We start from the raw sequence: 53,166 nt of genomic DNA, 5'->3' as shown, positions 1-53,166 counted from the left end.
ATTCCAAACTGTGGGAGCGGGCTTGCCCGCGATTGCGGCCTCAGGCACGCCGAACTCCACCTGACACACATCAACACCATTTCCCATAATCCGACCTAAACTTGTCAGTATTCCCACTCCGACAAGGCCGTCGCCCCATGATTTCCATGTCCTCGTTCCACGCCATGCTCATTCCCATTCTGATCGGCATGATCATGCTGGCGGTCGGCTTCAACTTTCGCGACAAGCCCCTCGGCGTGTTTGGCATGTGGCTCGGCATGCTGCTGATCCTGGGTACCGTGGTGTACAAGATCCTCGCAAAACTGGCTGAATGACGATTGCACTCGTACACTCGGTCAACCCGTCGTTTTCAAGGTTGACCGCCTCGTGTTTTCCCGTCTGTTCGCCCTGCCCTGCTACCTGCTGATCGCCCTGCTCACGCTGCTGCCCTTCGCACCTGCCCAGGCCGTCAGCCTGCCCGGCCTGCTGGGCAGTGCCAACAAGCCCCAGCCCCAGGCCGACGTGCCCTTGGGCCAGTCGCTGGACGAAGTGATCAAGACCCTGGAAAACGATCAGCAACGCACCCAGTTGCTGAGCGACCTGAAGAAGCTGCGCGAGGCCACGCAAAAAGCCCAGCCCGCCGCCGAACAAGGTGTACTGGGCCTGATCGGCGGCACTCTGGCCAACCTGGAAGCGCAGTTCTCCGGTGCCGACAGCCCGCTGGGCCGCTGGTCGAATGAAATCGACCAGGCCGGTGACGAACTCAGCGCCCTGATGCTGCCAGCCAATGAATGGTTGCCGATCATTTTCGGTTTCGCCCTGATCCTGGCGGTGTGGAGCCTGTTGGCCTACGCACTGATCTGGCTCAGCCACCGCGTGCGCGAGCGATTCGGCCTGCCGGAAGAGCTGCCGCAACATCCGCGCACCTGGGACATGTTGCGCTTCGCGTTGCGCAAGCTCGGGCCCTGGATGATCGCACTGGTGATCACCGTTTACCTGAGTTACGCGCTGCCCTCGTCGCTGGGCAAATCCCTGGCCATGGTGCTGGCCTATGCGCTGGTGGTGGGTACCTGCTTCTCGGCGATCTGCGTGATTGCCTTCTCCCTGCTCGACGGCCCGCACCGCCATCGCGCGCTGTACATCCTGCGTCATCAGGCATTCCGCCCGTTATGGTGGATCGGCAGTTTTGCCGCCTTCGGTGAAGCCCTGAGCGACCCACGGCTGGTCCAGGCCCTGGGCCAACACCTGGCCCACACGGCGGCGACTGTCGCCAATGTCATGGCCGCGCTGTCCACCGGCGTGTTCATCTTGCGGTTCCGCCGTCCCATCGCTCACCTGATCCGCAACCAGCCGCTGTCGCGCCGCCTGACCCGCCGCGCGCTCAGCGACACCATCGAAATCATCGGCTCGTTCTGGTATCTCCCGGCCTTGTTGCTGGTGGGCATCTCGCTGTTCGCCACGTTCCTGTCCGCCGGCGACACCAGCACCGCCTTGCGCCAATCCTTGCTGTGCACGGTGCTGCTGGTGTTGTGCATGGTGATCAACGGCCTGGTACGCCGCCATGCCCTCAAGCCGCAACGCGGGCACAAACGCCATGCGCTGTACTCCGAACGCCTGAAAAGCTTTGTCTACACCCTGGCCCACCTGGTGGTGTGGCTGGTGTTTATCGAACTGGGCCTGCGGGTATGGGGCCTGTCGCTGATCCGCTTCACCGAAGGCGATGGCCATGAAGTGAGCGTCAAGCTGTTCGGCCTGGCCGGGACGCTGTTGTTCGCCTGGCTGATCTGGATCCTCAGCGACACGGCGATTCATCACGCCCTGACCCGTTCGCGCAAAGGCCTGGCCAACGCCCGTGCGCAGACCATGATGCCGTTGATCCGCAACGTGCTGTTCGTGACCATTTTCATCATTGCCGCCATCGTCGCCCTGGCGAACATGGGCATGAACGTCACCCCGTTGCTGGCCGGTGCCGGTGTGATCGGCCTGGCGATCGGCTTTGGTGCGCAGTCGCTGGTGGCGGACCTGATCACGGGTCTGTTCATCATCATCGAAGACTCCCTGGCCATCGATGACTACGTGGACGTCGGCGGCCACCTCGGCACGGTGGAAGGCTTGACCATCCGCACCGTGCGCCTGCGGGACATCGACGGCATCGTGCACACCATTCCATTCAGCGAAATCAAGAGCATCAAGAACTACTCGCGGGAATTCGGCTACGCGATCTTCCGCGTGGCGATCCCCCACAGCATGGACATCGACGATGCCATCAAGCTGATGCGCGACGTCGGTCAGAAGATCCGCAACGACCCGCTGCAACGCCGCAATATCTGGTCGCCGCTGGAGATTCAGGGGGTGGAAAGTTTCGAGTCGGGCAGCGCGATCCTGCGGGCTCGCTTCAAGACCGCGCCGATCAAACAATGGGAAGTGTCACGGGCGTTCAATCTGTCGCTCAAACGACATCTGGATGAAGCCGGACTGGACCTGGCCACGCCGCGCTTGAGTGTGCAGGTGGTGACGGGGGCATCGGGCGGATTGGAAAAAGAAAAAACCAGCTAGAAGGCAACACTGCTTTAATGTGGGAGCTGGCTTGCCTGCGATAACGGTGTATCTGTGCCAAATGTGCCGGCTGACCCACCGCTATCGCAGGCAAGCCAGCTCCCACATTTGGTGTGCGCTACTTAAGCGACAGCCGCGCCGTCCATCTTCTGGCGCAGGCTCAACGGACGCATGTCGGTCCAGACTTCTTCGATGTAGGCCAGGCATTCCTTCTTCATGCCGCTCTTGCCAACGGTGCGCCAGCCTTCCGGCACGACCTTGTAGTCAGGCCAGATGGAATACTGTTCTTCATGGTTGACCACTACCTGAAACAGGATGTCGTCGCGGTCAAATACTGAGGTCATTGCTGTTCTCCATGGTTAGAGGGTTGGCTGCGCGCACTGCGCAGCACGGCTATCTGTAGAAACGTTCCAAACCTGCAAAAAATTAGAGGCTGGCCACAGCGGCGGCCAGGGCCCGACCGAAGATGTCGGCGACCTGGTCGACTTCAGCGGCGGTGATCACCAGCGGTGGCAGGAAGCGCACCACGCTGCCGTGCCGGCCGCCCAGTTCGAGAATCAGGCCACGCTTGAGGCATTCGCGCTGTACCAATGGCGCCAACTGGCGATGTACCGGCGGATGGCCCTGGATATCGAGGGCGCCGTCGGGGTCGACCAGTTCGACGCCGAGCATCAGCCCGCGACCGCGAATATCCCCCAGCTGCGGGAAGTCGCGCTGCAGGATGCGCAGGTGTTCGCCCAGGCGCTCGCCCATGGCCGCCGCGTGGCCGGCCAGGTCGTGGTCCTTGAGGTAGCGCATCACCGCCGAGCCTGCCGCCATCGCCATCTGGTTGCCACGGAAGGTGCCGGCATGGGCGCCTGGCAGCCAGGTGTCGAGCCAGTCGCGGTACACCACCACCGCCAACGGCAAGCTGCCGCCGATAGCCTTGGACATCACCACCACATCCGGAATGATCCCGGCATGTTCGAAGGCAAACATTTTGCCCGTACGCCCGAAACCGCTCTGGATTTCATCGACGATCAGCGCCACGCCTGCCTGCTCGGTGATACGCCGCAGGCCGCGCAGCCAGTCGAGGTCGGCCGGAATCACACCGCCCTCGCCCTGTACCACTTCGACGATCACCGCCGCCGGCAGCAACACCCCGGCTTCCGGGTCGTTGAGCAGGTTTTCCAGGTAATGCAGGTTGACCCGTACGCCTTCGGCGCCGCCCAGGCCGAACGGGCAGCGATAGTCATAGGGGTACGGCAAGAACTGCACGCCATTGCCGAGCAGGCCACCCAAGGGCTTCTTCGGCCCCAGGCTGCCCATCAGGCTCAAGGCGCCCTGGCTCATGCCGTGGTAACCGCCCTGAAACGACAATACCGTGCTGCGCCCGGTGGCGGTGCGCACCAGTTTCAGCGCCGCCTCCACGGCATCGGTACCGGTAGGGCCGCAGAACTGGATCTTCGCCTGCTGTGCCAGTTCCGTCGGCAACAGGCCGAACAGGTCCTGCACGAACTGGTCCTTGACCGGCGTGGTGAGGTCCAGGGTATGCAGCGGCAGCTCATCGGCCAGCACTTGCTGGATGGCCTCGATCACCACCGGGTGGTTATGCCCCAGCGCCAGAGTCCCGGCACCGGCCAGGCAGTCGATGAAACGACGCCCCTCCACGTCCTCCACGTAAAGACCCTTGGCGCGCTTGAGCGCCAGCGGGATGCGTCGCGGATAACTGCGGGCGTTGGACTCCTGCTGACGCTGACGGGCCAGCAGAGGGGTTTCGTCGAACTGGTAGAGCGTTTCTTGAAGCGACGTGTCTTCGATACGGCTGATAGCGACGGACATTACTCGATCCCTCATCTGGTTCCTGCTGTAGAAACGCGCCAGCCAGGCGAGGATTTAGGGCAGAGGTCGCGAACTGACGGATGAAGATCAAAATGTGCCGAGCCTCACAGGCCTCGGTACTTGTCGTTCAAGGCATATAGAATTGCGCAGGTTTGCGCGTCCAGATGCCCGCCATAATCCCGGGGCCGAAAATGCATCTGAAACGCCCGGGTGCGCTGCTCGAAGGCTTGGCGGTTGCGCGCCGGCGCATAACCGTAACGCTGAAACGCCCGTTCCACTTCGACCTCCGGCGGCAACCCCAGGCAAAAGCGGCGCTGGTACATCGCTCGGGTCGCTTCGTCGAACCAGGCCCCTACCCCCGCATCATGCAGTTGTCGCCAGGGTAACCGGGGGCCCGGGTCGCTTTTACGCCAGTACGCCACGTCCGAGTGCCCGAGAATGTCGGTCGGCCCGATCTGCGGATACCGACCGAGCATGTCGCGCAGCAGCGCAATCAGCACAGTGACCTGCTCTTGCGCATAATCGGGAAAGGTAAAGATCCCCTGTTCGTCTCGCGCCAGGTTGACCAGCTCGATGCCAATCGAGCGGCTGTTGAGGTTGTCCCGCCCGTCCCAATGACTCACCCCGGCGTGCCAGGCACGCTTGTCTTCCTCCACCAGACGAAACGCGCGCAGCTCCTCATAACCGGCGGCGCAATAACCCGGTTCTGTGGGGTCTGGCAGCAGGTAATGGGCGCTGACCCCATCGCGGGTCAGGGTATTCAGGGAGGGCACAAACGGCAACGCGGTGTAGTGCAGCACCACTTGGCGCACGGGCTCGCCGTTACGCTCGTTGAAGTGTTGAGAGGGAAAGGTGGTATCGATGACCAACATGGCAGCTGTCCTTTTCAAGTCAGGCTGAGTCGTTCAGCCCGTTCAAACGCAAAAAAATTACCGCCATCCTGAAGGCTGCCACTTCAGCAGGGCGGTAATTATTTGGGGGTTGATCCTTAACGGTTCAGCGGCGCAGCGGCATGCCCAACTCAACCCGCAAGCCATCGGCCTGGCTGTCGAACTTCAGTGAACAGGAGCAGCGCTGCACGATCGCCTGCACGATGGCCAGGCCCAGGCCGCAGCCTTCGCTGCTGCCGTTGCGCCAGAAGCGCTGGGTGAGGTATTGCAGGTCTTCGCTGGAGATCTGCTTGCCGTGGTCGCGCACGCGGAACACCACGTTGTCGGCGGTGGTGAGCACACTGAGTTCCACACGGGTATCGGCCGGGGTATGGCGCAGGGCGTTGTCCAGCAGGTTGCGCAGGGCCGCGATGGCCAGGCCCACCGGCATTTCCACCGGGCGGTCGCTGAGGGTGTCCGGCAGGATCAGGTCGATGCGCGAGTTGTCGCCCGCGTTGGCATCCTGGATCGCCAGGCGCGCGACCTGTTCGGCACTGGAGTGCATGCCATCGTCAAACGACAGGTTGCCCTCCACCCGGGCCAACAGCAGTAATTGCTCCAGGGTACGGTGCAGACGGTCTGCACCCTCCTCGGCATGGGCCAGGGACTGGTCACGCGCAGCGCCGTCGGTCATGCGGGCCACTTGCAGGTGGGTCTTGATCGCCGTCAGCGGGCTGCGCAGTTCGTGAGCAGCGTCGCCGGTCAGGCGGCGTTCGCGCTCGATGGTCTTGGCGATGCGCTGCAACAACTGGTTCTGGGTGTCGAGCAACGGCTTGAGCTCGCTGGGCAGCGGGTGAATCTGCAAGGGTTCGAGGGAGTCGGCACTGCGCCGCATCAGCGCGTCGCGCATGCGATTGAGCGGCAACAGGCTCTGGCCGATGCCCAGCCACAGCAGGCACAGGCAGCCGAGCATTGCCACGCCCACCGGCGCGGAGGCAGCCAACAGGATCGACAGGTTCAGCGCCTCGCGCTCCACTTGGCGGTCAGCGGTGGTGATCAGCAAGTCGCCCCGGGACAAGGTGAAACTGCGCCAACCCACGCCGTCGATCATCTGGTCGCGAAACCCGCTGCGGCGCGATTCCAGGCCTTCATCCGGCGTCGTGTGGCTGCGCGCCAGGATTTCGCCGCGCAACGAGCTGACCTGGCACGCCATGCCACCCGGCACGTTCAACTGTTCGGCGCTGAAATGCGCCCCACCGCTCACGCTGGCCAGGCCCGGCATCTGCTCGGTCAGCCCGGCCACCATGCGCGCCGACGCCACCAGGCGCTGGTCGAGGGAGAACATCATCTGGTTGCGCAGATCGTTGAGCATCCAGGCGGCTGCCAGGGCCCAGATCAGCACAAAAGCGGCGCCCAGCTTGAACGTCAGCCGCAGGCGCAGGCTTTTCACGACACCTGCTCTCCACCGTCAGCCGGACCCAGGCGATAACCCAGTCCGCGCACGGTCTCGACGATGCCGTTGCCCAACTTGCGCCGCAAATGATGGATATGCACGTTCAGGGCGTTGCTTTCCAGCTCGTCATTGAAGCCATAGACGCTGTCTTTGAGCTGTTCGCTGGACAGCACCCGGCCCTTGTTGTGCAGCAGGGCCTGCAACAGCGCCTGCTCGCGGCGTGACAGGTCCACCGGCTGGCCCCCCAGGAAGGTTTCGCGGCTGCTCGGATCGTAAGTCAGTCGACCATGCTCGATCAGGTTGACGCTGCGTCCGGCCACCCGGCGCAGCAGGGTTTGCAGGCGTGCGGCGAGTTCGCGCAGGTCGAAGGGCTTGAGCAGGTAATCGTCGGCGCCGGCTTGCAGGCCGTCGACGCGGTTGGTCACCGAGTCCCGGGCGGTGAGGATCAGCACGGGAATCTCCAGGCCCTGGTTGCGCTGTTGCTGCAACAGCTTGAGGCCATCTTCGTCGGGCAGGCCGAGGTCGAGCACCATGATGTCGAACGTCGCCGCCTTGAGCATCGCCCGCGCCGCAGCGGCCGAAGCCACGCGCTCGACGGTAAAGCCCTGTGCGCCAAGGCCGGCCACGATACCGCTGGCGATCAGTTCGTCGTCTTCACAGACCAGTACGTGCATGCTGAACCCTTCATGAAAGATGGGAGGATTAGAAAAGCGGCGGATTAAGCGCGCATTATGCCGCCAAACTTCGCAACATCAGATAATCCCTACACTCTAGAATAGCGCCGGTTAATCATCGGTTAATCAGCACCCCACATTGTGTGCCTCACTTGAAACGAACTAAGGCTTGACCATGCGGCATCTGTTTACCTTTCTGCTGGTGTTGTTCGCGGGATTCGCCCAGGCTGCGCCGGGCAACGATCCTTTTGCGAGCAAACCCGACTTTCTCCCGGTGGGCAAGGCGTTCACCTTTACCTCCGAGCGCCTGGAAAGTGGCGAGACCCAGCTGTATTGGCAGATTGCCGACGGTTATTACCTGTACAAGCAGCGCCTGAAGTTCGACGGCCTGGCGCAGAAACCCGCGCTGCCCCAGGGCGAGGCGCATAGTGACGAGTTCTTCGGCGAGCAAGAGGTGTATCGCCAGGGCCTGGAAGTGAAGATCCCCGCCGGCGTCACCGGTCAGGTCAAGCTCGGCTGGCAGGGCTGCGCCGATGCGGGCCTGTGCTACCCGCCGCAGTCGATCACCGTGGACCTGGGTGGCAACCCGGCGGTGGCTGCCACCGCGCAGGCCCAGGACCAGACCCTGGCCAGCGGCCTGCAACAACGCAGCCTGGGCTGGAGCCTGCTGGTGTTCTTCGGTCTGGGCCTGCTGCTGGCCTTTGCCCCCTGCTCGCTGCCGATGCTGCCGATCCTCGCCGGACTGGTGGTGGGCAGCGGCGCCAGCCCACGGCGTGGTTTCGCCCTGGCCGGCAGCTACGTGGTGTGCATGGCGCTGGTGTATGCGGCGCTGGGCGTCCTCGCCGCGCTGCTCGGCGGCAACCTGGCCGCGCTGCTGCAAACGCCGTGGATCCTCGGCAGTTTCGCCGCCCTTTTCGTCATCCTCGCCCTGCCCATGTTCGGTTTCTTCGAACTGCAACTGCCCGCCTTCCTGCGGGACCGCCTGGACAACGCCAGCCGTCAGCAGAGCGGCGGCAGCCTGGTGGGCGCCGGCATTCTCGGTGCACTGTCCGGCCTGCTCGTGGGCCCGTGCATGACCGCGCCACTGGCCGGCGCGCTGCTGTACATCGCACAAAGCGGCAATGCGCTGCATGGCGGCCTGATCCTGTTCGCCATGGGCATCGGCATCGGCGTGCCGCTGTTGCTGCTGGTCACCGTGGGCAATCGCTTCCTGCCCAAGCCGGGTACCTGGATGAACGTGCTCAAAGGCGTGTTCGGCTTCCTGTTCCTGGGGACCGCCGTGCTGATGATTCGTCCGGTCGTCGACTCAAGCCTGTGGATCGGCCTGTGGGGCGCACTGGCGCTGGTGATGGCCTACTGCGGCTGGAGCCTGGCCCGTGAATACGGCCTGGCCGCCAAGGTGTTTGGCGCCGGCGCCCTGGTGCTGGGCCTGTGGGGCACGGTGCTGGTGGTCGGTGCGGCCGGGGGCAGCGACGACCTGTGGCAACCGTTGAAGGTCTACAGCGGTTCGCGCGGTGCCGCTGCGCCGAGCGCCCACGATGCCTTCATGACCATCAACGATCCGGCCGTGCTGCAAAACCAGCTCGACAGCGCCAAGGCCCAGGGCCAGTGGGTGTTAGTGGACTACTACGCCGACTGGTGCGTGTCATGCAAGATCATGGAAAAACAGGTGTTCGGCCAACCCGACGTACTGGACGCACTGAAAGACGTACGCCTGCTGCGCCTCGACGTGACCGCCGACAGCGCCGCCAGCCGCGAACTGCTGGGCCGCTACCAGGTACCGGGGCCACCCAGCTTCGTGTGGATCGGCCCGGACGGTGAAGAACGCCGCGCCCAACGCATCACTGGCGAAGTGGACGCCGCCGCTTTCCTGCAACGCTGGAACCAGACCCGGGACGCCCTCTGATGCTGACCCTGACCATCGGCACTTTCGCCATCGCCTTGAATCACTTGCTGCTGATTACCGCGCTGATTCTCGCCACCCTGGTGGGCTGGCGCGTGGCCAAGCGTGGCGGTGAAAACCCCGAATCGGTGCTGTTCAGCCTGTTCCTGCTGGGCATGCTCGCGGCGCGGGTCAGCTTTGTCCTGATGTATTGGGATGAGTACAGCAGCGACTGGCTGCAGATGGTCGACCTGCGTGACGGCGGCTTCCTCGCCTGGCCCGGCGTGATCGCGCTGGTACTCGGCGCCCTGCTCTATGGCTGGCGTCGCCCGGCCCTGCGCAGACCGCTGAGTGCCGGGGTGATCACCGGCCTGGTGTTCTGGGGCATGACCAGCCTCGCGCTGAACGTCTACGACAAAGGTTCGCGCCTGCCGGAAATCACCCTGCTCGATGCCAACGGCCACGAAGTGCACCTGACCGATTACAAGGGCGGCCCGCTGGTGATCAACCTGTGGGCCACCTGGTGCCCGCCGTGCCGCCGCGAAATGCCGGTACTGGAACGCGCCCAGCATCAACGCCCGGACGTGACCTTCCTGTTCGTCAACCAGGCCGAAGGCATGCAAAGCGTCAGCACCTTCCTGGCCACCCAGGGCCTGACCCTCGACAACGTGCTGTTCGACGCCGGCGGTCGCCTTGGCCAGGCCGTGGGCTCCATGGCCCTGCCCACTACACTGTTCTATACCGCCGACGGGCGCCTGATCAACAGCCACTTGGGCGAGTTGTCCCAAGCCAGCCTGGCCCGCGCCATGGAACCCTTCGACACCGCTATTGAAAGGAAACCGACATGCCTCGCCTCCGCCACCTGCTGACCCTGCTGCCACTCACGCTGGCGGCTACCCTGGCCCAGGCCGAAGACTGGCCGGCCCCCATCAAACAGATCGAAGCCAAGGGTGCCAAGATCATCGGCAAATTCGACGCCCCCAGCGGCCTCACCGGCTACGCCGCCCAGTACCAGAACCGTGGCATGGCGCTGTACCTGACCGCCGATGGCAAAAACGTGATCGCCGGCAACCTGTACGACGCCCAGGGCAATGACCTGAGCACCGCCCCCCTGGAAAAACTGGTGTACGCGCCGATGGCCAAGGAAGTCTGGGCCAAGATGGAAAACAGCAGCTGGATCCAGGACGGCGACAAGAACGCCCCGCGTATCGTCTACCTGTTCAGCGACCCCAACTGCCCTTACTGCAATATGTTCTGGGAACAGGCCCGTCCCTGGGTGAAGGCCGGCAAGGTGCAGTTGCGCCACATCATGGTGGGCATCATCCGCGAAGACAGTGCCGGCAAATCCGCCGCCCTGTTCGCCGCCAAAGACCCGCAAAAAGCCCTGGAAACCCACGAAGCCGCCGGCAAAGGCAGCAAATTGCAGGCACTGGCCAAGATTCCGGCAGACATCGAAGCCAAGCTCGATGCGAACATGAAGCTGATGGACGAGCTGGAGTTGTCGGCGACGCCGGCGATTTTCTATCTGGACGACAAGGGTGGGTTGCAGCAGCAACAAGGGGCGCCATCGCCGGAGAAGCTGGTGAAGATCATGGGGCCGAAATAAGCGACGCCTGCGCTGACGCTTTCGCGGGCAAGCCCGCTCCCACATTTGACTGTATTCACACATTTCTATCGGTGAACACAGTCAGTGTTGCGGGGCTAGAGCTCCTTCACTCGAATATTGTCGACGGCATAGTCATTCCCTAAGCCGGTCGCAACATGGTTGTAGAGTTCGAGGAGCATAGTAGTGGCGCGGGCAGTGAAGATCACGCTCATTTGCTGCCAGCTCTGGCTGGAAATAGCAGCGGGTCCCAGCAATTTCGCGCCTGCGACCCATAGGGATACCTCGGGTATGGCCGGCACATTATTCACTCGCCGAATCGAGATACTGAACACGTAGTCGCGCCCGACTTCCAAGCCGGCGTAATTGCGATAGAGGAACACGCCCGCAGAGCGATCGGTGTACGTCCAGTTGTAGAGGAACCAGTTTCCACCCTCGTGCTTGATCACCAAGTCCCTCGGATCCGCAGCGGCCGGGCCTTTTATCCAGCCGTTCCAGTCACCGTCGTCAAACGTGGTGACGTCGTCGAAAGCCTGGCGAATGGTCAGCTTCAATTGATGAAACACCACCGCATCACTTTTACGATGACTGCCGTCGGCAGTCACTTCGCAGGTAATTGTCAACGTGGAAAGGTTCTTCAGGCCACTGATGTCGGAGCGTTGTATGACGCCTTTCAATCCAGCCTGGACTTCTGAGTCGAGGAGGGTTTTACCCACATAAACGTCAAACGCATAAACGCTTCCATCCTTGAGCGTTCCAGTCGCGCTCAACCAAACTTTCTGCCCCGCCAGGGCAAACCACCAGGCGGCAACAGAGACATCCGCATGGGTGGAAAAGGTGCGCAGATCGAGCACGCCCGCCGTGGCTTGCCGGACGACAGGCGTCGGCAGACGGACCGGTATACTCACGCCCAACTCAAGATCCGCCGAAGTCTGCTGCCGACACCGGCTGGTCACGCTGTAGCGGATCGGCACGGTTTTGCCGATGCCGTGAATCACCGCCTCACGCGGCACAGCAAAATCGACGAACTCCTGTGCGGGATCTCCCGGTTTTGGTGCGAGCGCCAGGCACACACCCGCCTGCTCCCAGCACAAGGCGATGGTGTGATGTGCACTCATGCCGTCATATTCCACGCGCACCGTCACGCCATCCTTGCCGTTCCACACCGTCAGTTGGTTACCCACCGCCTCACGCACCGAGGGCGCCAACAGCACCAGGTCGGCCTGGACCATTTGCAGTTGCAGCGGCCGGAACGCTATGGCATCGGCCAGATCCGTCGAGCCTTGGAAACTCACCGCAAAATGGATTTCAAAGACCAGGCAGTCGGCAAGTTTTTCAAGCTGCTCACGGGCCAGTGCCGCACTGACACCCTCGCTCACCCACTCGGGCGTAACGGGCGCAGCCACCAGAATATCCCAGTGAAAGGCACTGCCATCCTCACGTTGGCCGTCGATCCACATCCAGCAGGTTTGTCCCGGCGCGCTGTAATCCCAGGCGGCAACACGGGCAGTGGCGTCGCCGGGGAACGTGTTGAGGCACAGCTTGCCACCGGTTTGCTCGTCAACCTCGATGCCACTCAGGCCCTTGGGCTTGAGCACGTGCACCGAGGTTGTCGGCGAAGGCCACAGCACGTCGCGCAGCACCGTATAGGAGAGAGCAATCGACTGGCCAAAGTTGGCACTGATCGCCGACGCCGGCACAGGGAACACAAGTTTGCTCTCACCGCCCTGCACGTCCTGGCACACCAGCACGGGTGACCCCGGGCCTGGTGTTCCTGCAAATTTCACACACACATGGTCACCGGGTTTCATGCCGTCATACGCCACCTCGACATGAGTACCGTCGACGGTAAGCGCCGGGTTGAGCACATACCCTTGTCCCTCAACGTAAACCGCTTCGCGCAGTTTGGGCGCCAACAAATTGAGTTCCGGTTCACCGACTCGCAGGTTCGCCGTGGCACGCGGAATCTCATGGGCATTGGCCGGGATGTGGGAAATCTGTGGATCTTCCGGCGGCGTGCCGGGCGCCCCATCGAAGGTGACCCCGACGTGCACTGTCACCGACGACCAGTCTTCGTTTTCGCCCAGCCACTCGCGCAGGATCTCCAGCAGGAAGCAGTAGCCACCCTGGGCCTCCTCCTCGGTGACCACGTGATCTTCCAGAACCCAGTGAAAACGCCGTGGCGACAGGTGCTCGTTGCCCACCGCCTCGACCCACAACCGCTGCCCGGCGGCGATAAACGGCCAGGCGCACAGTTCGATGCGGGCGTTGCCGGGGAAACGGGTCATGTCCAGCCACCAGGAACCCTGGACAAACACCAGGTCCAGAAACTCGGGCGTCGGCATGTCGTCGGGATCAATGACTTCCACCGTCAACTCCAACCGCAGCGACTCATCATTCCCGCTTTCGTACCAGATGGTCAGCGTCTGGCCGATGCAATAACCGACCACCCAGGCCGGCACAGGCACCTTGACCCCACTACTGCCGACACCCTGCGCCACGGCGCTGAACACGGGCGATGCCTCCTGCCCCTTGATCGCCCAGAACACATTGATGGGCGCACCGCTGGGGATGGCGGCGTCGATGATCACCTCCGTACCCGCCGTGGACGTCATCGGCGGCAAGGTACTGTTGGCCGTGGCATGCAGCACCTTTGGCAACGGCAGTTGCTTGAGCGCTGCGGGCGTTGCGCCCTGAGGCTTGGGCAAAGGCGAAGAAGCGGCGGTTGCGGCACCGGTTTTTGATTTAGGTGTTTTAGCTGTAGCCATGATCCACACTCCCATCCAAGGATAAATAACCCTTCGGCCCACCCCGGGCAGACCCAGTCATAGCGGTTATTTAATTCCTGTGGGAGTGCAGTTGCCTACTGTCAGATTTGACAGTTATGACGCGTCATCGGGGATTACCCGACCAACGGCCGCCACACAATCCGAGTGAAAAAGGCGGCGCCTGAGCGGACTTCATCGCGGGCAAGCCCGCTCCCACACTTGACTGTGCTCACACATAAAGATGTGTGAATGCAGTCCAATGTGGGAGCGGGCTTGCCCGCGAAGAGGCCCTGACAGGCGATGCCGATTAAAGCCCCTCCAACTCCGCCATCACGCCGGCGATTTTCTATCTGGACGACAACGGTGGGTTGCAGCAGCAAGAGGCCGAAATAAGCGGCGCCTGCGCTGACGCTTTCGCGGGCAAGCCCGCTCCCACATTTGACTGTATTCACACATTTCTATCGGTGAACACAGTCAGTGTTGCGGGGCTAGAGCTCCTTCACTCGAATATTGTCGACGGCATAGTCATTCCCTAAGCCGGTCGCAACATGGTTGTAGAGTTCGAGGAGCATAGTAGTGGCGCGGGCAGTGAAGATCACGCTCATTTGCTGCCAGCTCTGGCTGGAAATAGCAGCGGGTCCCAGCAATTTCGCGCCTGCGACCCATAGGGATACCTCGGGTATGGCCGGCACATTATTCACTCGCCGAATCGAGATACTGAACACGTAGTCGCGCCCGACTTCCAAGCCGGCGTAATTGCGATAGAGGAACACGCCCGCAGAGCGATCGGTGTACGTCCAGTTGTAGAGGAACCAGTTTCCACCCTCGTGCTTGATCACCAAGTCCCTCGGATCCGCAGCGGCCGGGCCTTTTATCCAGCCGTTCCAGTCACCGTCGTCAAACGTGGTGACGTCGTCGAAAGCCTGGCGAATGGTCAGCTTCAATTGATGAAACACCACCGCATCACTTTTACGATGACTGCCGTCGGCAGTCACTTCGCAGGTAATTGTCAACGTGGAAAGGTTCTTCAGGCCACTGATGTCGGAGCGTTGTATGACGCCTTTCAATCCAGCCTGGACTTCTGAGTCGAGGAGGGTTTTACCCACATAAACGTCAAACGCATAAACGCTTCCATCCTTGAGCGTTCCAGTCGCGCTCAACCAAACTTTCTGCCCCGCCAGGGCAAACCACCAGGCGGCAACAGAGACATCCGCATGGGTGGAAAAGGTGCGCAGATCGAGCACGCCCGCCGTGGCTTGCCGGACGACAGGCGTCGGCAGACGGACCGGTATACTCACGCCCAACTCAAGATCCGCCGAAGTCTGCTGCCGACACCGGCTGGTCACGCTGTAGCGGATCGGCACGGTTTTGCCGATGCCGTGAATCACCGCCTCACGCGGCACAGCAAAATCGACGAACTCCTGTGCGGGATCTCCCGGTTTTGGTGCGAGCGCCAGGCACACACCCGCCTGCTCCCAGCACAAGGCGATGGTGTGATGTGCACTCATGCCGTCATATTCCACGCGCACCGTCACGCCATCCTTGCCGTTCCACACCGTCAGTTGGTTACCCACCGCCTCACGCACCGAGGGCGCCAACAGCACCAGGTCGGCCTGGACCATTTGCAGTTGCAGCGGCCGGAACGCTATGGCATCGGCCAGATCCGTCGAGCCTTGGAAACTCACCGCAAAATGGATTTCAAAGACCAGGCAGTCGGCAAGTTTTTCAAGCTGCTCACGGGCCAGTGCCGCACTGACACCCTCGCTCACCCACTCGGGCGTAACGGGCGCAGCCACCAGAATATCCCAGTGAAAGGCACTGCCATCCTCACGTTGGCCGTCGATCCACATCCAGCAGGTTTGTCCCGGCGCGCTGTAATCCCAGGCGGCAACACGGGCAGTGGCGTCGCCGGGGAACGTGTTGAGGCACAGCTTGCCACCGGTTTGCTCGTCAACCTCGATGCCACTCAGGCCCTTGGGCTTGAGCACGTGCACCGAGGTTGTCGGCGAAGGCCACAGCACGTCGCGCAGCACCGTATAGGAGAGAGCAATCGACTGGCCAAAGTTGGCACTGATCGCCGACGCCGGCACAGGGAACACAAGTTTGCTCTCACCGCCCTGCACGTCCTGGCACACCAGCACGGGTGACCCCGGGCCTGGTGTTCCTGCAAATTTCACACACACATGGTCACCGGGTTTCATGCCGTCATACGCCACCTCGACATGAGTACCGTCGACGGTAAGCGCCGGGTTGAGCACATACCCTTGTCCCTCAACGTAAACCGCTTCGCGCAGTTTGGGCGCCAACAAATTGAGTTCCGGTTCACCGACTCGCAGGTTCGCCGTGGCACGCGGAATCTCATGGGCATTGGCCGGGATGTGGGAAATCTGTGGATCTTCCGGCGGCGTGCCGGGCGCCCCATCGAAGGTGACCCCGACGTGCACTGTCACCGACGACCAGTCTTCGTTTTCGCCCAGCCACTCGCGCAGGATCTCCAGCAGGAAGCAGTAGCCACCCTGGGCCTCCTCCTCGGTGACCACGTGATCTTCCAGAACCCAGTGAAAACGCCGTGGCGACAGGTGCTCGTTGCCCACCGCCTCGACCCACAACCGCTGCCCGGCGGCGATAAACGGCCAGGCGCACAGTTCGATGCGGGCGTTGCCGGGGAAACGGGTCATGTCCAGCCACCAGGAACCCTGGACAAACACCAGGTCCAGAAACTCGGGCGTCGGCATGTCGTCGGGATCAATGACTTCCACCGTCAACTCCAACCGCAGCGACTCATCATTCCCGCTTTCGTACCAGATGGTCAGCGTCTGGCCGATGCAATAACCGACCACCCAGGCCGGCACAGGCACCTTGACCCCACTACTGCCGACACCCTGCGCCACGGCGCTGAACACGGGCGATGCCTCCTGCCCCTTGATCGCCCAGAACACATTGATGGGCGCACCGCTGGGGATGGCGGCGTCGATGATCACCTCCGTACCCGCCGTGGACGTCATCGGCGGCAAGGTACTGTTGGCCGTGGCATGCAGCACCTTTGGCAACGGCAGTTGCTTGAGCGCTGCGGGCGTTGCGCCCTGAGGCTTGGGCAAAGGCGAAGAAGCGGCGGTTGCGGCACCGGTTTTTGATTTAGGTGTTTTAGCTGTAGCCATGATCCACACTCCCATCCAAGGATAAATAACCCTTCGGCCCACCCCGGGCAGACCCAGTCATAGCGGTTATTTAATTCCTGTGGGAGTGCAGTTGCCTACTGTCAGATTTGACAGTTATGACGCGTCATCGGGGATTACCCGACCAACGGCCGCCACACAATCCGAGTGAAAAAGGCGGCGCCTGAGCGGACTTCATCGCGGGCAAGCCCGCTCCCACACTTGACTGTGCTCACACATAAAGATGTGTGAATGCAGTCCAATGTGGGAGCGGGCTTGCCCGCGAAGAGGCCCTGACAGGCGATGCCGATTAAAGCCCCTCCAACTCCGCCATCAAATCACTCAACCGATCCACTTTCTCGGCACTGATCTCACTTGGAATGAGGTTGAAGGCTGGCATGAAAAAATGCTCCTGCCAAAAGGCAGGAGCATCGCTCAAAGCAAAGTGATGCTTTGACTATCCGCGAACCCGAATATCAGTGATCGCATAGTCGTTACCACTAATGCCTGTTGGCTCATGGCTCCAGATCTCCAGGCGCATGGATGTTGCGCTCGCAATAAATGTTCCCCTCAGTTGTGTCCACGCCATGTTGTAAAAGGTTGTGGCTGCTGTCACAGCCCCGCCTCCGGCTCTCAGCGACAATCTTGGCAATGGAGCCGCGCCGTTGTAGGTGCAGGCGAGAAGGCTGAAATCGTAGGTCGCCCCCACCAAAAGCCCGGTAAAGTCCTTATAAAGGACGTTGCCCACCGCAGCAGTACTTGCGGTGCCATTAGCCACGCAAGTCTTGCCAAAGTACGAGGCGTACCTCATCTCTCCCAGAGCTGCCGGCCCGGGAAGCCAGCTGTTCCAGTTGTTACCGGAAAAAGGAGTGAAATCATCCATCGGCAGGCGCACTGTCAATACTCGCGCAGGGCATACCACTGCATTGCTCCGATTCAAGCTGCCGTCGGGTGTCACCTCGAATGTCAAGGTTAACGAGGTGTTGCTCCTCAACTTGGACAACTCGGTGCGCAGCACAGGGCTCGCCACCCCAGCTTTCGCCTCTGTCGCAGTAATAGCTCTACCCGCATAGACAGTGAACGTGTAAGGGGAGCCGTTTGGCCCAGTACCGGTAGCGTACAACCAGCACTTCTGCCCGGCCCGCAGAAACCACATCGGATCCTCAAGGGAATTGGCATTTCCGGTAAAAGTCCTCAGGTCCAGAACGGCGTTCTGAGTCCTGGGCGGTGTGGCCTCCAACACGTTGGGGGTTTCCAGCCGTACCGGCAGGCTGATATCCAAGTTCAACGGCGGCGACGTCTGCAGCTTGCACGCGGTTGTCACGGTGTATGTGATCGGGACGGTCTTGCCCATGCTTTCGATCACCGCTTCCGCAGGCAGCGCAAAGGCCACAGTGCCGGTGTTACTGCCAGGTTTTGATGCCAAGGGCCAGCAAGTACCATCCGGTTTTTTCCAGCAGACACTGATGCTGTGTCGCGGGTCGTTGCCGGCGTAGTTCACTTCGACATGTACGCCATTGCGCCCGTTGTAGGCCGTCAGATCAGAGCCGACCGCCTCGATCACCTTAGGCGCAGGCAGCACCAAAGGTTCCTGCTCGATCTTGAACATCCGAACGGGGAATTCGTGGGCGCCCGCCAGATCGGAGGTATCACAAAAACCCGCGGCGAAATGCAGTTCAAAATCGCTGCAATCATCCAGCTTTTGCAGCTCGCCCCTCAAAACAGGTGTTACGACGCCTTGGTTTTTCCAATCCTCCGTCACGGGCACACCCGTCAAAATATCAAAGTGGTAAGCACTGCCGTCCGGTCGCTTGCCTGTGATCCACATCCAACAGTGACTCGAACACTCGGCATAGCTCCACACCGGCACCAACGCCGTGGCATTCCCCGGGAATGTAGCGAGGTCCACCGTCCCTTGAGTGGCTTCCTCAATATCGGAATGAGGGAACTGGGGTACTGAAACGTTAACCCTCTGCTCTGGTGATGGCTGCGCCCCTTCGCTATTCGGAAATTGAACCGTATAGCCCAGCGTCATCGTTTTACCGAAGAAACAGGCAATGTCACACGCCGAGAGTTCAATGGAGGCAAGGTCGCCGTCCTGCTCAATTGTCATGCAGCCAAGGGGCTTCGTACCAAAACCTGGACCACTGACATGAAAACAGACGACATCGTTGGCATAACTGTCGAAGCCAGGAACGTCCACGTTCCCGCCAGCCATGGTGAGTTGGGGGTTAAGGCACCATCCACCGTTGTATTGCACCGACTGCCGCAGATGAGGAGGCAGCAGGTCCAACCCATGATCGACGATCAACGCAGCCGTGCGACGGCGCTGGATTTCGAGTGCGTTGGCCGGCAGGCGCGTCTCAAGGTGAGGGTCGATATCAGCCGGCGGTTCGGCGGCCAAACCGCTGGTTATCCAGGCAGATTGAAGGGTGATGGAGCGCCAAGGCTTGCGGCGTGCCAGCCAGCCACGGGCAATAAAGAAGGTGAGTACGTGACCTGCAACAGCCTCCTCTTCCGTTAACACATGGCCATACACCACGGTGTAAAACGTGTAAGGAATAGCGTCCTGCTCAGTGACAGCCGTGCAATAAACCTTGTCACCCTTTTTGGCCAGAGGAGGCACAGGCACAAGCACTGTTTCATCCCCGGTATGGTCATGCATGTCATAAGTTGGCGTGTTATGGACGATTTTTTCGTGCAGCAGCCGAGGCGCCAGGTCTTCGCTTTCGCTGGCCGGGTAGAATGAAACCCCGACTTCCTTGACCCGCGAAGCAGCGGGCTGCCCTTGTGAGGTACCGTTGTAGGACACCAACAACGTAAACCCCATGGCAGTTGTCAGGTAGTCCAGTGGAATATCAATGTTCCTGGCACCCGGCTCGTCGCTGTCATCCACGATGTCTTCAAACGTAGGGCCAGGCTGTTCCTTGGTACTGAAATGGACGGTGATCGTTCCGTCATCCATGAGTGAGTCGACGGTCAGGTAACTCCCTACCATCCGGGAGGGTTCGACAACACCCTCCAACTCGCTGGAAATTGATGGGCTTTCAACCTCCACGGCCTTGGGCTTCGGCGTTTTTTTGGGTGGTGCTTTGACAATGCTTGAGTGCGGCGCAGGGGGTGAGATTTTTTTAGCCATGGTCAAGAACTCCGTGTTCGAAGAGGCGGTACCCTGGACCTGCTAAAGGCCCAGAGTCTCTCCTGAAGTGAGCTCTTGCAAAACACACTCGCCAACTGTGAGAACTGACAGGTCAGACGAAAGGAACAGTCCTTTCCGACCGATGGCTGGTTTACAACCCCTCCAACTCCGCCATCAAATCACTCAACCGACCCGCCTTCTCCGCACTGATCTCGCTGGCCGCCAACCCGTCGATGTACTCGGCCAACTCCGCCACCGTGCTGCACTCGAACATCGCCCGCAACGGCACATCCCGCTGCAACGTCTTCTGTACCCGCGACGCAATCTGCGTGGCCAGCAACGAGTGCCCGCCCAGTTCGAAGAAGTTGTCCTGCACCCCCACCCGTTCGACTTTCAGCACCTCGGCCCAGATCGCCGCCAAGGTGGTTTCCAGTGAGGTACGCGGCGCCAGGTAGTCCTGGCTGTGCAGTTGACCGATCTCCAGGGCCGGCAGCGCCTTGCGGTCAAGCTTGCCGTTGGCGTTGAGCGGCAGGCGGTCGAGCCACAACCAGTGCAGCGGCACCATGTATTCCGGCAGTTCGGCGCGCAGGCGTTGCTTGATGCGGTCCAGGCGTTCGCTTGGGTTCAGCGCTTCATCCGCCGCCACCAGGTAACCCACCAGATGCTTGCCGTTGACGCCTTCCTGTACGCCAACCGCCGCATCGCGCACTTCCGGTTGCTCATGCAGGCGCGCTTCGATTTCACCCAGCTCGATGCGGTAACCGCGAATCTTCACCTGATGGTCGATGCGTCCGACGTACTCCAGCACGCCGTCGCCACGCCGACGTGCCAGGTCGCCGGTGCGGTACAAGCGCTCGCCCGGTGCACCGAACGGGTTCGGTACAAACACCTGGGCGGTGCGCAAGGGGTCACTCACATAACCACGCCCCACACCGGTACCGGCCACGCACAGCTCGCCGACCGCACCTTGGGGCACCAACTCCAGCGCGCCATCGAGCAGGTACAGACGGTTGTTGTCGGTTGGCGTGCCGATCGGCAGGTAGCTGCCACGGGTCGAGGCCAGGTCGACGCGGAAGAACGCCACATCGTCCGAACACTCCGCCGGGCCATAGGCGTTCACCAGACCAATCTGCGGGTAACGCAGCAGCCATTGGTGCGCCAGTTCCGGCGGCATGGCTTCGCCGGTCGGCAGCATCCAGCGCAGACCGTCCAAGTGAACAAGGTCCTGGGCCAGCATGCCCTGGATCAGCGACGGCACACTTTCCAGCACCGTGATGCCCTGGGCCTGAACATGGGTCAGCAAGCCCTGCGGATCATGGGCGAGGGTGTTCGGTACGATGTCCACCCGCGCGCCGAACAGCGGTGCGGCGAGGAACTGCCACACGGAAATGTCGAAGCTTTGCGAGGCGGTCTGGGCAATCACATCCTTGTCGCTCAGGTTCAGGTACGGCACCTTGCTCAGCTGGTTATTGAGCATGCCGCGCTGTTCCACCATCACGCCCTTGGGCAAGCCGGTGGACCCCGAGGTATAGATCACGTAGGCCAGGTTGTCCGGGGTGCTGTAGATCCCGGGATTGTGGTCCGACGGTGCCAGGTCCTCCCACACCAGCAGCTTGGGCCGCCCGGTGCAGGCGAACTCTTCCAGCAGTTCCAGCGCCTGTTCGCGACAGGCCTGGGTGCACACCAGCAACGGCGTGCGGCTCAGGTCGATGATGCGACTCAAACGCTGGCCGGGCAGGCCCGGGTCCAACGGCAGGTAACCGGCACCGGCCTTGAAGCTGCCGATGATCATGCCCAGCAGATCAAGGCTGCGCTCGGCCAGCAAGGCGACCGGCTGATCCACACCGACCCCCGCTTGTATCAGCGCATGACCGAGGCGATTACTGCGCAGGTTCAGCTCGGCATAGCTCCATTGCCGGTCCAGGCAACTGGCGGCGATGCGCTGTGGATGCTGCGCCACCCGGGCTTCGAACAGCTCCACATAACTGCGCTCCAGCGGGTAGTCATGCTCGCTCTGGTTGCAGCCGTGCACCAGGAACGCGTGCTCCTGCTCGCCAATCAGCGGCAAGTCGGCCATGTCGCCATGGAAGCCTTGCACCAGCGCCAGCAGCAGGCGCTTGAATTCGCCGAGCATGCCCTGCACGGTACTTTCATCGAAATAACGCTGGTCGTAGGACAGGTGCAGGCCCAGGTCATCGCCCGGGTAGCACACGGCGGTCAACGGGAAGTTGGTGTGGGTGCGACCGGAATCCGAGGTGGCGTTCAGGCTTTGCGCCCGGTCCAGCACCGAGACCTCCACCGGGGCGTTTTCGAACACGAACAGGCTGTCGAACAGCGGCTGGCCCTTGGGCAGTTCGCTGTGCTCCTGGATCGTCACCAGCGGCAGGTATTCGTACTCGCGCAGCTGCATGTTGCTGTCGAGCAACGCGCTCAGCCACTGGCGCACGCTGCAACGTTGGTCGTCTGCGGGCAGCTTCACCCGCAGCGCGATGCTGTTGATGAACAGGCCGACGGTGCGTTGCATCTCGGGCATTTCCACCGGGCGGCCGGCCACGGTCACGCCGAACAGTACGTCGCGGTCACCGCTCAGGCGACGCAGCACCAGGGCCCACGCGGCCTGGGCGAAGGTGTTGACGGTCAGTTGATGGGCCTGGGCCAGCTCGCGCAGTTGCGCACCGTCACGGGCGTCGAGACGGGTGTAGCAGTCCCCCACCACCATGCCGCCATGGCCGGCGTGATCGCGCATGAACGGTCGGTCGCTCGGGATCGGCGTGGTGCGTTCGAACCCTTGCAGGTTCTGCTGCCACCACTGGCGCGCTTCGGCCAGGTTCTGGCGTTGCAGCCAGGCGATGTAGTCGCGGTAACGCGGCGGCGTGGCCAACTGCGCATCACGGCCTTCGCCGAGGGCCATGTAGATCTCGAAGAAGTCATTCATCAACAGCGAACGGCACCAGGCATCGATGAGGATGTGGTGGTTGCTCATCATGAACCAGTAGCGCGCTTCACCGACCCGGATCAGGCGCAGGTGGAACGGCGCCTGGTTAAGCAGATCGAAACCGGCTTCGCGCTCGGCCTTGAGCAAGGCTTGCAGGCGCGGTTCGTGTTCGTGTTCCGGGTCGTTGCTCCAGTCCAGGTAGTCGACCGGCGTGCTGCCCGGCTTATGGATCACTTGCAGCATCTCTTCGCCGACGTTCCAGCAGAACGAGGCACGCAGGGCTTCGTGACGGGCGATCACCGCTTGCCAGGCCTGGGCGAAACGTGCCGGGTCCAGTTCGCTGTTGATGCGGTAACGGTCCTGCATGTAATACAGCCCGGTGCCCGGCTCCAGCAGGGTGTGCAGCAGCAGGCCCTCTTGCATCGGGGTCAGCGGATAGACGTCTTCGATGACGCTGGCCGGGACCGGCAGGCTGTCGAGTTGCGCCTGGGTCAGTTGCGCCAGCGGGAAGTCGGACGGCGTGAGCCCGCCGACAGCATCCTGCAAACAATGCGCAACCAGGCTTTGCAGCTCCGCGAGGTAGGCATCGGCCAGCTCGCGGATGCTCTGTTGATCGTGGCGCTCGCGGCTGAAGGTCCAGCGCAGCACCAGTTCGCCGCCGTACACCTGGCTGTCCACGCTCAGTTCGTTGGGCAGCGGCGCATCCGGGTCGTGGGCCAGGCCTGCGGACTCGTCCAGCGGGTGGAACAGCGCATCGGCGCCGAAGCTCTGGTCGAACTGGCCAAGGTAGTTGAACGTGATCTCCGCGCTCGGCAGCGCGGCCATGGTTTGCCGGGTCGCATCGTCGGCCAGGTAGCGCAGCACGCCATAACCCAGGCCCTTGTGCGGCACGCTGCGCAGTTGCTCCTTGATCGCCTTGATCGAGTCGCCCTGCCCGGCCTGCGGGGTCAGGCGCAGCGGGTAGGCGCTGGTGAACCAGCCGACGCTGCGGGTCAGGTCGAGGTCATCGAACAGGGTTTCGCGGCCATGGCCTTCCAGTTGGATCAGCGCCGAGGCGTGGCCGCTCCAGCGGCACAGCACGCGGGCCAAGGCAGTCAGCAGCAGATCATTGACCTGGGTGCGGTAGGCACTGGGCGCCTGTTGCAGCAGTTGGCGCGTGTGCTCGGCATCCAGGCGCACGTTGACCGTCTCGGCGTCGCCGTTGCGCAACGAACCTTGCGCACGGGCCACCGGCAGCCTCGCGTCCGGACCGGCCAACCGGTCCTGCCACAGGCCCAGTTCTTCACGCAGGGATTCGCTGCCGGCATACGCCTGCAAGCGCGCAGCCCAGTCGCGCAGGGCGCTGGTCTTGGCCGGCAGGCTCACCGACTGGCCGTCGCTCAATTGGCGATAGACCGTTTGCAGGTCTTCCAGCAACACGCGCCACGACACGCCGTCCACCACCAAGTGATGGATGGCGATCAACAGGCGTTGCTGGCCCTCAGGACCGTCCACCAGCAACGCACGCAGCAGCGGGCCATGGGCCAGGTCGAGGCTGCGCTGGGTGTCGGTGAACAGCGCGGTGCACTGGTCCAGGTCACGCACTTGCGCTTGCATCAACACACCGCCTTGCGGCACAGCCAAGTGCTCGGCATGCCATTTTGCGTCGCGCCGGGAAAAGCTCAGGCGCAGCGCATCGTGGTGCTCCAGCACCGCCAGCAGCGCTTGCTCCAGACGATGAGGGTCCAGCAATTGCAGCGGCTTGAGCACCAGCGCCTGGTTCCAGTGCTGGCGATTAGGGATCCGGGTGTCGAAGAACCAGTGCTGGATTGGCGTAAGCCCCGAGCTGCCGGTGAGCACGCCCTGCTCGGCGGTGATGCGTTCGGAACGCGTAGCAACCGCGGCCAGGGTTTGCACGGTCTGGTGCTGGAACAGATCACGCGGGCTGAAGTGAATCCCCGCCTGCCGCGCACGACTGACCACCTGGATCGACAGGATCGAGTCACCGCCCAGCTCGAAGAAGTTATCGTCCAGGCCGACTTGCTGCACGTTCAACACCGCGCACCAAATCGCGGCCAATGTCTGTTCAAGCTCGCTGCGTGGTGCCACGTACTGTTGACGGTTGGCTTCCGGGTCCGGCTGCGGCAAGGCGCGGCGGTCGAGCTTGCCGTTGGCGGTCAGCGGCATGCTGTCGAGTACGATCAGGTGCGCGGGCACCATATAGTCCGGCAGCTGCGCCTTGAGGTGGGCCTTCAGCGCGTCACGCAAGGTGGCGCCTTCTGCATCGCTGACCAGGTAGGCCACCAGCTGTTTGCCACTCGGCGACTCCAGCGCCAGCACCACCGCTTCGCGTACGGCTTCGTGTTCCAGCAGGCGGGTTTCGATCTCGCCCAGCTCGATGCGGAAACCGCGAATCTTCACTTGATGGTCGATACGCCCCAGGTACTCCACCAAGCCATCGGCGCGCTGGCGTACCAGGTCGCCGGTGCGATACAGGCGGCCGCCATTGCGCGCGAAAGGATCGGCGACAAACCGCTCCGCCGTCATGCCTGGACGCTGGTGATAACCCTGGGCCAGGCCGGCACCGCCGACGTACAACTCGCCGGTCGCGCCTTGAGGCACCAACGCCAGGTCGGCGTCGAGAATGTAAGCCACACGGTCGCCGATAATGCTGCCGATCGGCACGCTGCCGGCACCCTCTTCCAGCTGTTCCGGGGCCAGGCTGGCCAGCGGCATCACCACAGTTTCGGTCGGGCCATAGGCGTTGAAGAACACCTGGGGCTGGAACGCGGCGCGGATACGCTGCATGTGCTCGCCGGTCAGCGCTTCACCCCCCGTGATGCACATGCGCACCGGCAAGGTCTGCTGCCGGGTCGCCAGCCATTGCGCCAACTGGCTGCCGTAGCTCGGTGTGAAGCCCAGGATGTTGATGCGATGGGTGCGGATCAGCGCGCAGATTTCCTCGGCATCCCACTGACCCTGGGCACGCAATACCACCTGCGCGCCACTGAGCAGCGGCACCAGCAGGCGCTCGGTGGCGGCGTCGAAGTTGATCGAATAAAAATGCAGTTCACAGTCGTCGGCACGCATGCCGAAGCGCTCGATCACCGCCTGGCAATGCATGGCGATTTCACCGTGGGACACCACCACACCTTTGGGCTTGCCGGTGGAGCCGGAGGTGTAGATCAGATACGCCTGATGCTGCGGCAGGCTGATCGACGGCGGCTCGCTGGCCGGGTAGTTGGCCAGCACGGGCAGGTCATCTTCCAGGCACCAGCATGCCACCGTCGCCGGCAATTCACCCAGGGCTTCGAACATCGCCACATCACTGAGCAGCAGGCCGATGCCGCTGTCTTCGATCATGTAATGCAGGCGGTCCAGCGGGTATTCCGGGTCGAGCGGCACGTAGGCGCCGCCGGCCTTGAGGATCGCCAGCAGGCCGATGACCATCTCCAGGGAACGCGGCAACGCCAGGCCTACACGCACCTGCGGGCCCACCCCACGCTCACGCAGCATCCAGGCCAGGCGGTTGGCGCGCTCGTTGAGTTCGCGGTAGCTGAGGGTCATGCCGGCGAAGGTCAGCGCCGGTGCATCGCCACGCGCTGCCGCCTGCTGGCTGAACAATGGATGGATGCATTGGTCGAGGCGGTGCTCGCCTTTTCCGGTGCCCAGGCTGTCTTGCAACACGCCCTGTTCATCGGCGCTCAACAACGGCAGCTCACTGAGGCGTTGCTCGGGGCCGGCGATCAGCGCCTCCAGCAGGTTGCGCCAATGCTCGGCCATGCGCGCAATACGCGGCTCGTCGAACAGGTCGGTGCTGTAGGTCAGACAGCAACCCAGACGATGGTCGAGGTCGGTGACTTCCAGGTTGAGGTCGAACTTGGTGGCGCGGGCGTCGTTGGCCAGGTACTCGACGGTCATGCCGGCCAGCTGGCGGCTCTGCTGGAACTCCCAGCGCTGCACGTTGCACATCACTTGGAACAGCGGGTTGTACGCCGCGCTGCGTGGCGGTTGCAGGGCCTCCACCAAGTGGTCGAACGGCAAGTCCTGGTGGGACTGGCCTTCGATGACGGTGTGGCGCACTTGCTCGAACAACTCGCCGACGTTCATCTGCCCGTTGAGCTGGCAACGCAGCACCTGGGTGTTGAGGAACGCGCCGATCAGCCCTTCGCTTTCCGGGCGGATACGGTTGGCCACCGGGGCACCGATGCGCAAGTCGGTCTGGCCGCTGTAGCGATAGAGCAGCACCGCCAGGGTGGCGGTCATGGTCATGAACAAGGTCAGGCCGTGCTCGGCATTGAACGCCCGCACGCGAGCGGCCAGCTCATCGCTCAAGTCGAAGCGGTACAACTCGCCCTGGTGGCTTTGCACCGGTGGCCGTGGACGGTCGCCGGGCAGCTCCAGCAAGGGGTGTTCGCTGCCCAGTTGCGCAGTCCAGTAATCCAGCTGGCGCTGGCGTTCACCGGACTCCAGCCACTGGCGCTGCCATACGCTGTAATCAAGGTACTGCACCGGCAGCGGTGCCAGCGGTGAGTCACGCTCGTCGATAAAGGCTTCGTACAGCGCGCTGAGCTCACGGGCAAAAATGTCCATGGCCCAGCCTTCGGTGACGATGTGGTGCAGGGTCAGCACCAGGTAATGTTCCTGCTCGCCGGCCTTGACCAGGCACGCCCGCAGCAGCGGTCCGGTTTCCAGGTTGAACGGGGTGTGGGCCTCGTGGTCGGCCAGTTGCTGCAAGCGCTGCTGGCGTTCGGTTTCATCGAGCGCCGAGAAGTCCTGCCAATCCATGCGCAGGCCGGTTTGCGGCGAGACCTTCTGGTACGCCACGCCACCCACGCTCGGAAAGGTGGTGCGCAGGGTTTCGTGGCGCATGATCAGCGCTTGCAACGCGGCCTCGAAACGCCCCACGTCCAGCACGCCACGCAGGCGCGCCATGCCGCCAACGTTGTATGCGGGGCTGTCCGGCTCCATCTGCCACAGGAACCACATGCGCTGCTGGGAATAGGACAGCGGCACCGGCTGGCTGCGGTCGACCCTGGCGATGGCCGTCTGTTGGTTGCGTTGACCGGACGCCTGGATCTGCTCGATCTGTTCGGCAAACGCGCCCAGCTCACTGGCTTCGAACAGGGTGCGCAATGGCAGCTCGACGTCGCAGGTCTGGCGAGTACGGGAGATGATCTGGGTGGCCAGCAACGAATGCCCGCCGAGGGCGAAGAAGTCATCGCGCAGGCCGATGCGCGGTACGCCCAGGACCTCGCGCCAGATCGCGGCGATCTGTTGTTGTAGCGGGGTCTCGGGTTCGATGTGCTCACGCACTTGCCACACCGGCTCCGGCAAGGCGCGACGGTCCAGTTTGCCGCTGGGGCTCAGGGGCATGGCGTCCAGGCGCATCAGCAACGCGGGCACCATGTACTCCGGAAGCTCGGCGGCCAGGGCGGTCCTGACGTCATGTGGGTCCAGCTCGGTGGTGGCGGTGTAGTAACCGATCAGCTGCGCATCACGCACCATCACCACGGTCTGGGCGATGCCGTCCAGTGCCAGCAGGCGGGCTTCGATTTCTTGCGGCTCCACCCGGAAACCGCGCAACTTGACCTGCTGATCGAGGCGGCCGAGGTATTCGATGACCCCATCGGCAGTCCAACGGGCACGGTCACCGGTGCGGTACAGACGTGCGCCCTGCTGGTCGGCGACAAAACGCTCGGCGGTCAAGCCGGCACGCCCCAGGTAGCCACGCGCCAGGCCGATACCGCCGATACACAGCTCGCCCGGCACGCCCAGCGGTACGGGGTTGAGCTGCTCATCCAGCACGCGGCAGATCACATTGCCCAGCGGGCGACCAATCGGCGAGCGCTCGCCATCTTCTGCAGTGCAGTGCCAGTGGGTCACGTTGATCGCGGTTTCGGTCGGGCCATAGCGGTTGTGCAGTTGCACCGCCGGCAACTGTGCCAACACGCGGTTGCGCAGCTCGGCGGGCAAGGCTTCGCCACCGGAGAACAGGCGACGCAGGCTGGTGCATTCGGCGGCCAGGGGCTCGTCAATGAACAGCTGCAACAGCGGCGGCACAAAGTGCAGCGTGGTCACGCCGTGCTGCTGCACCAACTGGGCGATGCGGTGCGGGTCGCGATGCTCGCCCGGGCCGGCCAGTACCAGACGGCAACCGGTGATCAGCGGCCAGAAGCACTCCCACACCGACACGTCGAAACTGATCGGCGCCTTCTGCATCAGCACATCGGTGTGGTCGAGCCGATAGGTGGCCTGCATCCACTGCAAGCGTTCGGCCAGGGCCGCATGGGTGTTGCCCACGCCTTTGGGCTGGCCGGTGGAACCGGAGGTGTAGATCACGTAGGCGAGGTTGTCACCGTGCAGGTGCAAACCCGGTGGCTGGGTCGGCCAGCTGTCCAGGTGCAGGCTGTCCATGGCGATGACGCACACGCCCTCGGCCGTCGGCAGTTGCTCCAGCAATGCGGTCTGGGTCAGCAGCAGGTGCACGCCGCTGTCCTTGAGCATGTAGGCCAGGCGGTCGGCAGGGTAATCCGGGTCGAGCGGCACATAGGCACCGCCTGCCTTGATGATCGCCAACAGGCCGATCAGCAGTTGCGGCGAACGTTCGGCGGCGATGGCCACGCACACGTCCGGACCGACACCCTTGTCGCGCAGGTAATGGGCCAGGCGGTTGGCCTGGGTATGCAGTTGGGCGAAGGTCAGGCTGCCGCCGTCCCAGACCAGGGCGGTGTCGTCCGAGACCTGCGGGTCGAGCAGCTCCGGCAGCCACTGTCGGGCCGGCGCGCAGGGTGCTTCGCCCCAGGGTTGCTGTTCGTCGTGCTGCATCAGCTTGAGGTCGCCGAGGGTTTGTTGCGGCTGCTCGCAGACCGCTTGCAGCAGGTTGAGGTAATGCTCGGCCAGGCGCTCGATGGTCGCGCTGTCGAACAACTCGTCGGCGTAGTCGAACGACAGGCTCAGGCGCCCATTGCGGTCTTCTTCGGTGTGCAGTTGCAGGTCGAACTTGGCCTCGCGGCTGTGCCATGGCAGCTCGTCGGCGAGCATGCCGGGCAGACGGCGCAAGGCACTGAGGTCTCGCTGCTGATGGTTGAACATGACCTGGAACAGGCCTTGCTCGCGGGCTTGCGGGAAGGCTTCCAGCAGTTGTTCGAACGGCAGGTCCTGGTGAGCCTGGGCACCCAGCGCTGCTTGGCGGGTTGCGGTCAGCAGCTCAGTGAACGGCAGGCGCCCGTCGAGCTCGGCACGCAACACCAGGGTATTGATGAAGAACCCGACCAGGCCTTGGGTTTCCTGGCGCGGGCGGTTGGCATTGGGCACGCCGATGCGGATATCGCGCTGGCCGCTGTAGCGATAGAGCAAGCTCTGGAACGCCGCCAACAACAGCATGAACGGCGTGGACTCGTTGGCCTGGGCGGTCTGGCGAATGGCTTCGCTCAGGCTCGCGCCCAAGCGCACTGTGTGACGTTCGGCACTGCGACGGTGTTGTGCCGAGCGAGGATGGTCGGTGGCCAGGCTGAGCGTTGGATGCTCATCGCCCAATTGCGCTTTCCAGTACGCCAGTTGGCGCTGGCCTTCGCCTTCGGCCAGCCATTGGCGTTGCCAGCTGCCGTAGTCGGCGTATTGCAGGGCCAAAGGTGGCAGTTCCAGCGTCTGACCTTGAGTGGTAGCGGCGTACAGCTGTGAGAATTCGTCGATCAGAATATTCAGCGACCAGCCATCGGCAATGATGTGGTGCAGGGTTACCAGCAGTTGGTGCTCTTCATCGTCCAGGCGCACCAGGGTCACCCACAGCAACGGGCCCTTTTCCAGGTCGAACTGGGTGCGGGCTTCGTCTTCACGGAGCTGTTGCGCACGCGCTTCACGCTCGGCAGCGGGCAGGTCGCTGAGGTCGATGACTTGCAGGTTGAACTCAGCGGTTGCGTCGACACGCTGGAAGGCTTGGCCGTCACGCTCGTAGAAACGCGTGCGCAGGGCTTCGTGGCGCTGGATCAGGTGCTGGAAGCTCGAGCGCACGGCGTCTTCGTCCAGCGCACCGCGCAGGCGCAAGGCCCCCGGAATGGTGTAGGCGCTGCTGTGGGGCTCCAGTTGCCAGGTGATCCACAGGCGATTCTGCGCCAGGGATTGGGGCAGGTCTTCCTGCCGCGACAGGGGCTGGATCGCGCCCTGAGCGACGCCGCCGTCCTGCTGGAGGCGTGCGATGCCGGCGGCAAACGCGGCGAGCGTCGGCGCTTCGAACAGCAGGCGCAGGTTCAGTTCCAGGCCCAGGCTTTCACGCAGACGCGCGACCACTTGAGTGGCGGTGATGGAGTTGCCGCCGAGCAAAAAGAAATGGTCATCCGCCGCGACCGTGGCGACTTGCAGTTGCTCGCACCAGATCGCTGCGATCCGGTTCTGCAGGTCGGACGCCAGCGCGGCATCGCTGACCGGCGCTTGCAGGTCGGGGAATTGCGCGTAGCTGTCGAGGCTGCCGTCCTGGTGGCGAAGCGCACAGGCGGAGCGCTGCACCTTGCCGCTGGAGGTTTTTGGCAAGGCGCCGGGGTTGAGCAACACCACCACGCTGGGCGCCTCCTGATAGGCCTCGGCGACGGCCTGGCGGATGGCTTTGATCAACGCGTCGGGCGGCAGGATTTTCTGCACGCTGCGGCTGATTTCCGCCGCGATGCCGATGCCTTCCAGGCCCTGGTCATTCACGGCGAATGCAGCGACCCGGCCCTTGCGCACCACTTCCACTTCGCGCTCGATGGTTTGCTCGATGTCCTGGGGATACAGGTTGTGACCGCGCACGATCAGCAGGTCTTTCAAACGACCGGTGATGTACACCTCGCCCTCACGGATAAAGCCCAGGTCACCGGTGCGCAGCCAGGTACGACCGGCGTGCTGCACGAAGGTCTTGGCGGTGGCTTCGGGGTTGCGCCAGTAGCCGTGGGCGATGCTCGGGCCGGTGGCCCAGAGTTCACCCACCTGGTTGTCGGCCACTTCGGTGAGCGTTTGCGGGTCGACGATCAGCACCGCGTGCTCCGGCTGGGAAGTCCCGCAGCTCATGATCGCACTGCCCTGCCCCGGCTCGGCGCGGTTGGCGGCCAGCGCCTGCTCGTCCACCCGCAGCGCGGGGATGCCCCGGCCTCGGGTGCCGCCGGCGACGAACAGGGTCGCCTCGGCCAGGCCGTAGGAGGCAAAGAAACTGTTGGGGGTGAAACCGCAGGCAGCGAACTTTTCGGCGAAGCGCTCCAGGGTGTCGAGGCGGATCGGCTCGGAGCCGGAATAGGCCACGCGCCAATGGCTGAGGTCCAGACGCTCCAGGGCCGAGTCGCTGACCCGCTCGCTGCACAGGCGGTAGGCGAAGTCCGGACCGCCGCTGATGGTGCCACGGTACTCACTGATCGCTTCCAGCCAGCGCAACGGGCGGCCAAGGAAGTAGGCCGGCGACATCAGCACGCAGGGCACGCCGCTGAAGATCGGTTGCAGCAGGCCGCCGATCAGGCCCATGTCGTGGTACAGCGGCAGCCAGCTGACGATCACGTCATCCGGGTTCAGATCAATCCCGAAACCACGGCGGATCAACACTTCGTTGGCCACCAGGTTGCCGTGGCTCACCTGCACACCCTTGGGCAGCGCGGTGGAGCCGGAGGTGTATTGCAGGAAGGCGATGTCATCGGGCTGCAGGTCGGGAGCGGTCCAGTCGCCCGCCTTTTCCAGGCTGTCGACGCTCAAGACCGGCGGCGCGTTTTCGATCTGCGACAGGCCGTCGGCGAGGCTGGCGATAGTCAGCAACAGGCGCGGTTCGGCATCGCTGATGATCGACAGCAAACGTTCCTGGTGATGGCGACGGGTGGACTCCGGTGGATAGGCCGGCACCGCGATCACCCCGGCATACAGGCAGCCAAAGAACGCTGCGACGTAATCCGGGCCGCTGGGGAACAACAGCACCGCGCGGTCGCCCAGGTCCGCCCGGGCCTGCAAGGCCGAGGCGATGGTGCGGGCGCGCTGGTCCAGGTCGCGGTAACTGAGCACGACGCTGTGTTCGGCGGACTCGGCGAGGAAGCGCAGAGCCACCTGATCCGGAGTCTGCGCAGCACGACGTTGAAGGGACTCGACCAGAGTACGGGGAAGTTCGAAGGCGTCCATCATGGGGTTCCTGCCTGAAAGCGGCTTACGGGAAATTCGAGAGTTCGGGGGCGTGTTCAGCTGGCTGCGCGTTGCCGCGCCGCGCCATTGCGCCAGCGGGCCAGGTGTTCGTCGGCATAACGCCGTACACAACGCAGCACCGCGCTTTCGTGCTGCACGAGGAAGAAGTGGTGACCGTCGAACAGGTCGAGGGAAAAACCACTGGCGGCGTCGAGTTGCCAGTCGAGCAACTGGTCGGCGCGCACGCTGTCCTGCTTGCCGCCGAACACATGGATCGGCATGCCCAACGGCTGGCGCTCGCCGTAGGTGAAACTGCCGCAGAGCAGGAAGTCGGCGCGCAGGATCGGCAGCATCAACTGCATCAGTTCGGGGTTGGTCAGGGCTTCTTCGGCAGTGCCTTGCAGCTCACGCAGGCGGGCGATCAGTTGTTCATCGGTCTTTTCGATGGCGTATTCGCTCACATCACGCCGCGCCGGCCCGGCGGTGCCGGAGGCGAACAAGGCGAGCGGCGCGGGGACGTTGCGGGCGTTGAGCGCATGGGCCAGTTCAAACGCCAGCAGGCCGCCCAGGCTATGGCCGAACAACGCATAAGGGCCGCTGAGGTCGCGACTGATTTCCTCGGCAAGTTGCGCGGCCAAGGCTTTGATATCGCGTTGCAGCGGCTCGTCCATGCGCATGCCACGGCCCGGCAATTCCAGCGGGCACACCTGCAGCCAATCCGGCAGGGTTCGCCGCCAACGCGCGTAGACCATGGCACTGGCGCCCGAATAGGGCAGGCAAAACAGGCGTAGTCGGGTCGGCGTGCTCATCCTTTGAGGACTCCAAACTGAAACACGCTGTCTGCACGATAGAAACCCATTTCGCCCTCCTGCGGGTGCTGGTCCTTGGCCGTTTTACTAACGGACCTGTCACCCATGAGAACGGACGGAGCCGGCAAATAATTAGTCGCGGCAGATGGGCGAGACGTGGTTCACACCGTGCAAGCGGGCATAAGATTAGTTCACCTTCTCATTTGACAATCATTATCATTAAGCATAATTTGTTGCCCGATGTGTAGGAGGCCTCAGCAAGGACGCCCTCCCCCAACCTCTTTTGCGACAAGGTGATTTCCATGACGGAACAAGTATCCACAGGCAGGTGCGACTCACCGCTTCTCCAGGCTTTTGTCGATAACCGGCTGATTCTGGTGAAGATCGCGGCGCGCATTACCGGGTGCCGCTCCCGTGCCGAAGACGTAGTGCAGGACGCCTACTTCCGGCTGCAATCGGCGCCCACCATCACGTCATCGTTCAAGGCGCAGTTGAGCTATCTGTTCCAGATCGTGCGCAATTTGGCGATCGATCACTACCGCAAGCAGGCCCTGGAGTTGAAGTACTCCGGGACGGAAGAGGAAGGCTTGAATGTGGTCATTCACGGCGCTTCACCGGAAACCTCCCACATCAACTTCAACACCCTGGAAAACATCGCCGACGCCCTGACGGAACTGCCCCAGCGCACCCGCTATGCCTTCGAGATGTACCGCCTGCATGGCGTACCGCAAAAGGACATCGCCAAGGAACTCGGCGTGTCGCCGACCCTGGTGAACTTCATGATTCGCGATGCTTTGGTGCACTGCCGCAAGGTGTCGGGCAGCCATAGCGATACGTTTGCGCGCCGGGTTTGACGCTCAGCGGAATAAATGTAGGAGCTGGCTTGCCTGCGATCGCATCACCTTGGCAGAACTGAAAAACCTGGGTGTCCGCATCGCAGGCAAGCCAGCTCCCACATTTGGATTGATGTTGTGCCTGTCAGGGCACGGGCATCACATCGATGCGGTACGGCTCGAAAATCTTCAGCATCTCGCCATTGTCCCGCAGGCGCTTGAGCAGCGCGGAAAACGCCTCGCCGGTGATCGGCGCCCTGGGCCGCAGCAACGCGTAATGGTGATAGACCTGGTCAATGCGTTCCGACACCAGGAAATCCCCGGCCATGTCCGCATTGCGCACCATGAAATCACTCAGGTAGGAGCGCGTGACCAGTGCGATATCCGCGCGCCCGCGGGCGACCATCAGCAGGTTGCTGTCATGGGAATACGTCAACGTGGCGTTGAAGTGCTCGGCCATGTATTTGGGGTCGGGGTTGAAGTTGGCGAAGGCGTAGTGATAGCCGCTGAACACCGCCAGACGTTTGCCGGCCAGGTCGTCGAAGTAACGCTGATCGCGACCGGGCTCACGCTGGGCAACGAAGACTTCCGCATCCTCAAGACCCATGTCGACGCTGGTATGGGGAATCTTCTGCCAGCCCCATTGCGGGTTTTCAAAGATCGCCATGTCGACGCGACTTTGCTCGAAATCACGAAAGCGCCGGGGGATGGACGTGGGCACCAGCACAAACTGGTAGTCGGTCTGCGAGGCATTCAGGGCCTCGACCAATTGCGGCAACAGACCGGTGTCGGCGCCCTGCTCCGGACGCACGGTGTAAGGGGGAAAATGCGCGGCACCGATACGCACCAGTTGCGCGGCCGACGCCGGTACCCACCCTGCGGTGCCCAGTGCCCATAAAGTAAGTCCTGCAGCCAGCCGCCATGGCGAAAACATCAAGGCACACACCGTTCATCACTCTGATGGCAATAAGCTAGGCGTTTTTGTCAGTCGAGACAACTTTCTACCGCCAAATTAATAACTTGCGCCTCAGGGTGCTTTCAGCACCATCAGCAGGGCTTCTTCGGCCAATTGCTCCAGGGTCAGGCTGCCCTCGGCGCGGAACCAGGTGGTGGTCCACGACAGGGCACCCGTGAGGAAACGTCGGGTAATGAATACGTCGCCCTGGATGTAACCGGCCGCCTTCGCTTCCCCCAGCACCTGCAACCAGATGGCTTCGTACACGTCGCGCAGGGCCAGCACCTGGGCCTGGCCGTCGGCCGACAAGGAGCGCCATTCATACACCAGCACCGCCATGGCCTCGCCACTGCCGCCCATGATCGACTGCAATTCGCAGCGAATCAGCGCCAACAGGCGCTCGCGCACATTGCTCGCCTCGTCCAGCGAGGCGCGCATCATCGCGGTGTTGTAATGGATGGTCTCCTCCATCACCGCCCGCAAGATCTCGTCCTTGCTCTTGAAGTGATGAAAGATGCTGCCGGACTGAATGCCCACGGCCCCCGCCAGGTCTCGCACCGTGGTGCGCTCGAAACCCTTGTGGCGAAACAGGTGAGCCGCGGTTTGCAGCAACTTGCCACGGGCACTGTCGGGGTCGGTCAACTGGCCGCCGTCGACCATGGCGCGCATCACCCGCCGGGCTTTGTGCTCATCCATGTCTCTCTCCTCTGTTTCTACTGACGTCTTGGCCGGCAATTTAGGCCGTGACCGCCAACCAAGCAAGCGCTTGGGCCAAAAGTTGTGTCCGCAGTTTACAGACCAAGCGCTTGCTTGGTAGTCTCGGTGCCAGCCATTCGGAGAAGGACTTCTCATGAGCAAGACGGTTCGTATCGGCTGCGCCAGCGCCTTCTGGGGCGACACCTGCACCGCCGCCGCCCAGTTGGTGCACGGCGGCGCCCTGGATTACCTGGTGTTCGACTACCTGGCAGAAGTCACGATGTCGATCCTCGCTGGCGCGCGGCTCAAGGATCCACAGGCCGGCTACGCCACCGACTTCGTCGAGGTGCTCACCCCGCTTCTGGCCGACATCCAGCGCCAGGGCATCCGCGTGATCAGCAACGCGGGCGGCATCCATCCCCACGCCTGCGCCGCCGCGCTGCAAGCGGCCTGCGACCAGGCACAGGTCCCGCTGAAAATCGCCGTGCTGCTGGGGGACGACCTGCAATCCCAACTCAAGCACCTGCACGGCATCACCGACCTGTCCAGCGGCGCCCCTCTGCCGCCGGCGTGTGTGTCGGCCAACGCTTACCTCGGCGCGCCGGGCATCGTGCAGGCGCTGGCGTTGGGTGCCGACATCGTCATCACCGGCCGTGTGGTGGACAGCGCGGTGGTCAGCGCCGCGCTGGTGCATGAATTCGGCTGGTCATGGCACGACTACGACCGCCTCGCCCAGGCCGCACTGGCCGGGCATATCATCGAATGCGGCGCACAGTGCACCGGCGGCAACTTCACCGACTGGCGCGACGTGCCCGATTACGCGCACATCGGCTTTCCTATCGTCGAAGTCAGCGCCGACGGCCAGTTCACCGTGAGCAAGGTCGACGGCACCGGCGGCTTGATCAGCGAACTCAGCGTGGCCGAACAACTGCTGTATGAGATCGGCGATCCGCGCGCCTATCTATTGCCTGATGTGATCTGCGATTTCAGTCAGGTCCAACTGCAACAGCTAGGTAAAAACCGTGTGCGCCTGCACGGTGCCAAAGGCTCGCCGCCGACCGATCAGTACAAGGTCAGTGCCACGTACGCGGATGGCTTCCGTTGTACTGCCAGTTGCCTGATCGCCGGAATCGATGCCGTGGCCAAGGCCGAGCGCGTCAGCCAGGCGATCATTCAAAAGACCTCGGAGCTGTTCAGCCAACGCGGCTGGGCACCCTACACCGACGTGAACATCGAACTGCTCGGCAGCGAGGCCACGTACGGCGCCCATGCCCGGCGTCACGACAGCCGCGAAGTGGTGGTGAAACTTGCGGTGCGCCATCCGAGCAAACAGGCCCTGGTGCTGTTCGCCCGCGAGATCGCCCAGGCCGCCACCGGCATGGCGCCGGGATTGACCGGCATCGTGGGCGGCAGGCCGACGGTGTACCCGTTGATTCGGCTGTTTTCATTCCTGATCGATAAAACCGCCTGCGCGCCGAGCATCGAGTTTCAAGGCCAGCGCCACGCCTGCACCCTGCCGCCCAGCCACCCGCTCGGCACGCCGGCCGCCCCGCTCGACCCGCCCCAACCCCAAGGGCGCGCCGACGCCAGCGTGCCGCTGGTGAAACTCGCCGTGGCGCGCTCAGGAGACAAGGGCAACCACAGCAACATCGGCGTGATCGCCCGCGCCCCCGAGTACCTGCCGTGGATCGCCGAAGCGCTGACCCCGGCGGTAGTCGTCGACTGGATGAGCCATGTCCTCGACCCGCTCCACGGTCGCGTCGAACGCTGGTACCTGCCCGGCAGCCACAGCCTCAACTTCCTGCTGGAAAACGCCCTGGGCGGCGGCGGTATCGCCAGCCTGCGCATCGACCCGCAGGGCAAGGCCTTCGCCCAGCAACTGCTGGAAATCCCGATCGCCGTGCCCCAACACCTCAAAGATCAACTCAACTGACAGGAGCGCTGCCGTGGCTTTCGATTCGATCTTCAACGCCGACCTGTTCCAGGGCCACACCGTGATCGTCACCGGTGGCGGCAGCGGGATTGGCCGCTGCACCGCCCATGAGCTGGCAGCCCTCGGCGCCCGTGTGATTCTGGTGGGGCGCAAACCGGAAAAACTGCAGACAGTCACGGCAGAGATCGCCGAAGACGGCGGTATCGCCCATTGGCAGGCGTGCGATATTCGCGATGAAGAAGCAGTGAAAGCGCTGGTCAGCCAAGTCCTCGAGGAACACGGGCCGATCCATGGCCTGGTGAATAACGCCGGCGGCCAATACCCGTCGCCGCTGGCCTCGATCAATCAGAAAGGCTTCGAAACCGTGCTGCGCACCAACCTGGTTGGCGGATTCCTGATGGCCCGCGAAGTGTTCAACCAGTGCATGAGCAAGCACGGCGGAGCCATCGTCAACATGCTCGCCGACATGTGGGGCGGCATGCCCGGTATGGGTCACTCGGGCGCAGCACGTGCGGGGATGGACAACTTCACCAAGACCGCCGCCTTCGAATGGGGCTACGCCGGGGTGCGGGTCAACGCCGTGGCGCCGGGCTGGATCGCCTCCAGTGGCATGGACACTTACGAAGGCGCGTTCAAGGCGGTGATCCCCACCCTGCGCGAACATGTGCCGCTCAAGCGCATCGGTACCGAATCGGAAGTCAGCGCCGCCATCGTGTTCTTGCTCAGCCCCGCCGCCGCGTTCATCAGCGGCAGCACCCTGCGCATCGACGGCGCCGCCAGCCTGGGCAACCGTGCCTGGCCGCTGCACAAGGCCCAGGCCACGAGCGAGCCGTTCAATGGTTTCCACCGTGCGTACCTGCCGGATGTACTCAAGGCGGAGAAATAAGCGATGCCCGTGATTGAATCCCTGATCGATACCCACAGCGCGCCGTTCGCCCAGAACCGCGAGGCGATGCTGGCCGCCATCGCCCAACTGCGCCAGCTGGAGCGCAAGCTGCTCGACAAGGCACAAGAAGCCAAACCCAAATTCGACAAGCGCGGCCAACTGTTGCCCCGCGAGCGCCTCGACCTGCTGCTGGACCCCGGCGCGCCGTTTCTGGAACTGGCCAGCCTGGCCGGCTACAAGCTGCACGACGACAAGGACGGCAGCGCCGCTGGCGGCGGCTTGATCGCCGGCATCGGTTACGTCAGCGGCGTGCGCATGTTGGTGGTGGCCAATAACAGCGCGATCAAGGGCGGCACCATTTCGCCCACCGGCTTGAAGAAATCCCTGCGCCTGCAACAGATCGCCCTGGAAAACAAACTGCCGGTGGTGACCCTGGCCGAAAGCGGCGGCGCCAACCTCAACTATGCCGCCGAAATTTTCGTCGAAGGCGCGCGCAGCTTCGCCAATCAGGCACGGATGTCGGCCATGGGCCTGCCGCAGATCACCGTGGTGCATGGCTCGGCCACCGCGGGCGGCGCCTATCAACCGGGCTTGTCGGATTACGTGGTGGTGGTGCGCGGCAAGGCCAAGCTGTTTCTGGCCGGGCCGCCGCTGCTCAAGGCCGCCACCGGTGAAGTAGCAACCGATGAGGAACTGGGCGGCGCCGAGATGCACGCGCAAACCGCCGGGACTGCCGAATACCTGGCGGAAAATGATGCAGACGGCGTGCGGATCGTGCGCGACATCGTCAGCGTGCTGCCGTGGAATGATCGCCTGCCGCTGGCGCCGCAACGAACCTGCGCAGAACCGCTGTACCCCATCGACGAACTGCTGGGCCTGATCCCCGACGACCCGAAAAAACCCTATGACGTACGCGAAATCCTCGCGCGCCTGGCAGACGGTTCCCGCTTTCTCGAATTCAAGGGCGAGTTCGACCCCCATACCGTCTGCGGCCACCTGCACATCCAGGGCCATGCGGTCGGCGTGATCGGCAACAACGGCCCCATCACGCCCAAGGGCGCGAACAAGGCCGCGCAGTTTATCCAGCTGTGCGACCAGAGCCGCACGCCGCTGCTGTTTTTGCACAACACCACCGGTTTCATGGTGGGCACCGAGTCCGAACAGCAGGGCGTGATCAAGCACGGCGCGAAGATGATCCAGGCGGTGGCCAATGCCCGCGTGCCTAAACTGACCGTGGTAGTGGGTGGTTCCTACGGCGCCGGCAACTATGCCATGTGCGGACGCGGCCTCGATCCGCGTTTCATCTTCGCCTGGCCCAACAGCCGCACGGCAGTGATGGGCGGCGCCCAGGCGGGCAAGGTGCTGCGCATCGTCACCGAGGCCAAGCAATTGAAGGACGGCCTGGTGCCCGACCCCAAGGTGCTGGACATGCTGGAGCAGGTCACCGCGCAGAAACTCGACAGCCAGTCCACCGCGCTCTACGGCAGCGCGAATCTGTGGGATGACGGGCTGATCGACCCACGGGACACCCGGACGTTGCTCGGCTTTTTGCTGGATATCTGCCATGAAGCCGAGGTGCGGCAGTTGCAACCCAACAGTTTTGGCGTGGCGCGTTTCTAAACGACGATCAGGAGAACAACCACAATGATCTTTACCCAGGAACACCAGGAACTGCGCCGCACTGTCCGGGCCTTCGTCGACCGCGAGATCAACCCCCATGTGGACGAGTGGGAAAAGGCCGGGCGCTTTCCCATCCACGCGATCTTCCGCAAGGCCGGCGAGCTCGGGCTGCTGGGCATCTCCAAGCCGGAGAAGTTCGGCGGCATGGGCCTGGACTACAGCTATTCGATCGTCGCCGCCGAAGAGTTCGGCACCGTGCGCTGCGGCGGCATTCCCATGTCCATCGGCGTGCAGACCGACATGTGCACCCCCGCCCTCGCCCGTTTCGGCTCCGACGAACTGCGCGAAGAGTTCCTGCGCCCAGCCATCAGCGGCGAACAGGTCGGCTGCATCGGCGTGTCGGAAACCGGCGCCGGCTCCGATGTGGCAGGGCTCAAGACCCAGGCCCGCAAGGACGGCGACGACTACGTGATCAACGGCAGCAAGATGTGGATCACCAACTCGCCCAGCGCCGACTTCATCTGCCTGTTGGCCAACACCTCCGACGACAAACCGCACATCAACAAATCGCTGATCATGGTGCCGATGAACACCCCGGGCATCAGTGTCAGCCCGCCCCTGGAAAAGCTCGGCATGCACAGCTCCGAAACCGCCCAGGTGTTCTTCGATGACGTGCGTGTGCCCCAGCGCAATCGCATCGGCCACGAAGGCGCCGGGTTCATGATGCAGATGCTGCAGTTCCAGGAAGAACGCCTGTTCGGCGCGGCCAATATGATCAAGGGCCTGGAGCACTGCATCGACAGCACGATCGAGTACTGCAAGGAGCGCCAGACCTTCGGCAAGGCGCTGATCGACAACCAGGTCATTCACTTTCGCCTGGCGGAGCTGTCCACCGAAATCGAATGCCTGCGCGCGCTGGTGTACCAGGCCACCGAGCAATACATCAAAGGCCAGGACGTAACCCGCCTGGCGTCCATGGCCAAGCTCAAGGCCGGGCGGCTGGGCCGTGAAGTCAGCGACAGCTGCCTGCAATACTGGGGCGGCATGGGCTTCATGTGGGACAACCCGGTGGCGCGGGCCTATCGCGATGTGCGGCTGGTGTCGATCGGCGGCGGCGCCGACGAAATCATGCTGGGCATCATCTGTAAATTGATGGGCACCCTGCCGGGGAAAAAACCATGAACACCCTGCTGCTCGAACCGCACAACGGCGTGCTGCACATCACCCTCAACCGTCCCGAGCAGCGCAATGCCATGAGCCTGGAAATGGTCGACGAACTGCGCGCCGTGCTGGCAGACCTGGATAGCCGTACGCGAGCGCTGGTGATCAGCGGCGCGGGCGGGCACTTCTGCGCGGGCGCGGATGTGAAAGACATGGCCAGCGCAGGTGACCGCATGCAAGCGTTGAACCGGGCATTCGGCACCCTGCTGCAAGCGGTCGAAGCCGTGCCGCAAGTGGTCATCGTGGTGCTGCAAGGCGCAGTGCTGGGCGGCGGGTTTGGCCTGGCGTGCGTGAGTGATATTGCGATTGCCGATCATCAGGCGCAGTTCGGTTTGCCGGAGACTGGCTTGGGTTTGTTGCCCGCGCAGATCGCACCGTTCGTGGTCAAACGCATCGGGCTGACCCAGGCTCGACGCCTGGCGCTGACGGCGTCGCGGTTTGATGGCGTTGAAGCCGAACGACTGGGCGTCGTGCACTTCACCGAACGTGACCCGCAGGCGTTGGCAGAACGGTTGGATGAGCTGTTGGGACAGGTACTCAAGTGCGCGCCGCACGCCAACGCCCGGACCAAGGCGTTGCTGCTGGCCAGTGTGGAGGAACCGCTGGAGAACGTGCTGGATCGTGGGGCGCAGTGGTTCGCCGAATCCTTGAGGAGTGAAGAAGGCATCGAGGGGACGCAGGCGTTTGTGCAGAAACGAAAGCCTCGGTGGTGCAGATGACGCTTTCGCGGGCAAGCCCGCTCCCACAGTTGACCGTGTTCACACATCCAACCTGTGGGAGCTGGCTTGCCTGCGATGAGGCCCGATCAGACACCCCATCAGCCAAGGGATAAACCCATGCCCGCATTCAGCAAAATCCTGATCGCCAACCGCGGCGAAATCGCCTGCCGCCTCCAGCGCACCGCCCAGGCCCTGGGCTACCGCACCGTGGCGGTCTACAGCGACGCCGACGCCCAGGCCTTGCACGTGCAGATGGCCGACGAAGCCGTGCGCATCGGCCCCGCGCCGGTGCAGCAGTCCTACCTCGACATGCCGGCCATCCTCGCCGCCGCCAAAATAACCGGCGCAGATGCAGTCCACCCCGGCTACGGTTTTCTCTCCGAAAACCCCGACTTCGCCCGCGCCTGCCAAGACGCCGGCCTCACCTTTATCGGTCCTGGCGTCGAGGCTATCGAACTGATGGGCAGCAAACGCCAGTCCAAACTCGCGATGCTCGAAGCGGGCGTGCCGTGCATCGCCGGCTACCAGGGCAGCGCCCAGGATGACGCCACGCTGCAAACGGAAGCCGAACGCATCGGCTACCCGTTGATGATCAAGGCCAGTGCCGGTGGCGGCGGGCGCGGCATGCGTCTGGTGCACAGCGCCGATCAACTGCCCGAGCAACTACGCACCGCGCGTTCCGAAGCGTTGAATGCCTTCGGCAGCGATGAGCTGATTCTGGAACAGGCCCTGATCGACCCACGGCATGTGGAAATCCAGATTTTCGGCGACAGCCACGGCAACCTGATTTACCTGGGCGAACGCGACTGCTCGATCCAGCGCCGCCACCAGAAAATCATCGAAGAAGCGCCCTGCCCCGTCATGACCCCGTCCCTGCGCCAGGCCATGGGCGAGGCGGCGCTCAAGGCCGGGCGGGCGGTCGACTACGTGGGCGCGGGCACCGTGGAGTTCCTGCTCGATCGCAACGGCCACTTCTACTTTCTGGAGATGAACACCCGCCTGCAAGTGGAGCACCCGGTGACCGAGCTGATCACCGGCCTCGACCTGGTGCATTGGCAATTGCAGATCGCCGCCGGCCAACCGCTGCCGCTGACCCAACAGGAGGTCAGCCTGAGCGGCCATGCCATGGAAGTGCGCCTGTACGCCGAAGACCCGGCCCAGGGCTTTTTGCCGCAAACCGGCGATGTGCTGCGCTGGGAGCCTGCGGCTGGGGTGCGCATCGACCATGGCGTGTGTGAGGGCCAGCGGATCAGCCCGTTCTACGACCCCATGCTGGGCAAACTGATTGCCCACGGCGCCACCCGTGAAGAGGCGCGGCGCAAACTGCTGCGGGCGGTGGAGGACACGGTGTTGCTGGGGGTAACCAGCAACCAGCGGCTGCTGGTCGATTTGCTCAAACACCCAGACTTTATCGAGGGTGAGTTCAGCACCGGTCTGATCGCCGAACACTTCAGCGAAATCCCGCGCCCCCAAGCCACCGCTGAGCAGTTGAACCTGGCCGCCGCCCTGTTCTACCAACACAGCGCCAACCGGAACGCCCAGGGTCTGGCGGGCTGGAGCAACGCCGTCCGAACGCCCTGGACCTGTCGCCTGGAGGCCAACGATGAAATCCACCGGGCAGACGCCAGCGCCGTGAGCGAGCTGAGCACCGATGGCCGCCATGCGATCGTGGTGCTCAATGGCGTTCGCCGGCGCATTGCCTATTACCTGGACGGCGACCAACTCTGGTTGCCCGGCCTCAAGGTGACGAATCGCACCCAACAAGCGGCCAGTCGTCAGGCCGAGGCCGGCAGCGGCATGGTCAAGGCGCCGATGGACGGTGCCATCGTCGATGTGCGGGTCAGCGCCGGCGAAAGCGTGATCCAGGGTCAACTGCTGCTGGTGCTCGAAGCCATGAAAATGGAGCATCCGCTGAAAGCTGGCGTCAGCGGCAGGGTCAAGACCGTGCAGGTCATGGCCGGCGATCAGGTGCGCAACCGCCAGGTTCTGCTCGAGATCGAATGATCCCCTAGGCGGAACTACAGGGCCGGGCTACGCTCTATCCCCATCAGGAAGGGATGAGTACGGGAACCTGCGCGATGCCTCATTGGCTGATCATTGACCTTGAAGCCACAACGGATGAAGGCGGCTGGCCCGTGACGGAGATGGAAGTCATCGAGATCGGCGCGAGCCTGGTCAACCGCGACGGCCGTGAGCTGGACCATTTCCAGCGCTTCGTGCGGCCACTGCGCCGGCCCTTGCTGACGCCCTTCTGCCGTCAATTGACCCACATCACCCAGGCCCACATCGACGCCGCCGCCCCCATGACCGAGGTGTGGCCGCTGTTCGAGCGCTGGTTGGCCAAACACCAGGCACGCCTGGAAGGCTGGGCCAGCTGGGGCGACTACGACCGTCAGCAACTTGAGCTGGAGTGGCAGCGCCATGACCTGGCCAGCGTGCTCGCCCACACGCCCCATGTGAACCTCAAGCAGCGCTTCGCCAAGGCGCGCCGCCTGGACAGGCCCCTGGGCCTCAACGGCGCGTTGCAGTTGGCCGGGATGCAGTTCCATGGGCAACAACACCGGGCGCTGGAAGACGCGCGCAACACTGCGCGCCTGCTGCCGTTGATTCTGCCGGTCTAGGCAGTTCCCATGCCCTTGGGCATACTGGCCGACCTTTTCAGACCCTTTTCCGAGGAATCAGCCATGTTTAAAGTCAACGAGTACTTCGACGGCACCGTCAAGTCGATCGCGTTCGGCACCGCAGAAGGTCCTGCGACCATCGGCGTGATGGCCCCGGGTGAATACGAATTCGGCACTGCCCAGCGCGAGATCATGCACGTGGTGTCCGGCGCCCTGACCGTCAAACTGCCTGACGCCAGCGACTGGGAAACCTTCGCCGCCGGCAGCCAGTTCAACGTGCCGGCCAACAGCAAGTTCCAGCTGAAGGTCGCCGTGGACACCGCTTACCTGTGCGAATACCGCGGCTAAGCAAGCTCAAGGCTCAAAAAAATGCCCGTCTCTGGTGAGACGGGCATTTTTCATGGCTTGGCGTACTGACTGGGTGGCACGCCCACGTGCCGGCTGAACGCTACGCTGAAAGTGCTGGTCGAACCGTAGCCCACCTGCTGCGCCACAGCCGACACCGACAGTGTGTGCTCCCGCAGCAATTGCTTGGCGACCTGCATGCGCCAGCCCAACAGGTATTCCATCGGAGCCACCCCGACCACCCGGGTGAACCGTGCAAAAAAAGCCGAACGCGACAGCGCCGCGATCTGCGCCAACTGCCCCACCGTCCAGGCATGCGCAATGCGTCCATGCATCTGCTTGAGTACGGGCGCCAACCGCTCATCCGCCAGCCCGCGCAACAACCCGGCCGGGGCGCTGCCGCCCGCAACCGAACGCATGGCCTCCACCAGCAGCAACTCGACCAGCCGGCCCAATATGAACTCATTGCCAGGCCGCTGCTCGGCGGACTCCTCCCCGACCATCATCACCAGCGCCGACAAACGCGCCGAATCACGCACGTGGACAACGGCAGGCAACAGCGCCACCAGCAAGCCCGGATCGGCGCATTCGAACACAAATGAGCCACCCAGCGAGCGCATTTCCGGCAAGCCGTCCTGTTCGCCGTAGCGCAACTCGCCGCGCACGCTGGCGACTGCATGGGGGTCCATGGGCACCGCCGGCGCGGGCGCAAAACTCGACAGCGTAAACGGCGGCGTTGCGGGCAGCAGCACAAAATCACCGGCAGCGAGGATGATCGGCGCGTGCCCGTCCACCGCCAGCAGGCAACTGCCCTCCAGCATGATGCAGAAGCTCGGCAGGCCAAATTCTGAATACCGCACAGCCCAACTGCCCCGGCCACTGACCGGGTTGGCAAAGGCTGCCCGTGGATGCAGCAGGCGCACGACTTCGGAAAGCGGATCGGCCATATCAGGATTCCTGCCAAACAAATGTGGACTGCGCATCATCGATCATCCACGCACATTTCTCTATCGTTGCCCGGACTCTTCCCACAACTTGGAATCGCACATGAAAACGGTACTGATCACCGGCTGTTCATCCGGCTATGGCCTCGAGACCGCGCGCCACTTTCTCGCCCAAGGCTGGAAGGTCATCGCCACGATGCGCACCCCTCGGGAGGATTTGCTCCCCTCTTCGCCGCACCTACGCGTGCTGGCACTGGACGTGACACGGCCCGACAGCATCGCCCAGGCCCTGGAAGCCGCCGGCCCCATCGATGTGCTGGTCAACAATGCCGGAATCGGCCTGCTCGGCGCCTTCGAAGCCACCCCCATGGCCACCGTGCGCGAAATCTTCGAGACCAATACATTTGGCGTCATGGCGATGTGCCAAGCGGTGATCCCGCAATTTCGTCAACGCCGGGCCGGTACGATTGTGAATGTCACCTCCAGCGCGACCCTGGCGCCCTTCCCTCTGGTGGCGGCCTATACCGCAAGCAAGACTGCCATTGAAGGCTTTTCCGGATGCCTGGAACTGGAGCTCGAGGCGTTCGACGTGCAGGTCAAGGTGGTTCAACCGGGCTACGGTCCCGATACCCGCTTTACCGCCAACGGTGAACAACGCATGCAGGGACTGATTACCGACGCTTACGAACCGCTGGCTCAACGAGTGTTTGCCTGGGCGGGCCAAGCCACGCAGTTCACAAAAGAAGCCGATGTGGCCGAAACGGTCTGGCATGCGGTGAACGTCGCCTCCAGCCAGCGGTGCTACCCCGCCGGCGCGGACGCCTTGGCCCTCACTCGATGATCGTCACCGGCATGCCCACTTCCAGGCGCCCCAGGCCATCGTTGACCAGGTTCTGGCCGAACATCACGTCGCCATCCTGTTCGCGGTAGGACTTGAGGGTGGTCAGGGGTTCACGGTCGCTACTGCGCTCGCCGCTTGCGGGGTCGATGGTGGTGAGGATGCACCGGGAGCAGGATTTGACCACGCGAAACTCCACATCGCCAATGCGCACACGTTTCCAGCCATCTTCGGCAAAGGCATCGGCACCTTCGATGACGAGGTTGGGACGAAAACGCAGCATTTCCATGGGGCGGCCAATGCGGCCGGACAGGTCGTCCAGAGAAGACTGACCGATCAGCAACAACGGAAAACCGTCGGCAAAGCCGACCTGATCATCGTCCTTGCCGTAACCGGCCTCGGTGGTACGTGCACGCTCCAATGGCACGTGCACCAGGCGGGTGGGCTTGCCGATGAAGTCGCTGACCCAGGCCGCGGCGGCGTCTCCGGCGTCGGGCACGCGCAGGGTGTCACGCCAGATGGTCACGCCGCGCAAGTCGGCGTCGTCGCCCGGCAGCGGCACTTCCAGCGAACCGTGGCCGGATGAGCCGAGGGTGAGGCCACCCTGGCCGTTCCACAGCGCCGACAACTGGCTCATCTTTGCCACGGCCCGTTGCGTGAGGAAACGCCCGCTGGCTTCGTCCACCAGCATCCAGCGTCGATCCCCGTCCAACCCGAGCTTGTCCAGGCCGATAGACTGCAAGACTTCGGCCTTGCCGGATTTCAGGGGATAACGGTACAACGCGCTGAGACGAAGCATGGGCCTGCGTTCCTGAGGGACAAAGATGTCACCCTAAGGTCAAGCGGGCACTTCGTCCAGCATCAGACGCTGGCGCACCACATCCACCAGTTTGTCCGGCTGGAATTTGGACAGGAAGTTGTCGCAACCGACCTTCTTGACCATCGAATCGTTGAAGCTGCCCGACAACGACGTATGCAGTACGACATACAGGCCACGCAGGCGCGGGTCGTTGCGGATTTCGGTGGTCAGACGATAGCCGTCCATCTCGGGCATTTCGGCATCGGTGAAGACCATCAGCAGTTTGTCGGTCATCACCTGGCCAGCGTCGGCCCAGGCCTTGAGCATGTTCAGCGCCTTGAGACCGTCGCTGGCAATATGCATCTTCACGCCCAACTGACCCAGGGTGTCGCGCAGTTGCGACAGAGCCACGTTGGAGTCGTCCACCAGCAGCACTTCGCGGCCGCGGGCGCGCTCCAGGACCGGGTCCTCGAGCTTTTCGCGGGAGACTTTGGCGCTGTACGGCACGATCTCGGCCAATACCTTTTCCACGTCGATGATTTCCACCAACTGGTCATCGACCTTGCTGATGGCGGTGAGGTAATGCTGGCGCCCGGCGCTGGTGGGTGGCGGCAGGATCGCCTCCCAGTTCATGTTGACGATGCGGTCCACGCCACCCACCAGAAACGCCTGTACCGAACGGTTGTACTCGGTGACGATGATGGTGCTGTTGGGGCCGGGGACCAGCGGGCGCATGCCAATGGCCTGGGACAGGTCGATCACCGGCAGGGTCTGGCCACGCAGGTTGACCACACCGCAGACAAAAGGATGACGCTGGGGCATCAGGGTCAACTTGGGCAGTTGCAAGACCTCTTGCACCTTGAACACGTTGATTGCGAAGAGCTGACGCCCGGCCAGGCGAAACATGAGAATTTCCAGGCGATTCTCACCCACCAGTTGCGTGCGTTGATCTACCGTGTCGAGAATGCCGGCCATTAAAAGCTCCTGATGCGCTAAAGGGTTGTGCAACTGACGAAAACGCGTTCGTTCGGGTTCAACGCGGCGCCTTTGAAGACTTCGCGAGCGAGCTCGCTGCTAGGCAGCTTATCGGCGGCGAACGCCAGACCTTGACCCTGTTAAAATGCCACGTAAATTCATTGATGTCACACTGACATCATGCTTTACTGGCTACACCCTTGAAGAGGGCGATACAGCCACCTCGCGCGACATTGAAATCGGCGTGAGGTTCCGCTGCGTAAGGGATTCCCCTATGCACAATCAGGCCCAACCTGATATTCGCAATATCTAATAGCCATTAATGTGACGCCATTCTCATTGCATGAATGGAGTCAGGCTTTTGTTTGCCATCCCAAGCCCTTGGCCCACGGGTCTTTCAGACATTCACCTGTCGGCATTCGAAGTTGTGCAACTGAGCCCTTTGAACAGGGCTGCGGCGAGCTGCCGGCCTTATTTAAATAACGGTCCGACTGAAAAGCCAGAAGCAACCTACAGATTCCAGTCATATTTCAGCGGTAGTTTTAAGCCATTCACCCGGTGCAACATCCCATCACCCAACCGTATGTTGTGGAGACTTGCATGATGAACAGCGCAAATGAATGGCAAACCACACTTCCCGAGTTCCTGCTTGAAGCGGAAATGCTGCTTGCCAAATCGGAAGAGTGCCTGAGCCATCTGCACCTGATCCGTGACGACAGCGACGCCATCGACTGCATGAAAAGCAGCCTGGCCAAGCTGGCTGAAAAGGCCGACAGCCTTGCCTTGCAGGCGATCAGCGAGTTTTCGCGGCACATCCAGTCCCTGATCGCCAATGCAGCGAGCCCCATGCAATTGCATGATCAGGCCCTCAAGGCTTTGCACGATTGCCTCACGTTGCTGGCCTGGCAACTGGAGCTGATCGACATGCGCACCGGCCAACTGAGCATGGACGACAGCGAACAGACCACACTGATTGCAACAGTCACGCTGCAAATTCCGCAGAAAGATTTCAGTTATAAACCTCAACAGCGGATGCATCACGCGTCTTGAGTAGTTATCAGGTCGTATTCAAATCGGGTTTATCTGAAAACGACACACCCAACTAAAGTGAAACATTATTACAATCGGGAAAGATATCAATTAGCCACTAATGGCATCTAACGATACACACCCCCCCGTTAATAACACGCCCCCTATTTCGTTAACTCTGGGACTATCGCCCCAGTGTATTTGCGTGGTTAATGCGCTTGCCGGTTCAAGGTGCCAGGCGACCAACGGTAACAGTGGTGGTACTATGCACCGCTCGAAGTGATTCAACTTCATCATGCATAAAAACGATTCGGCAAGGTATTCCAAACAAAGCCCCGTCAATCTCCATGACCGGTCTTCCCGCAGCGAACCTTCAGTGGCTCCATCCGCTATGTACACCAGCCTCAAGTCACTCCTCGAAAGGTCCGTGTCGCGCAGCAACTTGCGCCGCCTGGCACTTGCCCTGTGCGTGTGTTCGCTGTTGTTCAGCCTGTGGGCGTATAGCCGCTCCGTACCCGTGCCGATCATCGTCCTGCTGCTCAACCTGGCCATCCTGCTGGTGGTGGGATTGCAGCAGTGGCGCTCACGCAAATCCATCAAGTTCCAGCCCCAGGAGCTCGCCGACCGCTTGCTGCAGGTGCAGGAGAACGAGCGCCATCGCCTCAGCCGCGAGCTGCACGACGACATCGGTCAGTTGCTGACCGCCGCCAAGCTGCAGAGCGAATGGCTCAAGCGCCGCCTTCCCGACGATCTGCAAAGCCAATGCTCGGTCCTGTGCAACACCCTGAATGAAACCCTGGCCAAGGTGCGCGACGTGTCCGCCATCCTCAACCCGCGCCAGTTGGCCAGCCTGGGCCTGGAAGCCAGCCTGCGCGCGCACCTGCTCAAGACGTTGGAAAACACCCCGATTCACTGGAGTCTGGAATGCCAGCAACGCCTGACCGGCATTCCCGAAGAAATGGCCGTGGCGGCCTTTCGCATCACCCAGGAAGCGGTGACCAACATGCTACGCCATGCCCAGGCGCGCAATCTGTTGGTACGCCTGCAACGCCTGCCCGAAGGCTTGTCGCTGTTCATCAGCGATGACGGCCAGGGCTTTTCGCCCGCCATCAACCCCGGCCTGGAAGGCCAACGGGGCATGGCCGGTATGTCGGAGCGGATAGATCAGCTGGGCGGCTCATTGTCCGTCAGCAGCCAGCCAGGCAAAGGGACACGGATCGAAGCGCTTTTCCCCTGGGCGCCCCGCGCCCTCGAACGGGCCAGTTCCCCTAAGGTTCTAGAGTGACCTGCAAATTACTCCTGGTGGATGACCATGCACTGATCCGGGCCGGCGTACGCGCACTGGTCCAGGACATTACCGGCTACAGCGTCGTGGGCGAAGCCAGTGACGGTGCGCAGTTGCTGGAGAAATTCAGCGCCCTGCAACCCGATATCGTGCTGCTGGACCTGTCGATGAAACACACCGGCGGCCTGGACGCCCTGCAACAGCTCAAGCGCGCCTACCCCAAGAGCCGCGTACTGATCCTGTCGATGCACACCGACCCGGAACTGATCATGTGCGCGCTGGAGTCCGGTGCCCACGGCTACTTGCTCAAGGACACCACCGCCAACGAGCTGGAGCACGCCCTTCTCGCGCTGCGCAACAACGAACGCTACCTGAGCCCGGCAATCGCCCACACGGTGATCAACCAGGCACTGGTGCGCAACCAGGGTCCGGCGTCGGCAACCGCACACACCCACAACCTAACGGCTCGCCAACTGGAGATCCTGCGCCTGATCGTACGCGGCAAGTCCACGCGGGAAATCGCCCATGGCCTGGGGCTGAGCATCAAGACCGTGGAAGCCCACCGCTCGCAGATCATGAAGCGCCTGCAGATCTTCGACGTGGCCGGCCTGGTGTTATTTGCGGTGCGCGAGCAGATCATCAGCCTGGACGACTAGGGGCGAGTCCTCCGGCAAGTGCACGCGCAATGCCTTGGGCAGGGCTTCGAAGTGCAGGTCATTGCCCTCCAGCGGCTCGCCATCCAGGTTGATGTACAAGCCTTGCGCCACCTTGATATTCACCCACGGCAGGCGTGCGCGTACGAACATGGTGTCCAGCCCCCAGCCGTTGTTCATCAGCTCGCGCAAGGTGCCGACCACTTCCTGGGGCGCCGGCAGGATGCTGATATCCAGCAAGCCATCATCGGCCAGTGCCCCCGGACACAGCACATGCCCACCACCGGCCTGGCGGCCGTTGCCGATGCCCAATGCCAGCAACTCGCCCTTCCAGTGGAAGTCCGGACCTTCCAACTCGCCATAGGCAGCCTTCAACTCGCTGAAACGGGTCAAGCCGGTGAAGAGATACGCGGCGCCGCCCAGGACCTTCTTCAAGTCTTCGGAAGTGTTGGCGGTGACCTGACTGCCGAAGCCGCCGGTCGCCATATTCAGAAAGATTTGCCCGCCGACCTGGCCCAGATCGATGGCGCGTGGCGGCACGTCCAGCAGTGCGAGGGCCTGGGCGGGCTCCAGCGGCACGCCGGCGGCCTTGGCGAAGTCGTTGGCGGTGCCCAGGGGCATCAGCACCAGGCTTGCGTCGGTCTTGGCCAGGGCCATGGCTTCGGCCACATCGCGCAAGGTACCGTCGCCACCACCGGCGATGAGGTGGGTGTAGCCGTCGGCCAGGGCTTCGGTGACCAGGCGCTGGGCATCGCCGCCTTCCCACGTCACGCGTACCGCCAACTCCCCGCCCTGCTCGCGCCGGGCCTGCACGGCGGCGCGTACGTCCTCGTTGAGGGCTTGCTTGCCGTGGAGGATCAACAGGGCTTTGGCGGTGGTCATTGGGGAATCTCCTGATTCAAAGGTGCTTGGAGGATGTGGACCTTTGGGGAGGGGGTTTGGTTTTGTTTACCGGGTGTATATCCGTTTTTTGGGTAACGGCTGCCTGAGTGGTGAAAAGCGCACGCGCTTCTCTGTGGGAGCTGGCTTGCTTGCGATGGTACTCACTGGGTGGGTCTGGTGGACCG

34 protein-coding genes are annotated in these 53,166 nt (G+C 62.8%); 18 read left to right on the top strand and 16 right to left on the bottom strand.

The features are described from left to right. The first annotated feature begins 137 nt into the window (after nucleotides 1–137). Together ACW9IB_RS19415 and ACW9IB_RS19410 are read left to right on the top strand one after the other, a co-directional pair. On the top strand, nucleotides 138–314 hold the full coding sequence (locus ACW9IB_RS19415) for a hypothetical protein (protein WP_163034621.1): 177 nt from the start codon (nucleotides 138–140) through the stop codon (nucleotides 312–314). Nucleotides 315–366: 52 nt separating this feature from the next. Further along, nucleotides 367–2,535 (top strand): mechanosensitive ion channel family protein, encoded by a 2,169-nt coding sequence (locus ACW9IB_RS19410; RefSeq protein WP_457369232.1) that lies wholly within the window; start codon nucleotides 367–369, stop codon nucleotides 2,533–2,535. A 122-nt stretch (nucleotides 2,536–2,657) separates the two neighbouring features. Here ACW9IB_RS19410 and ACW9IB_RS19405 read toward each other — a convergent pair whose 3' ends face one another. From ACW9IB_RS19405 to ACW9IB_RS19385, 5 genes are all read right to left on the bottom strand, one after another. Further along, nucleotides 2,658–2,879, bottom strand: a complete 222-nt coding sequence (locus ACW9IB_RS19405; RefSeq protein ID WP_457369181.1) for an MbtH family protein — start codon at nucleotides 2,877–2,879, stop codon at nucleotides 2,658–2,660. A gap of 82 nt (nucleotides 2,880–2,961) precedes the next feature. Continuing rightward, complete coding sequence (locus ACW9IB_RS19400) at nucleotides 2,962–4,356, bottom strand: diaminobutyrate--2-oxoglutarate transaminase (protein WP_457414968.1); 1,395 nt, start codon at nucleotides 4,354–4,356, stop codon at nucleotides 2,962–2,964. A gap of 104 nt (nucleotides 4,357–4,460) precedes the next feature. Then, nucleotides 4,461–5,228 carry an N-acetylmuramoyl-L-alanine amidase gene (locus ACW9IB_RS19395; protein WP_457414967.1) on the bottom strand — a complete coding sequence of 256 codons (768 nt, stop codon included), beginning with the start codon at nucleotides 5,226–5,228 and terminating at the stop codon, nucleotides 4,461–4,463. Between the two features lie 124 nt (nucleotides 5,229–5,352). Continuing rightward, nucleotides 5,353–6,675: an ATP-binding protein gene (locus ACW9IB_RS19390; protein ID WP_457414965.1), complete on the bottom strand. Its 1,323-nt coding sequence runs from the start codon at nucleotides 6,673–6,675 to the stop codon at nucleotides 5,353–5,355. Further along, nucleotides 6,672–7,352 (bottom strand): response regulator, encoded by a 681-nt coding sequence (locus tag ACW9IB_RS19385; RefSeq protein WP_457369185.1) that lies wholly within the window; start codon nucleotides 7,350–7,352, stop codon nucleotides 6,672–6,674. The genes ACW9IB_RS19390 and ACW9IB_RS19385 overlap by 4 nt, the downstream gene beginning before the upstream one ends. Nucleotides 7,353–7,527: 175 nt before the next feature. Here ACW9IB_RS19385 and dsbD point away from each other — a divergent pair, with 175 nt between their 5' ends. The 3 genes from dsbD to dsbG are packed head-to-tail and all read left to right on the top strand — an operon-like array spanning nucleotide 7,528 to nucleotide 10,840. After that, nucleotides 7,528–9,258, top strand: coding sequence for a protein-disulfide reductase DsbD (dsbD, locus tag ACW9IB_RS19380; RefSeq protein ID WP_457414964.1), 1,731 nt, complete (start codon nucleotides 7,528–7,530; stop codon nucleotides 9,256–9,258). Beyond that, nucleotides 9,258–10,103, top strand: a complete 846-nt coding sequence (locus ACW9IB_RS19375) for a prolipoprotein diacylglyceryl transferase family protein (protein WP_457369187.1) — start codon at nucleotides 9,258–9,260, stop codon at nucleotides 10,101–10,103. The genes dsbD and ACW9IB_RS19375 overlap by 1 nt, the downstream gene beginning before the upstream one ends. Beyond that, nucleotides 10,079–10,840 (top strand): thiol:disulfide interchange protein DsbG, encoded by a 762-nt coding sequence (dsbG, locus tag ACW9IB_RS19370; RefSeq protein WP_457414962.1) that lies wholly within the window; start codon nucleotides 10,079–10,081, stop codon nucleotides 10,838–10,840. The genes ACW9IB_RS19375 and dsbG overlap by 25 nt, the downstream gene beginning before the upstream one ends. Before the next feature lie 95 nt (nucleotides 10,841–10,935). On the opposite strand, the gene ACW9IB_RS19365 is transcribed toward dsbG, so the two are convergent. The 5 genes from ACW9IB_RS19365 to ACW9IB_RS19345 all read right to left on the bottom strand — a co-directional run bounded on the left by ACW9IB_RS19365 (nucleotide 10,936) and on the right by ACW9IB_RS19345 (nucleotide 33,747). Beyond that, entirely contained in the window at nucleotides 10,936–13,605 is a 2,670-nt protein-coding gene (locus ACW9IB_RS19365; RefSeq protein WP_457414960.1) for a hypothetical protein, read from the bottom strand. Nucleotides 13,606–14,093: 488 nt separating this feature from the next. Beyond that, a complete protein-coding gene (locus ACW9IB_RS19360; protein ID WP_457414960.1) occupies nucleotides 14,094–16,763 on the bottom strand; it encodes a hypothetical protein in 2,670 nt (889 codons plus the stop codon). A gap of 454 nt (nucleotides 16,764–17,217) precedes the next feature. After that, entirely contained in the window at nucleotides 17,218–19,899 is a 2,682-nt protein-coding gene (locus tag ACW9IB_RS19355; RefSeq protein ID WP_457414958.1) for a hypothetical protein, read from the bottom strand. A gap of 151 nt (nucleotides 19,900–20,050) precedes the next feature. Beyond that, on the bottom strand, nucleotides 20,051–32,941 hold the full coding sequence (locus ACW9IB_RS19350; RefSeq protein ID WP_457414957.1) for a non-ribosomal peptide synthetase: 12,891 nt from the start codon (nucleotides 32,939–32,941) through the stop codon (nucleotides 20,051–20,053). Between the two features lie 53 nt (nucleotides 32,942–32,994). Next, nucleotides 32,995–33,747 (bottom strand): thioesterase II family protein, encoded by a 753-nt coding sequence (locus tag ACW9IB_RS19345; protein WP_457366034.1) that lies wholly within the window; start codon nucleotides 33,745–33,747, stop codon nucleotides 32,995–32,997. Nucleotides 33,748–34,049: 302 nt separating this feature from the next. Between ACW9IB_RS19345 and ACW9IB_RS19340 the strand changes: the two genes are divergently transcribed. Continuing rightward, complete coding sequence (locus ACW9IB_RS19340; RefSeq protein WP_005789991.1) at nucleotides 34,050–34,601, top strand: RNA polymerase factor sigma-70; 552 nt, start codon at nucleotides 34,050–34,052, stop codon at nucleotides 34,599–34,601. 124 nt (nucleotides 34,602–34,725) lie between these two features. Here ACW9IB_RS19340 and ACW9IB_RS19335 read toward each other — a convergent pair whose 3' ends face one another. Continuing rightward, a complete protein-coding gene (locus ACW9IB_RS19335) occupies nucleotides 34,726–35,514 on the bottom strand; it encodes a substrate-binding periplasmic protein (protein ID WP_457366035.1) in 789 nt (262 codons plus the stop codon). A gap of 93 nt (nucleotides 35,515–35,607) precedes the next feature. Continuing rightward, nucleotides 35,608–36,231, bottom strand: a complete 624-nt coding sequence (locus ACW9IB_RS19330; protein WP_457366036.1) for a TetR family transcriptional regulator — start codon at nucleotides 36,229–36,231, stop codon at nucleotides 35,608–35,610. A gap of 154 nt (nucleotides 36,232–36,385) precedes the next feature. Here ACW9IB_RS19330 and ACW9IB_RS19325 point away from each other — a divergent pair, with 154 nt between their 5' ends. The 8 genes from ACW9IB_RS19325 (at nucleotide 36,386) to ppnP (ending at nucleotide 45,579) form a co-directional block, all read left to right on the top strand. Then, the gene (locus ACW9IB_RS19325) at nucleotides 36,386–38,164 is read left to right on the top strand and encodes an acyclic terpene utilization AtuA family protein (protein ID WP_457414956.1); all 1,779 of its coding nucleotides are present in this window, start codon (nucleotides 36,386–36,388) and stop codon (nucleotides 38,162–38,164) included. A gap of 13 nt (nucleotides 38,165–38,177) precedes the next feature. After that, the gene (locus ACW9IB_RS19320) at nucleotides 38,178–39,050 is read left to right on the top strand and encodes an SDR family oxidoreductase (RefSeq protein ID WP_457414954.1); all 873 of its coding nucleotides are present in this window, start codon (nucleotides 38,178–38,180) and stop codon (nucleotides 39,048–39,050) included. 3 nt (nucleotides 39,051–39,053) lie between these two features. Then, nucleotides 39,054–40,670: a geranyl-CoA carboxylase subunit beta gene (gene atuC / locus ACW9IB_RS19315; protein WP_457414952.1), complete on the top strand. Its 1,617-nt coding sequence runs from the start codon at nucleotides 39,054–39,056 to the stop codon at nucleotides 40,668–40,670. Between the two features lie 24 nt (nucleotides 40,671–40,694). Beyond that, nucleotides 40,695–41,852: a citronellyl-CoA dehydrogenase gene (atuD, locus tag ACW9IB_RS19310; RefSeq protein ID WP_457414950.1), complete on the top strand. Its 1,158-nt coding sequence runs from the start codon at nucleotides 40,695–40,697 to the stop codon at nucleotides 41,850–41,852. Further along, on the top strand, nucleotides 41,849–42,610 hold the full coding sequence (locus ACW9IB_RS19305) for an enoyl-CoA hydratase/isomerase family protein (RefSeq protein ID WP_457414949.1): 762 nt from the start codon (nucleotides 41,849–41,851) through the stop codon (nucleotides 42,608–42,610). The genes atuD and ACW9IB_RS19305 overlap by 4 nt, the downstream gene beginning before the upstream one ends. A 117-nt stretch (nucleotides 42,611–42,727) precedes the next feature. Continuing rightward, complete coding sequence (locus ACW9IB_RS19300; RefSeq protein WP_457414947.1) at nucleotides 42,728–44,614, top strand: acetyl/propionyl/methylcrotonyl-CoA carboxylase subunit alpha; 1,887 nt, start codon at nucleotides 42,728–42,730, stop codon at nucleotides 44,612–44,614. 74 nt (nucleotides 44,615–44,688) lie between these two features. Beyond that, nucleotides 44,689–45,231, top strand: coding sequence for an exonuclease domain-containing protein (locus tag ACW9IB_RS19295; RefSeq protein ID WP_457414946.1), 543 nt, complete (start codon nucleotides 44,689–44,691; stop codon nucleotides 45,229–45,231). 63 nt (nucleotides 45,232–45,294) lie between these two features. After that, nucleotides 45,295–45,579, top strand: a complete 285-nt coding sequence (ppnP, locus tag ACW9IB_RS19290; RefSeq protein WP_058424671.1) for a pyrimidine/purine nucleoside phosphorylase — start codon at nucleotides 45,295–45,297, stop codon at nucleotides 45,577–45,579. 50 nt (nucleotides 45,580–45,629) lie between these two features. On the opposite strand, the gene ACW9IB_RS19285 is transcribed toward ppnP, so the two are convergent. Continuing rightward, nucleotides 45,630–46,523 (bottom strand): AraC family transcriptional regulator, encoded by an 894-nt coding sequence (locus ACW9IB_RS19285; RefSeq protein ID WP_457414945.1) that lies wholly within the window; start codon nucleotides 46,521–46,523, stop codon nucleotides 45,630–45,632. A gap of 100 nt (nucleotides 46,524–46,623) precedes the next feature. Between ACW9IB_RS19285 and ACW9IB_RS19280 the strand changes: the two genes are divergently transcribed. Then, nucleotides 46,624–47,361 carry an SDR family oxidoreductase gene (locus ACW9IB_RS19280; protein WP_457414943.1) on the top strand — a complete coding sequence of 246 codons (738 nt, stop codon included), beginning with the start codon at nucleotides 46,624–46,626 and terminating at the stop codon, nucleotides 47,359–47,361. Here the strand turns inward: ACW9IB_RS19280 and ACW9IB_RS19275 are convergent. Next, entirely contained in the window at nucleotides 47,351–48,157 is an 807-nt protein-coding gene (locus ACW9IB_RS19275) for an MOSC domain-containing protein (protein WP_457414941.1), read from the bottom strand. The two genes, ACW9IB_RS19280 and ACW9IB_RS19275, sit on opposite strands and share 11 nt — an antisense overlap. Nucleotides 48,158–48,196: 39 nt before the next feature. Further along, the gene (locus ACW9IB_RS19270) at nucleotides 48,197–49,132 is read right to left on the bottom strand and encodes a chemotaxis protein CheV (RefSeq protein ID WP_457366047.1); all 936 of its coding nucleotides are present in this window, start codon (nucleotides 49,130–49,132) and stop codon (nucleotides 48,197–48,199) included. 600 nt (nucleotides 49,133–49,732) lie between these two features. Between ACW9IB_RS19270 and ACW9IB_RS19265 the strand changes: the two genes are divergently transcribed. The 3 genes from ACW9IB_RS19265 to ACW9IB_RS19255 all read left to right on the top strand — a co-directional run bounded on the left by ACW9IB_RS19265 (nucleotide 49,733) and on the right by ACW9IB_RS19255 (nucleotide 52,102). After that, nucleotides 49,733–50,182 (top strand): hypothetical protein, encoded by a 450-nt coding sequence (locus ACW9IB_RS19265; RefSeq protein WP_457414940.1) that lies wholly within the window; start codon nucleotides 49,733–49,735, stop codon nucleotides 50,180–50,182. A gap of 370 nt (nucleotides 50,183–50,552) precedes the next feature. Beyond that, entirely contained in the window at nucleotides 50,553–51,446 is an 894-nt protein-coding gene (locus ACW9IB_RS19260) for a sensor histidine kinase (protein ID WP_457366121.1), read from the top strand. Continuing rightward, nucleotides 51,443–52,102, top strand: a complete 660-nt coding sequence (locus ACW9IB_RS19255) for a response regulator (RefSeq protein ID WP_457366049.1) — start codon at nucleotides 51,443–51,445, stop codon at nucleotides 52,100–52,102. The genes ACW9IB_RS19260 and ACW9IB_RS19255 overlap by 4 nt, the downstream gene beginning before the upstream one ends. Here the strand turns inward: ACW9IB_RS19255 and yegS are convergent. Then, nucleotides 52,061–52,981 (bottom strand): lipid kinase YegS, encoded by a 921-nt coding sequence (gene yegS, locus ACW9IB_RS19250; RefSeq protein ID WP_457366050.1) that lies wholly within the window; start codon nucleotides 52,979–52,981, stop codon nucleotides 52,061–52,063. The two genes, ACW9IB_RS19255 and yegS, sit on opposite strands and share 42 nt — an antisense overlap. Nucleotides 52,982–53,166: the final 185 nt, after the last annotated feature.

It is taken from the genome of Pseudomonas sp. SDO524_S393 (assembly GCF_054071875.1).
Note: the sequence above shows the minus strand (reverse complement) of the source record. Positions and strands in the feature narration are given on the sequence as shown.

Coding starts and splice junctions, on each gene's coding strand:
- ACW9IB_RS19350 (WP_457414957.1), bottom strand. CDS start 32,941: ATGATGGACGCCTTCGAACTTCCCCGTACTCTGGTCGAGTCCCTTCAA.
- ACW9IB_RS19400 (WP_457414968.1), bottom strand. CDS start 4,356: ATGTCCGTCGCTATCAGCCGTATCGAAGACACGTCGCTTCAAGAAACG.
- ACW9IB_RS19325 (WP_457414956.1), top strand. CDS start 36,386: ATGAGCAAGACGGTTCGTATCGGCTGCGCCAGCGCCTTCTGGGGCGAC.
- ACW9IB_RS19405 (WP_457369181.1), bottom strand. CDS start 2,879: ATGACCTCAGTATTTGACCGCGACGACATCCTGTTTCAGGTAGTGGTC.
- ACW9IB_RS19340 (WP_005789991.1), top strand. CDS start 34,050: ATGACGGAACAAGTATCCACAGGCAGGTGCGACTCACCGCTTCTCCAG.
- ACW9IB_RS19345 (WP_457366034.1), bottom strand. CDS start 33,747: ATGAGCACGCCGACCCGACTACGCCTGTTTTGCCTGCCCTATTCGGGC.
- ACW9IB_RS19375 (WP_457369187.1), top strand. CDS start 9,258: ATGCTGACCCTGACCATCGGCACTTTCGCCATCGCCTTGAATCACTTG.
- ACW9IB_RS19355 (WP_457414958.1), bottom strand. CDS start 19,899: ATGGCTAAAAAAATCTCACCCCCTGCGCCGCACTCAAGCATTGTCAAA.
- ACW9IB_RS19335 (WP_457366035.1), bottom strand. CDS start 35,514: ATGTTTTCGCCATGGCGGCTGGCTGCAGGACTTACTTTATGGGCACTG.
- ACW9IB_RS19295 (WP_457414946.1), top strand. CDS start 44,689: ATGCCTCATTGGCTGATCATTGACCTTGAAGCCACAACGGATGAAGGC.
- ACW9IB_RS19275 (WP_457414941.1), bottom strand. CDS start 48,157: ATGCTTCGTCTCAGCGCGTTGTACCGTTATCCCCTGAAATCCGGCAAG.
- atuD (WP_457414950.1), top strand. CDS start 40,695: ATGATCTTTACCCAGGAACACCAGGAACTGCGCCGCACTGTCCGGGCC.
- ACW9IB_RS19270 (WP_457366047.1), bottom strand. CDS start 49,132: ATGGCCGGCATTCTCGACACGGTAGATCAACGCACGCAACTGGTGGGT.
- ACW9IB_RS19260 (WP_457366121.1), top strand. CDS start 50,553: ATGTACACCAGCCTCAAGTCACTCCTCGAAAGGTCCGTGTCGCGCAGC.
- ACW9IB_RS19280 (WP_457414943.1), top strand. CDS start 46,624: ATGAAAACGGTACTGATCACCGGCTGTTCATCCGGCTATGGCCTCGAG.
- dsbG (WP_457414962.1), top strand. CDS start 10,079: ATGCCTCGCCTCCGCCACCTGCTGACCCTGCTGCCACTCACGCTGGCG.
- ACW9IB_RS19395 (WP_457414967.1), bottom strand. CDS start 5,228: ATGTTGGTCATCGATACCACCTTTCCCTCTCAACACTTCAACGAGCGT.
- ACW9IB_RS19385 (WP_457369185.1), bottom strand. CDS start 7,352: ATGCACGTACTGGTCTGTGAAGACGACGAACTGATCGCCAGCGGTATC.
- ACW9IB_RS19265 (WP_457414940.1), top strand. CDS start 49,733: ATGATGAACAGCGCAAATGAATGGCAAACCACACTTCCCGAGTTCCTG.
- ACW9IB_RS19285 (WP_457414945.1), bottom strand. CDS start 46,523: ATGGCCGATCCGCTTTCCGAAGTCGTGCGCCTGCTGCATCCACGGGCA.
- ACW9IB_RS19415 (WP_163034621.1), top strand. CDS start 138: ATGATTTCCATGTCCTCGTTCCACGCCATGCTCATTCCCATTCTGATC.
- ACW9IB_RS19365 (WP_457414960.1), bottom strand. CDS start 13,605: ATGGCTACAGCTAAAACACCTAAATCAAAAACCGGTGCCGCAACCGCC.
- ppnP (WP_058424671.1), top strand. CDS start 45,295: ATGTTTAAAGTCAACGAGTACTTCGACGGCACCGTCAAGTCGATCGCG.
- atuC (WP_457414952.1), top strand. CDS start 39,054: ATGCCCGTGATTGAATCCCTGATCGATACCCACAGCGCGCCGTTCGCC.
- ACW9IB_RS19300 (WP_457414947.1), top strand. CDS start 42,728: ATGCCCGCATTCAGCAAAATCCTGATCGCCAACCGCGGCGAAATCGCC.
- ACW9IB_RS19330 (WP_457366036.1), bottom strand. CDS start 36,231: ATGGATGAGCACAAAGCCCGGCGGGTGATGCGCGCCATGGTCGACGGC.
- ACW9IB_RS19360 (WP_457414960.1), bottom strand. CDS start 16,763: ATGGCTACAGCTAAAACACCTAAATCAAAAACCGGTGCCGCAACCGCC.
- yegS (WP_457366050.1), bottom strand. CDS start 52,981: ATGACCACCGCCAAAGCCCTGTTGATCCTCCACGGCAAGCAAGCCCTC.
- ACW9IB_RS19305 (WP_457414949.1), top strand. CDS start 41,849: ATGAACACCCTGCTGCTCGAACCGCACAACGGCGTGCTGCACATCACC.
- dsbD (WP_457414964.1), top strand. CDS start 7,528: ATGCGGCATCTGTTTACCTTTCTGCTGGTGTTGTTCGCGGGATTCGCC.